The sequence below is a fragment of the Acinetobacter sp. TYF_19 genome (assembly GCF_043105125.1).
Classification (GTDB): Bacteria; Pseudomonadota; Gammaproteobacteria; order Pseudomonadales; family Moraxellaceae; genus Acinetobacter; species Acinetobacter johnsonii.
This window is the reverse complement of the sequence record NZ_JBICLH010000033.1, coordinates 1-50102: the sequence shown is the minus strand read 5'-3', so window position 1 is coordinate 50102 and position 50102 is coordinate 1. Positions and strand designations below refer to the sequence as shown.

Sequence of the window (50102 nt, the reverse complement as noted above, 5' to 3'; positions counted from 1 at the left end):
TATAGCAAGCTATACTTCCCCGCTCGACTTGCATGTGTTAAGCCTGCCGCCAGCGTTCAATCTGAGCCATGATCAAACTCTTCAGTTAAAATCATTAGTAGCTTATGGCTACAAATCTTGGCTCATCAATTTTCTGACAAATATTTCTCAAATAAACTTCGAGTAATTTTTACCTTCAATCAATGAAATATTTTCGATCGATCAATCAGTAAAAATCCACACAAGTTGTTCTTCATAATCTCTTAATGATTTTTCTAACACCTCGTCAGTGCTAGAAGATGGACTCAATATACTTAACAACTCAGCACTTCGTGCTTCGTTCGTTTCCGTCTATCTCGTCGGTATGGGGTGCATTCTAGAGGATTTCTAAAGCTTTGCAACCCCCAAATTCACTTATTTGAAACGGGTGTTGGTTTTTTCTACAAAACTTAAGAAAAACCGTATTTTTCATCTATTTTTTGATCATATTTATAATTTTTTCTCTTATTTCTTTCAACATGAGCATTTCATTTCCAATCTTTAAAAGCCTTTTTAAGCTTAAAATTTAATCCTTAGCATTTATTTTTTCTTTAGGATGATTCTTATCAATCTTCTGGCAAGGTTTTCAGACTTAAAATCACCCTGCATTCCTTTCATCTCTGTATTTTTGATAAATCATCTTTCTAAAGACGTAGTTCTTTTATATTTAATACACGCTTAAGCTGAAAAACTGCCACATCGCTATAAAAACACCTAAGATTTAGTAAGAATGGAATGCCTAGTCTGTTTTTATTTCATTCGCGTAATAGCAAAGCCCTCTTCTATCTATACCATGGCCAAGATAATTCAAGACAGAGCTGAAATAACAGCCACGATAAAGCTTGATGATACGAAGCATCTGGATATAAGTAGAAAACGCAGTGCTATATAGCTGATGACCAGCTTTATTTAAAAGTCTGTTGCACCTAACTTTTATGACAGCTCGTTATTTGTCTACGAGAAACTGATTTTAAAAACTAAATTTTTGCCAATAAAAAAGGAAGAGATCTCTCCCAAAACCTCTTCCTCGGAGTTAGATCGTTATCTGATCCATAGATGTCATTATTATAGTTATCTTAAAAAAGTCCCTTGGGGAAGAGACTTGAAAACTGTGGAGAGTTATTCTTATTGACCCTTCTAGCGATGTTAAAAACATCGACTAGACGTTGAAATCTTATACACACTCATTTTAAATTGCAATATTTTTGGAAAAAATTAAGCATTGTTTTTATAAGGTTTTTTTTGAATTTACTTATTTGATTTTTTTATAAAGATTAAAAAATAAAAAGCAGGCCAAAGCCTGCTTTTATATCAACAACTTAAAACATATATATGCACCGACTTAGTCTGTAAAAGTGACTTTCGCAATGGCTTTTTTACCCGACTGGATAATTAAAGTGACATTTTCTTTAACAGAGAAACTCATATCGACCACGTTCCAATCAACTTTGACCGCACCACGACCAACAGCATCTTTTGCTGCTGCAGCATTTGGGTTTAAGCCCGCTACGCGAAGAATCGTTGCAATAAACAACTCGCCACCAAATTCAGCGCGTGAAATCGTCACTTCTGGTGTCCCTTCGGGTAGTTCACCCTCAGTAATCAGGTTGCCTGCACCTTTATGTGCATTTTCTGCCGCTTCTGCACCATGGAAACGCTCTACCAACTCAAGCGCAAGAATCTTTTTCACCTCTTGTGGATTACGCCCTTCAGCAATTTCGTTTAGCAGGACTTTAATGTCTTCAACGGATTTAAAGCTGAGTAAATCGAAATAGCGTTCAATTAATGCATCTGGCATCGAAAGGACTTTCTGATACATCGCCCCTGGTGCATCAAATACCCCAATATAATTACCCAAAGACTTAGACATTTTGTTCACACCGTCTAAACCTTCAAGGATTGGCACTGTAATGCAGACTTGCGCTTCTTGATCATAACGACCTTGAAGTGTACGCCCCATCAATAAGTTAAAGGTTTGGTCCGTACCGCCTAACTCAACATCTGCCTCAAGGGCAATCGAGTCATAGCCTTGAACCAATGGATATAAAAACTCATGAATTGCGATTGGTTGATGGTTGTTATAACGCTTGGTGAAGTCATCACGCTCAAGCATACGAGCAACCGTTTGCTGTGAAGCCAATTGAATCAGGTCAGCAGCCGTTTTATCGGCAAACCATTCAGAGTTGAAGCGCACTTTGGTTTTATTCGGATCAAGAATTTTAAACACTTGTTCTTGATACGTTTTTGCATTTTCAAGCACTTGCTCACGCGACAATGGTGGGCGTGTTGCACTTTTTCCAGTCGGGTCACCGATCATCGCGGTGTAGTCCCCAATCAAGAAGGTCACGTCATGACCCAAGTCTTGGAAAGTTTTCAATTTATTAATTAAAACCGTATGCCCCAAGTGCAAGTCAGGCGCAGTCGGGTCAAAGCCCGCTTTAATTTTTAAAGGACGATTTTCTTTTAATTTCTTCAGAAGATCTTCTTCAGAAATAATTTCATGCGTGCCTCGTTGAATGAGAGCAAGTTGTTCTTCAGCCGGCAGGAAATTTGACATCACAAAACCCAAACACATCAGTTATTCAATTTGTGCGATATACTAACACTTTTTCAGCACATTGCAGGCTTTAGAATAATCATGACAGCGATCTATATTGGGGTAATGACCGGCACCAGCATGGATGGTGTTGATATTGTTGCTGCTTCTTTTGATCCATTGCAGCTTCACGCCACCCTCACTCTTTCTTTCGACCCAGATTTACGCGATGAACTGATGGCACTCACTTTGCCCGGTGACAACGAAATCGACCGTATGGGCAAGGCAGATGTAGCTTTAGCAAAGATGATTGGCGAGGGCATCAATCAACTGATTGAGCAAAGCCATTTAGATCGTAGTCAAATCAAAGCTATTGGCTCACATGGACAAACCATTCGCCACCGTCCAGAGCACGGTTTCACCCTACAAATTGGTGACCCAAACATCATCACTGAAATCACCCAAATTCCTGTGATTTCAGATTTTCGACGTCGTGATATGGCCGCAGGTGGACAAGGTGCCCCGCTGGTTCCTGCTTTTCACCAAGATATGTTCCAACATGAAAGCATTCATCGCGTCATCTTAAACCTAGGCGGCATCGCCAATGTCAGCATGTTGCCCGCAGGCCAACCTGATCAGGTCTACGGTTTTGATACAGGCCCAGCCAACATTTTAATGGACGCTTGGTGTGAACGTTTTACTGGACAGCCCTATGATGAAAATGGCAATTGGGCAGCTTACGGCCATCCGATTCGCAGCCTGCTCGATCGCCTACAATCACATGAATATTTTTCCAAAGAACCACCGAAAAGCACTGGTCGTGAAGACTTCAACCTCGAATGGTTAGATGAACAAATTGCTGACTGGCGCAATGACCTTGAATACGACGAACTTGAAGACAGTCCTGAAAATGTTCAAGCCACATTAATGAAGCTCACCACACGTGCCATAAAAAAAGCCATCTATCGCTCCGATATGGATACCGGTGAGGTCTACGTCTGTGGTGGTGGTGCGTATAACTCGCATCTTTTAGAACAATTACGTTGGCGCTTACGTAAGCACAATTGGTCCGTACAAACCACCTCCGCGATTGGCTTAGCCCCAACTTGGGTGGAAGCGACTGCCTTTGCTTGGTTGGCCATGCGTTTTATCCAGCAACTCAGTGGCAACTTGCCGACAGTGACAGGTGCACGGGGCGACCGTATTCTCGGGACAATTACCGCAGTTTAAACATCACAGTGCTTCTGACCTTTTAGTCGCAACCAGTGCAAATCAAAAAAGCCAGCCAGGTGAATAACCGACTGGCTTTTTATCTATATCAGCGATTTTTTTGCTGTTAATGTTAACGCATCATCAACTTGGTATTTTCCTGCCGAAAGGCTTTTAAAATTTGCTGTCCCGCTCGTCCCGTCGGGCTTAAACCTAAACGGATTTGCTCCTGTCGAATGGCTTGACGAGTTTTATCACCAATCAAACCATCTACTGCGCCAATATCATAGCCACGATTCAGTAAAAACTGCTGAATTTCACGACGTTCGGAACGCGAAGTGCCTGCATCATCGGTTGGCCAAGTTGTACTAAACCCACCTTGCCCTTGTAAGCGGTCTGACAAATGCGCAATCGCTAATGCATAACTTTCTGCAGCGTTATAACTATAGATTGCATCAAAGTTTTTAAACACTAAAAACAGTGGACCATTTTCACCAGCAGGTGCCATCAACCCCGCTTGCGAGCTAGAAGATAAATTGCCTTGAATTAACGCTGAGCCATCTGCACGTACCAAGCCATTTTGTATCCAGTAAGATAAGGACTTCTTATTGCGACGACTTTCACCACTCAGAGAGATCGCTTGCGGATTTTTCACTTCAAAGCCCCAAGGTTGCCCAGTTTGCCAACCGCGTTTTTTGAGGAAATTGGCTGTTGATGCCAAAGCATCTGTAGTACTCGACACCAAATCACGGCGTCCATCACCATCAAAATCAACGGCCAGCTCCTCATACGTCGATGGCATAAACTGGGTATGGCCAAACGCACCTGCCCACGAGCCTTTCAGTTGTGATTCAGTTAAATCGCCTCGCTGTAAAATACGCATAGCGGCAAAAAACTCTCCACGGAAATAGCTTTGGCGGCGCCCTTCACAGCTCAATGTACCTAAAGCTTGTAATAATGGATATTTACCTGAAATATCGCCAAAATTACTTTCCACGCCCCACACGGCAACCACGGTCTCCGCAGGCACACCATATGCTGCCGCACCACGATTCAACACTTCACGATGCTGCGCCAATTTTTGCTGACCTACTGCAACACGCTCATCATCCACCAATCCTGACAAATAATCCCAAATCGGCGTGGAAAATTCAGGTTGGTAATTTAATTTTTCAATCACAGAATAATCAGGCGCTAAATTTTGCGTGTAGCGATCATAAGTAGACGCAGACACACCATTCGCCATCGCTTGGCTTTTTAAATTGGCAATACAGCTTTGAAATGAATTCTGAGGACTATAATCGGAAGTTGCGACATTTGAACTGCCTGTAACTTTTTGACCATTAATAATGAGCTCAGCATTCGCCTGAGTCGTCGCTAAAAAAAATGAACCTAAAAGAAAAGCAAAACGGTGCATAAAATCCCTAATCATTCTTTATCTCTAAATTATGCTTTTTACCTTAACACTTTCGATTTCACTTTTCTGAATCAAAACGTAAATGAATATTCATTCTGGTTTAAATTCAAAACCACTTATCCACAACACCCCACATCTCAGCTTTTGAATTCAAAAACAACCTCTGACTCAGCATATACTTTAAATTCAATCATCTTGTTTTAAATTCATTTATCCACAAATTTTATTTAACATTAACAATCAACAATATAAATAAAATAAACCATCACAACTAAAGCTCAATATTTTTAAATTCAAAACTTTAAATTCATTCAGCAGTCTTTAAATTTATTGTTTTGAATTTAAATTCAAACAACATCAAAACTTTTAAATTCATTTTAAATTTAAACAATCGATTTAAATTTAAAACTCACTTTTGAATTCAAATTTTTTACTTCTATTTTTTAAATTCAAAATAGACTTAAAAAGATATCCACATACCCAAGTTGATAGAGATCTCTGCTGTTTCACTTTCTTTTAGGTGAAAACCAGTGTCACATTCAATTGTGGGCTCTGTTTTAAACGTGCATCTCTGTACAAAACTCGCTTTATTTTGCTTTCAGTTTATTTTTCTATGCGCTAATTTTATCTAAACGGATAAAAAACACGCAATTTATTTTAATTTTGATCCGATTAATGGTCACTTTTTTCAAAGAGGCGCAATCATGCCTGAATGAATCCAAATAAAAAAGCGACCACTATCGTGATCGCTTTTTTTAACAACAACTGAAGCTTTAGATGGTCATATCTTCGCTCAGTGCCAATGGATTTGGTAAAATTTTCGCCAACTGACGACACAGCGTCGTGAGTTGAGCGGTATCATTCGGCATTAAAGTCAGGTGACCAATCTTACGGCCTTCACGTTCTTCCTTATTATAAAGATGTAGATGTACACCTTCTAAGGCCAAGACTTGTTCAGACTGTGGATACTGACCAATAATATTGATCATGACCGTAGGGCGAACTACTTCTGTTGAACCCAAGGGTAAGCCTGCGACTGCACGAATATGGTTTTCAAACTGAGAGCATACTGCGCCTTCAATCGACCAGTGTCCTGAGTTATGCACACGTGGCGCCATTTCATTGGCATATAAACCTTTGTCTGTGACAAACAGTTCTAAAGTCAATACGCCAACATAATTCAAATGATTCAATAGGCGAGTGATGTAGTCTTGTGCAACGGGTTGTAAGTCCGCACTATTCGGTGCAGGGACAATCGAATGCGACAAAATACCATGATGATGATGGTTTTCAGCCAATGGCCAGGTTTTCACATCGCCATTTTGACCACGTACCGCAATGATCGAAACTTCACGCGAGAAGGTCACAAAGCTTTCTGCAATTAAACTTCCAGCAGGGCCTAATTCAGCCCATGCTTGTTCAATTTGTTGTTCAGAACGCAATACAAACTGACCTTTGCCATCATAGCCACCTGTGGCTGTCTTCAGTACAATCGGTAAGCCTAGCTCAGCAACCGCAGCGCTTAAACTTTCTAGTGAATCTACCGCTTTATAAGGCGCAACAGGAATCTCAAGCTCATCAAATAACGCTTTTTCAGACAAGCGATGCTGCGCAATGGCTAAAGCCTGACGCGGCGGATGCATATCTTTTTGCTTGGTCAAAACATCAACATCAGACAAAGGCGTATTTTCAAACTCAAGGCTGAAGACATCTGCACTGGCAATAAAATCTTGTAAACCGTTTTCAGTTTTACTTGAAATCACCGTTCCTAAAGCCGCTGAAGGGCAGTCTGTACTCACATCAAAGAACGTACATTGAATATTCAGTGGCAAAGCCGCTTGTGCCATCATGCGACCCAGCTGCCCACCACCAAAAATACCGATGGTTTTATTCATGAGGAATGCCCCGTATTAAGCTTGGCCTGGAATGTTGTTGCTTGCAACTTTGTCGGTTTGTGCAGCACGGAAATCGGCCACATGTTTTGCAATTTCAGGACGTGTCAGACCTAAAATTTGTGCTGCCATAATCGCGGCATTGGTTGCGCCTGCTGGACCAATCGCCAAAGTACCCACTGCAATACCTGCTGGCATTTGCACAATCGATAACAGTGAATCGACACCGTTTAAAATCGAAGACTTCACTGGCACACCCAGTACAGGCAAATCAGTTTTCGCCGCACACATTCCTGGTAAATGCGCCGCACCGCCTGCACCCGCAATAATCACTTGGATACCACGGTCACGTGCTTGTTCAGCATATTCAAAAAGACGATCTGGCGTACGGTGCGCAGACACAACTTCCGCTTCAAATGGGACACCAAGTTGCTTAAGCATATTGGCAGTGTGTTCGAGAGTAGCCCAATCTGATTGAGAACCCATGATAATTCCAACGAGAGGAGTGTCTTGTGAAGCGGCCGCATTCATTGCAATGTTTCCAGAGATAGTTAAGAGAGATAAATCTCGACTAGCGCCAAGCTTTAATAAGAGCCCTGTATTATAGACTGAAAATTCATCTCAATAAAATTTAACGGTTGTCTTTAAAGAGAAAACTCCATAATATTTTTATGAAAATATTTTTATTTTTTTCAATTTTATAAAAACTTTTATTAAATCAATATTCATCAGAGCCTTTAAACATGAAACAGATCTTCATCCTGCTCGCTTTAGCCATAAGTTCACAGAGTTTTGCCCAACTAATTCAACTCAATACTAACCAATTTGAAAAAGACTTTAGCCTATTACAGAAACAAAAAGGCTATAACGGCCAAATTAAGAGTAATGGCTACATCCAAGAAAAGTTTTTAGTGACCGGAAAGTCGGTCATTGATGAACGTGAACCGGTCATGATGACAGGCTATTACAAAGCAGATGATGGCAAAGATAAAATGTATTCTATTTCAGAATATCGTGTGTTTTGTGATGACCAAACCTATGGTTATGCACTCATCAACTTTGAAGCAGACGGTCAAATGAGTGTACTGACCAGTGATAGTGATTATGCCTTTGACTATGAGGATCCCACTGCACGAGACCGTGAGTTTAGTAAAGTCCTAAAAAACGCCTGCAAACACGCATCTCTTAAATGATGAGACCTGTGCTGTATTAAATCAATTAAGCACTGCGAAATACGAAATAAACACAACCAAAAAGGCATAAACCTGCCCACAAATAATCCAATTTAAAGGGTTGTTTAAAAAGAAAAATCATAAATGGGACAAAGACCAATAGAGTCACGACTTCTTGTGTGATTTTCATTTGACCCAAAGACCACCCGTGTTTGGCCAACAATCGCGTTGCTGGAATCATAAAACTGTATTCGAGTAACGCAATGGCCCACCCAAATAAAATGGCTTGCCAAAGCGGCGCACCATGCAAAAATTTAAGATGACCATACCAAGCCAAGGTCATAAAGCAATTGGAAATAATCAATAAAATAAAGGGCAGGGACATGAAGCAAGATCGCCAAATTTAGGAGCATTTTATTCTACGTTTTTTGCGAGGAAATTCAGCAAATATTGCACTTTTCAGCCAGCTTTTTTACAAAATAAAAGCGTTGTTCAAGCCGCAGAATAATTAAACGATTAGATACAAGAATCACTATCTTTTCGCTAAGCGCCTTGCTATGGTTGCTTTCACATCGAATTAATCACGACAACAGCACCAACAATACGTGATGTGTCTATAAAAGCAGTGGAGTGAGGCGGAATGCATCTGCATATTTTGGGTATTTGTGGCACCTTTATGGGGTCTTTAGCGCTTTTAGCACGTGATCTTGGCCACACAGTGACGGGTTCGGATCTAAACGTTTATCCTCCCATGTCGACCCAACTCGAAAATGCAGGCATTACCTTAATGCAAGGTTATGACCGCAGTCATTTACAACCTCATCCTGATTTGGTCATCGTCGGCAATGCGATGAAACGTGGGATTGATGCCGTTGAATACATGCTCAATGAAGGCTTACCGTATATTTCAGGCCCACAATTTTTGGCCGATCATGTGCTCCAAGGCAAACACGTACTTGGTGTAGCAGGGACCCACGGTAAAACCACCACCACCACCATGTTGGCTTGGGTCTTGGATCAGGCAGGTTTAGAGCCAGGTTTCCTGATTGGCGGTGTACCTTTAGGTTTCTCTGAAAGTGCGCGTTTAGGTGCTGGCAAGTACTTCTGTGTCGAAGCCGATGAATATGATTCTGCCTTTTTCGACAAACGTTCGAAGTTCGTGCATTACCACCCCAAAACAGCCATTTTAAATAACCTTGAATTTGACCATGCCGATATTTTTGATGATCTAGCAGCAATTCAAAAACAATTCCATCACTTGGTTCGTACCATTCCAAGTGAAGGTCGTATCATTGCGCCTATTACTGAAAGCAATATTGATGAAGTTTTAGAGCAGGGCTGTTGGACACCTGTGGTTCGTACCTCTTTAGAGGCTCACGACCAGTCCGAATTGTATGCCGAACAACTCAGTGCGGATGGTTCGCACTTTAAAGTCCTCCAACACGGCGTGGTGAAAGGCACGGTGCAATGGAACATGACAGGGCAGCACAGCGTAGCGAATGCTTTGGCGACTATCGCTGCGGCTGAACATGTGGGCGTAAGCATTGAAAAAGCGTGTGAAGCACTGTCTAACTTTGGCGGCGTGAAGCGTCGTATGGAGCTTTTAGGCACAGTACGTGGCGTTGAAGTGTATGATGACTTTGCCCATCACCCAACCGCAATTGATACGACGCTAGAAGGTGCACGTAAGCGTCTAGGCGAACGTAAGTTGTGGGCAATTATTGAACCTCGTTCAAATACCATGCGCATGGGAAGCCATAAAGATGGACTCGCACACTCTGCACGTTTGGCCGATGAAGTGATTTGGTATCAACCAGAAGGTTTAGACTGGGACTTACAACCTGTCATTGCGGCTGCGCCCAACAAGGCTGTAGTTGCACGTACGTTGAATGACATTATCCATACCATTGTCAGTGAAGCAGGCGATGGCGATGCGGTTGTGATCATGTCCAATGGTGGCTTTGGTGGTTTACACCAAAAATTGATTAGCGCCTTGAACGCAGAATAAATTGTCCCATTAGAAAAAAAAACCCGCATATGGCGGGTTTTTTACAAGCTTATCCAATTAAAAACCAGACATCGTACCCGCATATTCAAAGTCTTTTAGTTTTGACCAACCTTGAACCGTGTCTCCCAAGCGTTTACTAAAATACATGATCGAAACCCACTGCTCTTGGCCATCATCATAGGTGCTATAAGCAGTGATATGGTCATTTTTAATCATAAACAGATCTTTGATTTTACAAGCATTGCTCGGTGCTGAATAAAAATACACTCTGGTTGAAGCAATCACTTTCATGCCCCAACGTGGAATGATCTGAACTTCTTTTTGTTCTGCCTTTTCCTCAAGTTTTACACAATCTTCAGCATGCAATAAGGGGGCAACTGAACAGAATAGGCCCATAGATAAAAGCGTCTTCATATACTTTGATTCCATCATGTTCAGCGCTGCAAAACACAAAATAGAACTGTAATGGCAGCTATATCGATCTCATTTTAGCTTAACCTTTAGAATTGCGATGAATGTTGTGAACAATTAAGCCGCGACATCTTCAAAACTTTTCTCACGGCGAAACATCACATCGACATAAGAGCAGGTCGGGATAATCTTCAGGTTTTTCTCACGTGAAAAATCAACCAGAGTATCCAACAGCAAACGCGCCACACCTTGACCTCGCAGTGAATCATCGACCCAAGTATGGTTGGCATCAATGGTTGTCTCGTCCCGCCAAATATAACTAATTTCAGCAATGCGCTGACCGTCTGCATTATTTAAAAAAAACTCACCTTTTTGATCACGATCTACATGTTGAAATTGCATAGCACACTCATTGAATGGATTGATTTATCGTTCTCTATCTTAGTGGAATAAAACATCATGAATAGATGGATCTTTGTCGAATACCGATTTGGAAAAGGGACACAAGGGTAAAATTTTCACGCCCTTATCACGGGCAAAGTTAACCAAAACATCCAATAACTGACGCCCCACATGTTGCCCACGGAGCAACTCACTGACCCAAGTGTGATCAATAATAAATTTATCATCCCCAGCCCAACTATAAGTCATTTCCGCCACACGCTCGTTTTCTTGCTCAACAAAAACTTCGCCTTTACTACCTGTTTCTTGATGTTGAATTTTCATTATTATTCCTCTTTGGTTTACTGTTTTTTTTTAGCTTGCCACAAATTGAAGTAAAATTTTGTCTCATTTATATTTCATCTACAATTTTCTTTAATATTTGCTCAAACCATAAAAATATGCGATGCTTAACTCACTTTTGGATCAAATCCAAAACCAAATTTATGTTGAACAAGGGGAGTAGCCTCCTCCAAACGTGAAAAATCAATGCCATGCATCACTTTCACGTGTCAGATTATCGTCATTACACTTTGCAAAAAGTCGGTATCTGAGCATTTTAGCGCACAAAATACATACGCTAAAATGTAGGCAAGACCTTGATCATGTTGTCACAGATGTTTTATTTCATCTGGCAGCAGGTCAAGGTTTTTTTGTGGCCGATTGCTGGATGTGGAGGATTTCATGGAATCTATCGGCAATTTATGGCTATACATTGCTTTTTTCGGCATTGTTACCGTGATGCTACTAATCGACTTTTTAGGCTTTAAACAAAAAGAAGGTCAAGAAGTTAAAATCAAAACCGCCGCGTTATGGAGTATTGCGTGGGTTTCCGTCGCATCACTCTTTGGTGCAGGTCTCTGGCTGTATTTACAACAAACTGCAGGTGTTACTGTGGCCAATACAAAGGTCATGGAGTATTTTGCAGGTTATTTACTTGAAAAATCTTTAGCCGTTGACAACGTCTTTGTCTGGCTGATGATCTTTGCTGCTTTTGCCATCCCACCTGCATTACAACGCCAATTACTGCTTTACGGTGTCTTGGGTGCGATTATTCTACGTACCATCTTTATTTTTATTGGCGCGTGGTTCGTACAAGAGTTCTCATGGATTCTGTATATCTTCGGTGCGTTCTTGGTGTATACGGGCTTCAAATTCTTCAAAGGGCAAAACGAAGAAGAAACCAATATCGAAGATATGGCGATCTTAAAATGGTTGCGTAAACATATGCGGATTACCCCGCAAATGCATGGCAATAAGTTCTTTGTGCGTCAAAATGGGATGCTGTGGGCAACGCCGCTGTTCTTGGTGTTAATTTTAGTTGAAGCGTCGGATGTAATTTTCGCGGTGGACTCCATTCCTGCAATTTTCGCGGTGACCTCTGATCCGTTTATCGTGTTGACTGCAAACTTAATGGCAATTTTGGGTCTACGTGCGATGTTCTTCTTGTTGTCTGGTGCAGCAACCAAGATGCATTATCTCCCATATGGTTTAGGTATTATCTTGGTGTTTATCGGCTTTAAGATGCTCATGCTGGATGTGTTCCATATGCCAATTTGGATTTCACTGGGCTTTATTGTGTTGGTGCTGACCATCACTGCGATCTTGTCGATTCGATACAGTAAGAAACATCATCAAACCACCCTCTAATGTTTTAAAAAAGCCTTCCACTGTGAAGGCTTTTTTATGACTAAATTTTAGTATGCTCAAGACTTAATCCTATGATTTTCTGTGCAAATGTACTGTACTTTATGCAGACAGCTCCCTATGATAAGCGGGCTTAAAACCCTTGGTTTTACCTGTAAAAATAAAAGAACCCGAAGGTTGCTCATCCATGCGTACCAAAAAATTAACTCTTGTTGTGGTGCCCGTTTTACTCACGGCATGTAGCGGCTCTAAAACCCTACAACAGGATGTTTACAATAACCAATACAACTGCTACCAAGACTGGCATTTTGAACTGTGCGAACCTGCTAACGAAAATAGTGAATCGAGCTATAGTGGCTCTACTGGGGTTTATATCGGCCCACAATATTATAAAAACAACCGTAAAGTCCGTTACATGGGCCAAATCTTGAAAGCTCGCGGACGTCATTCGACGGGCACACCTAGAATCTCAACTCACGTTTTTAGCCATGCCAAATCCCAGCCCATTCGTGGAGGCTTCGGCCGTGGCGGAGGCTCGTTCGGAGGTTAATACATGAAACGAGTTCTACTGCCTGAGCGTGCAAACTGGCAACAGGCGCATCAAGAGATTGGTTTTGACTACTACAACTTGCCGTCGCGCGATGGTTCAATGTATTGGTCAGAAGGGGTGGCTTATGAGTTTAGTCTCAAGCAAATTGAACAGCTAGAAGATGCCTCGAACGAATTACACCAGATGTGCCTAGAAGTGGCAGGGGATATGATTCAACGCAGTCATTATCCCGAATATTTTCAAATTCCCCCAGCAGCGATTCCTCTGATTGAGCATTCATGGAAAAACCAAACGCCGATGCTGTATGGCCGTTTCGATTTTGCCTATGATGGTCAAGCCATCAAAATGCTGGAATATAATGCCGATACACCAACGGGTTTACTCGAAGCTTCTGTTGCACAGTGGCATTGGATTGAACAGGTCGAAAATATTGCAAACCGCGATCAGTTCAACAGCATTCATGAAAAGCTGATTGAGCGCTGGAAACAGCTCTATCCTGCGCGTAGCCGTGTCCATTTCGCAGCCTGCCAAGAAGCAGGGCGTGAAGATTGGGGCAATTTAGAATACCTCATGGATACTGCTTTTCAGGCGGGCTTAAATGTCAGCGAACTGTCCATGGAAAACATCGGTTGGAATGGCACAGCCTTTGTCGATTTGCATCAGCAAGAGATTCAGCATTTATTTAAGCTGTATCCGTGGGAATGGATTTGGGAAGAAAGTTTTTCGCAGTTTCTCAAACCCGAAACCGAATGGATTGAACCGTGTTGGAAAATGCTACTCTCCAATAAAGCCCTGTTGATCGAGCTATGGAAACGCTTTCCAAATCATCCATTGTTGTTAGAAACCCATGCTTATGATGCACACGCCCACTATGCAGGGAAATGGGTGCGTAAGCCCATCTTAGCGCGCGAAGGCGCAAATATTCATATCCTACAAAACAATGTCGATTGTGGCGCAGCTTCAGGTAGTTTTTACTTTGATGACTACGACAAATATGGCTATGTCATGCAACGCTGGGTAAAAACTCCGTTGCATGAAGGCATGCTGCCCACCTTGGGACTTTGGATGGTCGGAGATGAATGTGCGGGGATGTCACTGCGTGAAGATGTGTTTGATGTGATCGGCAATGATGCGCATTTTGCTGCGCATTATTTTGTGGAATAAAGTGGCGCTCTAAATCACCTATTTAAAATAAGTGTCCAAAGATTAATGCGGATCTGTTCAGGCGTTTTAGTAGGAGCACCATCACTTTTAGGTTATTCACGACAGAGTCTTATCTTTTTTAAGTTCGATACTGGGAGCTCAATTATTCTTTTGTTTCGCCAAATGAGAAGCGAAGCTTCGTAAGGAACGCATTTGTCCTCCGCAAAACCTATTCACTTTCTATAATTAAAAAATTTGTGTTGCAAAAACAATCTATTCCAAACACTACGCAGGTTGCGGATGACGCTTCCGTGTATCAAATAAAGTTTAAATTGAAAAAGAAAATGCCTGTCAACTCTAAAACTGGCAGGCATACATTCGAAGACAATATTTTTTTCAAGCTTAAATGGTATGCGCTTTAACCCGCTTCATATAAGACACTAAACGCGTGAAAAACAAGATTTGCAGGAAGATGGTAAACAGCGAAATAGTCCATTCATACCAATCGTCAAACGCCGTGCCTTCTAGATTAAATGCAAAATAAAGCCCCAATAACACTGCACCAAATACAACACCAGCCACAGTGGTTTGTACCAAAATGGGAAAAGACAACGCTGTGATTCGACCTAAGAAATGCTCACCCTCATCACCGCCATTGGCTTTGTAAGCGCTTTGAATCCCGATAAACATAATCAATAAAGTCAGAAGTCCCTCAATACCAATCACACGGACATCCCCATAGGGTGAATACATGCCGTAGTAATACACCACTGAAACCAGTAACGCTGTGACTAAGTAGTAATTTTTATAATGTTTTTTATCGAGGGTATTACTAGATAATTCATGTGCTAATGCTTTGGTATTCCAAAAATACATGCCGGTCATTGTCTCTTATTTTATCAATGCCGACACTGTACTGATTCAGCATTTAAAGATAAAGACTTTCTCAACAAAATTTTGCGAATAGATTGAATCATTTAAGCGCAAAGCTTGTGCTTATGTATGACATAAAAAATCATGATCTTATCGATGGCATGGATACATGTCTGGCCTCAAAACAGTTCAATTTTTTAGAAAATACTGCTCCAGTCTTTCATTTAAAATCTAGCGTTCACAACACACATAAAAACTTCATTAAATAGCCGTGAAAAAAATCCAGTTTACGGTACAATCAATCGAAAAAAAGTCAAAACACAGGTTTAAAATGTCTTCTGTAGTTGCAACGATGGCGGTTCGCGGTCGCTTCCTAGATATTCAGAATACGGTTGCCCAAGCGCGTGAAATTCACGACCAAGTGCGTTACGTAGAAGATGGTTTACTGATTAGCCAAAATGGCAAAATCCAATGGTTTGGATCTTGGCAGGAGGGGCAACAGCACCTTCCTGTTGGCGTCGAGGTTCAGCACTATCCTGAACAATTGATTGTGCCGGGTTTTATCGACACCCACATTCATTTTCCACAAACAGAAATGGTGGGGGCCTATGGTGAACAGCTACTCGAATGGCTCAATACCTATACCTTCCCAACTGAATTACAATTTTCCGATAAAGCCTATGCCGACCAGATTGCCCAATTCTTTGTGCAAGAACTGCTAAAAAATGGCACCACCACAGCCTTGGTCTTCTGTACTGTGCATACCGAATCAGTCGATGCTTTATTTGAAGCAGCAGGGCAGCACCAGATGCGCCTGATCGCAGGTAAAGTCATGATGGACCGTCATGCACCTGAAGACCTGTGCGACACGCCTGACAGTGCTTATGCAGACTCTAAAGCACTGATTGAGAAATGGCATGGCAAGGGCCGTAACCTGTATGCGATTACGCCACGTTTTGCTCCAACCTCGACACCAGAGCAATTGGCTAAAGCAGGGCAGCTCAAAGCTGAATACCCAGATGTGTATGTGCATACGCATTTAAGTGAAAATAAAAATGAAATCGCTTGGGTGAAAGACTTATTCCCTGAGCAGCAAGGTTATCTCGATGTTTATCATCACTTTGGTTTAACTGGTTCACATTCGGTCTTTGCCCACTGCGTGCACTTAGAAGAGGCTGAGTGGGACTGCATGCATCAAACTGACTCTGCCATTGCTTTCTGTCCGACCTCCAATCTATTTTTAGGCAGTGGCTTATTTCCATTGAATAAGACTTGGGAAAAGCAGGTAAAAGTTGGGCTCGGTACAGACATTGGTGCAGGGACCTCTTTTAACCAACTACAAACTCTGAATGAAGCCTATAAAGTACAGCAGCTTCAGGGTGATAAACTATCTGCATTTGAATCGCTTTATCACGCTACGCTGGGCGGTGCCAAAGCACTGAGTTTGGATGATAAACTCGGTAACTTTAATTTGGGCAAAGAAGCGGACTTTGTGGTACTCGACCTCAAAGCAACTGCGTTACAAGTATTACGTCAACAACGTGCAAAAGGGATTGAAGATGCGCTATTTGCCCTAATGACCATGGGCGATGACCGTAATATTCATGCGACTTATATTTTTGGTCAGAAAGCCTATGTGCAAAACTAAGTAGCAAATAGCGAAAATTTAAGCGGCTAATCGAGTTTTGAAACAACTTTGATTTTCGCCTCTAAACCAAGCAGCATCCCGCCTGCAATGAAATGATTACATTTCCAGCGGGCAAAAGGGGGTGCATCTCGTTTAGAGATATATTAAAATTAATGCATATATAGAGGTGTTGCAGGTCAACGCCTTTTTTATTTTTGATTTTTTTAAATTTTTAGGTATCTACCCATGACCGTTCAAATGAGCGTAATGATTTCTACTGAAGAGATTCAAGCGAAAGTAAAAGAGCTTGGTGCACAAATCGATGCGCATTATGCAAACAGTGATAAGGAACTCGTACTGATTGGTTTATTACGAGGTTCAGTCATTTTCATGGCAGACTTATGTCGTACGATTTCAAAACCCCATGAACTCGATTTCATGACGGTTTCGAGCTACGGCAGCGGTACGGTATCTTCACGTGATGTAAAAATTTTAAAAGATTTAGACGGTGAAATTCGCGGTAAAGATGTTTTGGTCATTGAAGACATCATCGACTCAGGCAACACCTTGAGCAAAGTACTCGAAATTTTAGAAACACGCTCTCCCAACTCAATTGAACTTTGTACCTTAGTCAGCAAACCTTCACGCCGTGAAATTGAACTCGATGTGAAGTTTTTAGGCTTTAGTGTCGAAGATCGATTCATTGTGGGTTATGGCCTAGACTACGACCAAAAGTACCGTCATTTGCCATTTATTGGTGAAATTGGTCTTTAAGAGCAATCGATAAAAGAGTGGCCGAAGGCCACTTTTTTTATTTTTACTATTAGCTAAGTACATAAAACATACAGTTTTTAGCAGATTCGCTCTACTGCACAGTCGCATTATGCCCGATGATATTTTTGCAAATGATGTAAAAACAAAGACATGATAAAAAAGGAGCTGGCTCATGTGGTCACTTATTGTTGCAATCGTGATTGGTTTTATTGCAGGTCTCATCGCACGCGCTATCCATCCTGGCGATGACAAAGCGGGATTTATTGTCACCACTTTACTGGGGATTGCAGGTTCTCTCGTAGCCACTTATGGTGGTCGTTTACTCGGTCTATATAGTGAAGGTTCTACCGCAGGCTTTATTGCGTCAGTTATTGGTGCCATTATTATTTTATTCATCTACAACATGGTCACCAAAAAAAGCTAAACTCATCCATTAAAAAAAGCACCATTGCAGGTGCTTTTTTATCTATATCTTTGAACTCTTATAAGCCCAGTTCACGCCACATATTTTCAATGGTGGTTGAAGGCACAGCACCATTCACTTTAAAGCCATTTGAGAAAATAACTACAGGCGTCCCTTGTAAATCCAGACTACGACCGAGTTCAATGTTGCGCTCAATTGGATTGGCACACGGTTTTTTCGACGTCGGTTGGGTCCCTTTCGCAATCAAATTTTTCCATGCGAGGGCAGGGTCTGCTTCACAAAACACTTGTTTCGACGGTGCAATCGATTGCGCCTTAATGGCATAAATAAAGGTATAGATGGTCACATCATTCAGTTTATTCAGCTCAGCCTCTAACTGCTTACAGTAAGGACAGTTTGGGTCTGAAAAAACCGCCAATTGGCGTTTGCCGTTGCCTTTAACGCTTTTAATGGCATCTTTTAGCGGCAGCTTGTTCCAATCAAGCGAGTTTTGTTGCACATATAAGGCAGCACTTAAATTTTTCTGATCTTTTAAGCGCACCATCGAACCTGCAATCACATGCTCAGCCGCTTCGCCTAAATACACAATTTCGCCATCTAAAGATCCGCTATAAATGCCCGACATTTCTGTTTTTTGAATATTTTGAACATTAATATTTGGGTAATTCTTTTTTAAGTTGGCTTGAACACTTTCTACGTTGGCCATACTCATGCTTGCAATTGCACTTGTGAGTAGTGCCAAACCCAGTTTTTTTATCATCACTTTTTGCTCTTTCAATCGGAGAACCACGGCGCTAGTGTAGAGCGTATTATTCAAGCATTGAATCATTTTTTCCACGGCTTTACCGAAACCCAACACGCCTTGCTTATGAACTGGCCAAAGTTTCACGTGGAACAGTTAGAGCCTTGCTATTAATTTCCACCGAGACATGAACAATTTCCTCATGAATCGAGAGCATTGCCCGCACGCGATCCGCAGTTAAGTCTACCGTCGTTTCTAAAGCCAAAATGCAGGAAAACTTGCCTTTGCCTACTTTCCAAACATGTAAATCAGTCAAGGTCGTCTGCGGTAGTTCTGCCAACACTTCGCGAATTTCATCCACCACATGATGATCCATTTCAGCATCTAACAAGGTTTTTCCCGTTTCTTGCATTAAGCTCAATGCCCATTTGGCTACCAGTATTGATCCCACGATTCCAAGGGCAGCATCGAGAAAATCCCAGCCCAAATATTTACCAAAAATCAGCGCAATAATGGCAAAAATGGAAGTCACTGCGTCTGCCACTACATGCATAAATGCAGCTTTCTGATTTAAATCATGATGATGGCTATGTGCTTCTGATGCATGATCATGATGGTGATGGTGATGGTGATGGTGATGGTGATGGTGATGGTGACCATCATGCAGCAACCATGCACAGATTAAATTCACCAATAAGCCTAAAATCGCAATTGGAATCGCTTCGTTATAATGAATTTGTACAGGCGAGAATAGACGCTGAATCGAGTGAAAAGCCATAGAACCTGCTACTACCATCAGCAAAATAGCACTGCTGTAACCTGCAAGAATTTCAATTTTCCATGTGCCGAAACTAAAGCGCTGATCATGGGCATAATGCCGTGCAGCACGATAGGCAAAATAAGCCAAACCCAGTGCCAACATATGCGAACTCATATGCCAACCATCCGCCAGCAAAGCCATTGATTGGAAAATCCATCCACCAATCACTTCTAATAACATCATGACTGCCGTTAAAATGGTCGCCATTAAAATCCGTTTTTGTGCCAGTGGATTACCGTCATCAAAATGATGCGTATGCTGACGTGATGGGGTATTTTGCATTTAAAATCATTCACCAATATACTCCCCCTTAGTATATTTATTTTTGGAGCAATGTGTTGAGTCATTTGCATGAAGATAAAAAAATTTTAAACCGTGTGAAACGCTTACAAGGGCAGGTCAACGCCGTTGAACTCTCGATTACACATCCCGATGCCAGTTGTATCGACGTTTTACAACAAGTCGCTGCTATTAAAGGCGCGGTCAATGGACTGATGAATGAACTGGTTGAAGCACACTTACGCCATCATGTATTAGCACAAGCTGAACAGGTCAATGAAGAAGAGTTGGCTGAGTTCTTAAAACTGCTGAAACGCTATGGCTAAGTTTCATTGCATTCTTTTTCAAGTTTTTAGTTGACCATTTTTTCCACAAACCGATACACTGTTGCTCTCTATCCTTTTTCTCTTGGGCATCAAAATATTCTTGTTTTGACTGAGAGAGCCGCATGGCATTTGCATGACAACAACCACTTCTTGGCGTCCATTTTGTATGGTCAGCCTCGCCTTAATGATGGGAACGATGGGGACTGCTTTAGCCAGTCCACTTTACCCACTGTATCAAGCCTTATGGCATCTGGTGCCGAGTCAAATCACCTATATTTTTGTGGCTTATATGTTTGGTTGTCTCGCTACTTTACTGTTTCTTGGTCGGACCAGTAATAGCATTGGCTATTTATGCACCTTACAAGTGGGTTTAGTGTTTATTAGCATCGGGTTAGTGATTTCCGCTTATGCTTCTGATGCTCTCATCTTATCTTTGGGGCGCTTTATTATTGGTATTGCATCTGGTTTGATGACCACTTCAGCCTTACTGGGACTGATGTATACCGTGCCCAAAAGCCATCAACAGATTGCGCCGCAGCTCAGTTCGATTATTACCGCAGTAGGCTTTGGCTTAGGCCCGCTGATTGGCGGCCTGATTGCTCAATTTTCAGAATACCCTTTGGTCAGTCCTTATCTACCCGTTATTCTTGGCGCTGTACTGTGTTTCTTTGGTTTATTTTGGGTTCAATCTCCCACGTTTACCGCACAGCCCTTTAGTATCGCCCCAAAGCTACTCCGACCAGAAGTGCAATATCATCAGTTGTTTTTGATTGTTGGATTTACCGCATTTAGTGCCTTTGCCGCGTTTAGCTTGTTTGCATCCTTATCTCCTTCATTTGTGCGGGATATTTTGCCGTGGCACGGCCCCCTCATTAGCGGTTCTGCCATTACCAGTATTCTCATTGTCTCTGCCGTGGTGCAGTATTTTGCCAGAAGTATTCCTGCTTATAAGTGCCTTAACTATGGCTTAATCACCTTGATTGCAAGCTTAGGCATTTTGGCGCTGTGTATACTATTTCAACTGAGTGCATTTTTCTTTATCAGTGATTTTCTCGTTGGTGTCGGACATGGCCTGACCTTGATTGGTTCCTTTGGTCTCATTCATGCCATGACCACCTTAGAGAATCGTGCTGCAGTGATGTCGACTTATCTTTTTATTGGTTATTTGGGTACGATTGTACCCATTGTAGCTGTGGGTTATTTGGCAGATCACTTTGGATTAAGCTTCGGGGTCATTAGCTTTTGCATTGTCATCGCTTTATTGTGTTTTTATCTGTGGTTTGCGCATAAGGGCAGTATACGTCTGGCTTAAAGATCAAAAGCCCTGATCAGAGGGCTTTTTCATCAATAGCAGTGTTATTTTCCAATACAGAATGATCCAAAAATTTTCCCAAGCAAATCATCCGCACTAAAGTCCCCTGTAATTTCACCGAGGGCATTTTGCGCCAAACGTAGCGACTCTGCGACCAACTCACCTGCGTTATACACCACCAATTGTTCACGAGCTTCAGCAAGGTAAAGCTGAGTACGTTTCATTGCGTCTAAATGGCGTGTACGCGCAATAAAGGTATCTTCTTCTGGCTGGAAGCCTGCATGCGCTGTAATCGCTTCTATGAGTGCTTGAACGCCAGTTTCTTGCTTTGCCGAAACCATAATATGACGGAAGCCATTAAAATCTTCGATATGCGATGTTGTTTCCACCAAATCACACTTATTACCAATCAGCATTAAACGTTTCGGTTCAATATGCTCAGCAAAATATTCTTGCGCCAGTTTGAGTGGGTCTTCGCCTTGGCTTAAGTCATAGACTAAAAGTAACAGGTCGGCTTGCTCAATTTCTTTAATGGCACGACGAATCCCTTCTTTTTCTACAATATCGCCGGTTTCACGTAAACCCGCAGTATCGGTTAAGGTAATGGGTAAACCATTCAGGGTAATTTTTTCATGTAATACATCCCGCGTCGTACCTGCAATATCCGTCACAATGGCGCGTTCAATGCCCGCTAATGCATTGAGCAGTGATGACTTACCCGCATTCGGTTTTCCTGCAATCACCACTTGTAAACCTTCACGCAGCAACTGTCCTTGACGAGCCGATTGTTGTACTTGGTTCACAGCAGCTGTAACACCATCTAAAAGATTTAAAATTTTCCCATCCGCAAGAAAATCAATTTCTTCTTCAGGAAAATCAATCGCAGCTTCCACATGCAAACGTAGATGAATCAATTGCTCCAACACGCGATTTACTTTAGTTGAAAATGCGCCTTGTAATGAGCGTACCGCAGAACGTGCAGCGGCTTGAGACGTCGCATCAATCAAATCGGCGATCGCTTCAGCCTGTACCAAATCCAGCTTGCCATTTTCAAAAGCACGCATGGAAAACTCACCGGCTTTTGCTGCAATCGCACCGAGCTCCAACAAACGCTCCAGTAAAGCATTTTGAATGACAGGGCCACCATGACCTTGCAACTCAACCACATCTTCACCAGTAAACGAGTTCGGGTTCGGAAAACAAATCGCTAAGCCCTCATCCATCACTTCGCCAGAGGCATCATAAAACTGGCGAAAACCAGCAAAACGCGCTTTCGGTAATTCTTTTTGAATCAAGGCCTGTGCAATCTCATAAGACTTGGGACCAGATAGGCGAATGACCCCCACACCACCACGCCCAGGTGGTGTTGCAATGGCAGCAATCGTGGTTCGGTTGTACATAACATTCACCTAAAATCTTAAAAGTCACACAATGAAAAATCCGCCTAAGATTACCATCTTAAGCGGATTTATTCAGCTTTTCGCGAAAAGTTGCCTCGATTAACTCGACGCACTTTCCTTATTCAAGCGGTCTTTTTCAACAGATTTGTTGATCAAGGTCTGCTGAATAATCGTGATACTGTTGTTGACAATCCAGTACAACACGAGACCCGCAGGGAAGAACAACATAAAGACTGTGAAAACAATCGGCATGATTTTGAAAACTTTCGCTTGCATTGGATCAGCAGGTTGGGGGTTTAAAGACTGCTGAATGAACATCGTTGCGCCCATTAACAGCGGTAAAATAAACCACGGATCCATCGCTGACAAATCTTGAATCCAAAGTAACCATGGCGCATGACGAAGCTCAACTGACTCCATCAACACCCAGTACAACGCAAGGAAGATTGGCATTTGTAATAACAATGGCAAACAACCCGCAAGCGGATTGACTTGTTCACGTTTATACAGTGCCATCATTTCTTGAGAGAAGCGCATGCGGTCTTCACCGAACTCTTCTTTCATACGCTGCATTTCAGGTGCAATGACACGCATTTTCGCCATTGAGCGATAGCTCTTAGACGACAATGGCCAAAGAATCAGTTTCACCAAGACCGTTAACAAAATAATTGCCCAGCCCCAGTTGCCCACTAAACCGTGGAAGAACTCAAGACCCAAGAACAATAATTTCGCAATTGGCCATAACCAACCATAATCAACAGTTTGGTTTAAACCTGTTGCGAGCTCTTTTAACTCAGATTGAACTTTAGGACCTGAATAGAAGGTCGCGTCAATCTCAGCCACTGTACCAGCAGGCACAGTAATCGTCGGCGAAGTAAAACCAATGATATTCATATCATCCGTTGACTTACGCGACTCTAATTTCGCAACATAAGGTTGACCATTGGCTTGCGTCAATTTTAAGTCACCTGGAATCCAAGCACTCACAAAGTAGTGCTGAACCATAGCAACCCAGCCCCCTTTCGCTTCAACATTCAATTTTTCTTCATTGAAGTTAGCAAATTTAAGCTTGTTATAATGTTCTTCAGGCGAACCCCAAGCACCACCTAAGAAAGTGCCCAGCGTGAAAATACCTTGATCCGATTTGCCTGGATCATCAGAGTTGTCACGTTTGAGTTGACCAAACATTTGACCCTGCCAGTTTTGACCACTGCGGTTCACCACTTTATGGTTCACAACAACAGGATATTCACCTTGCTTAAAGGTAAAGGTTTTAATGATTTCCACACCATCAGCTGTTTTCAGTACCATCGGTACGGTTAACACTTTGATGCTTTTTCCATCTTCAGTTTGAACCGCTTTGGCATCATTTAATGTATAAGCAGATTTTTCAATCTCATACATTGGACGACCGCTACGGTTACTGTCTGGACCATTAAGACCAATTAAACCAGACTGCGCCACATAAGTACGTTTTGCATCACTTTCAAGCATGACAAATGCTTCGTTACTGTCTTTGCTCTTGTCATGGTTTAACAATTCAATACGAACAATATCACCACCTTTAGGATTAATCCAAAGATGATAAAGGTCAGTTTGTACTGAAATAAGCTGTTGATTTACAGATGCTTTTGCTTCTGTAGCTGGTTGCTGAGTCGCGATATTTGCTTGTGGCATATCAGACGCTGCTGAAGCCGTTTGAGCATTTGGCAAATCTGCAGATACTTCATGTGAAACTGCTGCAGCCTGTTGTGGCTGTGGCTGAGTCTCAGCATGTCCATAATCTTTTTGCCAAGCCAAGATGAGCAAATAAGCGACAACAAACATGGCCCCGAGAATGGCAAACCTGGCCCATTGTTGCATATCGATTACCCCAAGTGGTTAGAGTGATTTTGGTTCAAGAAACAATCACGAAAGGGTACAGCAACCAGATGCTTTTGAGAATCTATTTGCTGAAAAGAGATAAAACGAATCCTTTTGTTTGGAACAGGGTCATACCCCGATCCACCCCAAGGATGACAACGGCAAATACGTTTAGTAGCCAACCACACACCACGCACAGCACCATGTGTATGGACTGCTTCCAATGAATATTGAGAACATGTAGGGATATAACGACAACGCGGCCCAAGTAAAGGACTAATCGCAATTTGATAAAATCGAATTAACCAATGCAGTAACCGGACCATTGGCCATCTCTACTTTTGCAGGGAGGGAGCTATTTTTTGATGCTTTTTGGCAAGACGTTGTAATTTTTGCCAAGCAAATTGTAATTGCTGGTGCAACTCTGCATTAGGCACTGTTTCTATCCCCATTTTAGGCATAACCACAATATCTAAAGTTAATTGCTGTTGATGCAAGCGAAAACTTTCGCGAGCCAAACGTTTTACTCTATTTCTTTCGTGTGCACGACGCACTTTCTTTTTAGCAACAACAATACCCAAACGACTTTGAGGTTGTTCGGTCAGTTTTGCTAGAAATAAGAAATGGGGCTGATGCACTTTAAAAAGCGCACCATCGAAGACACTTTTATAATCGGCAGCACAGCGAATACGAACCTCTGTGCTGAAGCCATAAAGTGTAGTCATAACACCCAAAATCGTTTAAGCCTTAACTATTAATTAAACAGTTAAGCTGTGACGACCTTTTGCACGACGACGAGCTAATACTTGGCGACCAGCTTTAGTAGCCATACGAGCACGGAAACCATGAACGCGCTTACGCTTTAATTCAGATGGTTGGAATGTACGTTTCATATCGAAACTCCAAAAATGATCATTCAATGAAGGTTCGCGAGTTTAGTGTTCATTGCTTGAGCTGTCAATGGAAAACCGATTTTCTTGTGAAATTAAGCCTTTTTATTTGTAACAGCAGCTTGAGCTTGCTCTTTTCTCGATAACATTTAAACAACTGCACTTTTTTCTTATACACAACCTAGATTATTGTTTATTAAAGTGATATAAGTTACCAACAAGATTACCCACACAATTATCCACAAGTCTTTAAATTCACTTGCTGTGCATGTTTTTAAATTTAAATTCATTTTGGATCTCTAGTTATCCCCAGAAAACAGATCTCTTATAAATAAATTCAAATTTATAAATTTAAATTTATTACTATTAGGGTGGTCTTTTTCTGTGGAAATGACACTTTTTTAATTATAAAACAATAAAATATGGTGTGGATAAGATTGTTTTTATAAAATTAATAGTTTGTGGATAACTTTGTGCTATATTCTATCCACAGTTTGCGGATAAACTTATCCACACCAGTATTTGAATTTAAATTTATTTTCATAAGCAGGCTTTTTGAGCAATATCTGCAGAATTTTCCATGACAGATGTGGATAACTTGGTTAGAATGGCGACCCGCTTCGGTGGGTACATAGTGTTTTTATTAATTATCGATGGAATGAATAGGGGTTTCACATGCTTTGGACGGACTGCTTAACTCGCTTGCGACAAGAGCTCTCTGGGAATGTCTTTACAATGTGGATACGCCCTTTAGTTGCAGAAGAGTTAAATGACACACTACGTCTTTATGCTCCCAATCCCTATTGGACACGTTACATTCAAGAACATCACCTAGAGCTGATTACAATTTTAGTGGAGCAGCTCTCTGAAGGGCGTGTACGTAAAGTTGAAATTTTAGTCGATTCACGCCCGGGTGCAATTTTATCTGCGAGTGAGCAACCTGCAACCACGACTGCAGCTTTAGAGTCTGCTCCAGCACCTGTTGTACGTCCGAAAAAAGAAAAAGAAGAAGGGAATTCTAAAAACAGCCGTAAACGCCAGTTAAATCCTTTATTTTCCTTCTCACTTTTTGTGGAAGGTCGTTCAAACCAAATGGCTGCTGAAACGTGCCGTAAGGTTTTAACCCAGTTAGGTGCTTCTCAGCACAATCCCTTATTTTTATATGGTCCGACTGGTTTAGGTAAAACACACTTAATGCAAGCAGTGGGCAATGCCTTGTTGCAAGCCAAACCCAATGCACGTGTCATGTATATGACGGCAGAAAGCTTTGTTCAAGACTTCGTTAGTTCTTTACAACAAGGCAAAGTGGAAGAATTTAAGAAAAATTGCCGATCTTTAGATCTATTGTTGGTCGATGATATTCATTTACTGGCGGGTAAAGAGGCGAGTTTAGTTGAGTTTTTCTATACTTTTAACGCACTTTTGGATGAATCTAAGCAAATTATTCTGACTTCTGATCGTTATCCAAAAGAATTAACGGAATTAGATCCACGTTTGGTTTCACGCTTTTCTTGGGGCTTGTCGGTTGGAGTTGAGCCACCAGATATTGAAACCCGTATTGAAATTTTGCTGAAAAAAGCAGAAAGCAATGATGTGGAATTACCGCGAAACTGTGCGTTATTTATTGCGCAACAAGTGGTTGCAAACGTACGTGAATTGGAAGGTGCGCTGAATAAAGTGGTGGCCATTTCACGCTTTAAGGGTACAGCTATTGATTTGGATGTTGTGCGTGAGTCATTAAAAGACGTCTTGGCCATTCGTGCACGAACCATCAGTACTGAAAATATTCAACGTGTGGTGAGTGAGTACTTTAGAATCCCACTCAAAGAGTTGGTTGGGCCTAAACGGACCCGTATTTATGCTCGTCCACGCCAATTGGCAATGGGCTTGGCACGTGAGTTAACTGGGGACAGTTTCCCTGAAATTGGTATGGCCTTTGGCGGTCGAGATCACAGTACCGTCATGCATGCTTGTGAAAAAGTTTTAAGTCTGCGCGATGAAGATCCGATCTTCAATGAGGACTATAAAAACTTGCAACGCTTGCTGCAAAGTTAAGCAAAATTGCTCAAATTCTATTCTTGCAATGCGGCATGTTCTGACGCATAGTACACTGCTAAAAACACATTTATTTATTATTTTATCTTCAGTTTTTCGAGGAATGTATCGTGCGTTTAAAAATCGCGAAAGAAAGCTTACTTAATGTTCTATCACATGTCGTAGGAGCGGTTGAACGTCGCCATACTTTAAATATTCTCTCAAATGTTAAAGTGCAAGTGAGCCAAGCATCGTTGACGATCACAGGTTCAGACTTAGAAGTCGAATTGGTTGCAAGTACCACGCTTGCGGAAGGGGCGTGTTTACAAGCGGGTGAAACCACAGTTCCTGCGCGCAAGCTGATGGATATTTGCAAATCTTTACCGACTGCAGCACTGATAGACTTACAAATTACTGAAGATCAACGTTGTATTTTAAAGTCTGGTAATAGCCGTTTTGTGTTGGGGACTTTACCGGCTGAAGATTACCCGTTATTGACCACAGAGAACACGCAAGGCACGCAAGTTGCAGTGACACAGCGCGAATTAAAGCGCCTATTTGAAAAAACTGCATTTGCTATGGCGGTGCAGGATGTGCGTTTTTATCTCACGGGAACCTTACTTGAAATTGATAATAATCAACTGCGTGCAGTGACCACAGACGGCCACCGTTTAGCTCTGTGTGAAACTGTTGCTAGCTCAAATGCGACTCAATTGATTCAAGCGATTGTTCCACGTAAAGCAGTGGGCGAATTACAACGTTTATTGAGCATTGAAGATGAACAATTGGCGTTGTTAATCGGTCGTGAACTATTGAATGTGACCATTTCTATTGCCAGTCGTGACAAAGAACAAGGGAATACCACGGTTCGTTTCACCACAAAACTGATTGACGGTAAGTTCCCTGATTATCGCCGTGTGATTCCACGTGGTGGGGATAAAAATGTGTTAATTGCACATGATGTCTTTAAGCAATCTTTACAACGTGTTTCGATTTTAAGTAATGAAAAACTACGTGGTGTGTTCTTAAACTTTGCCGCAGACACTTTGCAGCTGCGTGCCAATAATCCAGAGCAAGACGAAGCCGTAGAAGATTTGGCGATTCAATACAATAATGCGCCAATGGAAATGTCTTTTAATGCCCAATATATCTTGGAAGTCTTAGGTGCATTGGATGGTGATGATGTGTCAATGACGATGACTGAAGCAAATCAATCGGTTCTATTGCAAGACCCAGCCCACCAAGATCAGACCTATGTGGTCATGCCAATGCGTGTTTAAGCCCTAGGTTCAGGCATGCAAATCACGCGTTTAAACATCGAACGTGTTCGAAATCTCAGAACGGTTGCTCTCCATGGATTGCAACCGTTTAATGTTTTTTATGGACAAAATGGTTCAGGTAAAACCTCTATTTTAGAAGCCATTCATCTGCTGGCGACAGGACGTTCCTTTCGTACCCATATTCCGAAACACTATATTCAAACTGATACTCAAGACGCGATTGTCTTTGCCCAATCCAGTTCTGAAAAAATAGGGATGCAAAAGCTGTTGTCTGGTGAACAGCTCATCAAGGTCAATGGTGACAACATTGCCACTCAAGGTCAGTTGGCTAAAATTCTTCCTTTGCAACTGATTGATCCGCAAAGTACCGATATTATTGATCATGGTGCCAAGCCTAGACGGCAACTATTAGATTGGCTGATGTTCCACGTGGAACCTGAGTTTTATCATGCATGGCAATATTATTCACGAGCATTAAAACAGCGTAATAGTTTACTAAAAACACGACGGAATCTAAGTCTGGCAGATTTGGAGCCGTGGAACAAAATGCTCAGTGATTATGGTGAAATGCTGCATTCACAGCGCGTCAGCATTGTGGAGCAGTGGAAGGGTTTTTTTGAGCAAGATTTAAAACACTTGCTGCCTGATATCGAGGTTCAGTTAGAATATAGCCCTGGCTTTCATACCGAGTTAGGATTACTGAATGACCTGCAAAGTCATCATCAAAAAGACCTTGAACGGCGCTATACCGAGTATGGTCCACACAAGGCAGATTTGCGTTTAAAAACAAGCCTTGGCGATGCCGATGTAGTGTTGTCACGTGGACAAAAAAAGCTGTTAATCATAGCCTTAAAACTGTCACAGATTGCAATGCTGCATGCTTGTAATAAGGAAACTGTGGTATTATTAGATGATCTGACAGCAGAATTAGATTTAACAGCACAACAACGTTTAATTGAGCGATTGAGCCAACTGGGTAGTCAAGTTTTTATTACCACTTTAGAGTATGAATCAGTCAAAAATCACTTACATGATTTATCTATTTCTTATCAATTATTCTGTGTTGAAAACGGTCAAGTTCAAGTTGTCGCACAATGATTTTAGATTTTACCCATCACGGGATAGACCTATTTTTCGCTAGGGAGAAACCATGAGTTCAGAAGATCAACAAGCTGCTTCTCAAACGGAACAAACCACAGAAAAAGCTTATGATTCCTCTAGTATCAAAGTATTACGTGGATTGGACGCAGTACGTAAACGTCCGGGTATGTATATTGGTGATACGGATGATGGTTCAGGCTTACACCATATGGTGTTTGAGGTGGTGGATAATGCGATCGATGAGGCGCTTGCAGGTCACTGTGATGAAATTTTGGTGACGATTCACGAAGATGAATCTGTAAGTGTATCGGACAATGGGCGCGGTATTCCGACCGATATTCACCCTGAAGAAGGGGTTTCTGCCGCAGAAGTGATTTTAACCATTCTGCACGCAGGTGGTAAGTTTGATGACAATAGCTATAAGGTTTCAGGTGGTCTACATGGTGTAGGCGTATCTGTAGTGAATGCCTTGTCACGTAAGTTGGAATTGACCATTCATCGTGCAGGTCATATTCATCAACAAGAATATAAACACGGTGATCCGGTTTACCCACTGACTGTTGTGGGAGATACGGATATGACAGGGACAACTGTGCGTTTTTGGCCAAGTGCTGAAACTTTTAGCCAAACCATTTTCAATGTCGATATTTTGGCACGTCGTTTACGTGAATTGTCTTTCTTAAACGCGGGCGTGCGCATTGTTTTGCGTGACGAGCGTATTCATGCAGAACATGTGTTTGACTACGAAGGCGGTCTGTCTGAGTTTGTGAAATATATTAACCAAGGCAAAACCCATCTGAACGACATTTTCCATTTCACCGTACAGGCTGAAAATGGCATTGGTGTAGAAGTGGCGTTGCAGTGGAATGATACCTATCAAGAAAATGTACGTTGCTTTACCAACAACATTCCACAAAAAGATGGTGGAACGCATTTAGCGGGTTTCCGTGCGGCATTAACGCGTGGTCTAAACAGCTACATGGAAAACGAAAACTTACTCAAAAAAGAGAAAGTAGCCGTTTCTGGTGATGATGCCCGTGAAGGTTTAACCGCGATTGTTTCAGTGAAAGTGCCTGATCCAAAATTCTCTTCACAAACCAAAGAAAAGTTGGTTTCAAGTGAAGTGAAACCTGCGGTTGAACAGGCAATGAACAAATCATTCTCTGAATATTTGCTTGAAAACCCGCAAGCTGCAAAATCGATTGCAGGCAAAATCATTGATGCGGCTCGTGCCCGTGATGCGGCACGTAAAGCGCGTGAAATGACACGCCGTAAAAGTGCGTTGGATATTGCAGGCTTACCAGGTAAGCTCGCAGATTGCCAAGAAAAAGACCCTGCATTATCTGAATTGTATCTGGTCGAGGGTGACTCTGCTGGCGGTTCAGCTAAACAAGGCCGTAACCGTAAGATGCAAGCGATTTTACCGTTGAAAGGTAAAATCCTAAACGTGGAACGTGCGCGTTTTGACAAGATGATTTCATCTCAAGAAGTCGGCACCCTGATCACGGCATTGGGTTGTGGTATTGGTCGTGAAGAGTACAATCCAGACAAATTGCGTTATCACAAAATCATCATCATGACCGATGCTGACGTGGATGGTTCGCATATTCGTACCTTATTGTTGACCTTCTTCTTCCGTCAAATGCCAGAGTTAGTGGAACGTGGTTATATTTATATTGCTCAGCCACCACTGTATAAGCTGAAAAAAGGCAAACAAGAGCAGTATCTGAAAGATAATGATGCGCTTGAAACCTATTTAATTTCAAACGCGATTGATGAGCTTGAATTGCACATCAGCGATGCTGCACCTGCGATCCGTGGTGAAGCTTTGGCGAAGGTGATTGCGGACTATCAAACGTCTCAGAAGAGCTTACAGCGTTTAACTGTACGTTATCCTGCCAGTGTCTTAGATGCGTTGATTTCGGTTGAAGGCTTTAAGCTTGATCAAAACCATGACCGAGCTTATGTTGAGCAGTGGGCTGAACATGTGCGCAGTGCTGTGGCAGAGATTCAACCGAGCTTGCGTCCTGAGTTAAGCTTAGAAACGTTTGAAAAAGAACTGGCGGATGGCCAAAAGATCGAGACTTACTTGCCTCGTATCACCATCTATGTACACAATCTGCCGCACAGCTATTTATTAGATGCAGGCTTATTGGGTTCTGGTGAATATGCACGTTTGTTGAAAAACTCCAAGAGTTGGTTTACGCTGCTTGAAGATGGCGCATACCTACAAAAAGGTGATCGCAAGATTGCAGTCACCAACTTCCATCAGGTATGGCAGCATATTTTGTCTGATTCACGTCGTGGCATGATGATTCAGCGCTATAAAGGCTTGGGTGAGATGAATGCGGACCAGCTTTGGGAAACCACTATGGATCCTGAAAACCGCAACATGTTGCAAGTTACCATTCAGGATGCGATTGAAGCCGATCGTATGTTCTCTTGTTTGATGGGTGACGATGTGGAACCACGTCGTGCATTCATTGAAGAAAATGCATTGAATGCGGATATTGATGCCTAAGCGCTTTACAAAATAAGCCATAAAAGCACCCTACGGGGTGCTTTTTTTTTACAGCATTTTTTATGATTTTGAATAAAATATAAGCAGTGCACACTGTTATTAAACTGACTTATAGCGATGTCATGATGTGAGTATCAAGTCTTTTGCACAGTGCAAAATGTGAGGTCATTATGATGGATAATCAACTAGAACAAGTACGCGACATTTGGGTGAATGCATTTTTTACGGGCAATTATGAAGTTTTAGCTCAATATGAAGATGAGCATTTTAAAGTGGTCTATGAACAAGCTGATCGTGTAGAGAGTAACTATACGCGCTATGAAAAGATCGCGCATGCTGTGAAAAATGGCGTTTGGAAACCTCAAAAACCCGACGTCGAATTTGAAGAATTTGAGTTTGATCGTGACCAAACACGCTGTCAGGTCTTGATCGGTTTGGTTGAAAATCGCCAACAAATCGAAGAAACATGGATCTTTGATCAGGGATGGAAAATACAAGAATTACGGTTTTTAAAGGCGCAAAGAGCTGTATTAAATTAAGGAAAAAGAGCGCAAAAAAGAGGATGGATTTGCCTAAAACAACTGAATAAATAAACAACATTAGCCTGTGGATAAATAAAAATAGCACTTTATATCAGTTGCTAAAATACGTATAATTTTATCCACAGTTGCTTTAAGTATGGTTTTTAAATTTAAAACCATACGTTATTTTTTAAATTTAAATCGGATCTTTTAAATTTATTCCCTCTTTTTAAATTCAAAACTTATTGTGTTGAAAGGTGCATGTCTGAACATGATGGATATTCGCTGTCTGTTGTGAAGGTTATATTTGGCTTTAAGCTGTGAAATGCATGGAAATAGGGCTGTATATAGTTGAATATTCAATTAATTAAGCTAAATTAAACAATCTAATTTTTTGCTTTTTAAGAATATCTAAACAATAAAAATCAATCAATTTATCGCTTTATTTATTAAGAAATAATTTTAATTTCAATCACTTATGATTTCTTAAAATGCTCAGACTATTTGGGTGCATTTCCTATTGAGTTATATGCATAGACCGAAAAGGCACGTTTTTCGAGATCGATTGGTGTTGCAGCAAAGTAAATAAATCAAAATGCTTAAGACATAAAAATGCCCGCCATGCATAAACAGAGCGGGCAGGATGTATGGGGAAAGATTATTCGTTTTCGAATGAGCTTTCGAGCTCTTCAAGTTCCATCATCAGCTCTAGCATTTGTTCTTCAGCTTCACTGACTTGGTTTTTAAGTTCGGTTTGCTCATTCATCAGTTTCATGAGCTCATCTTTACGTGCAGCGTCATATAGGCCAGCATCACCGAGTAAACGTTCAATGTCGAGTAAACGTGGCTGGTGTTTTGCCAGCAGGCTTTCACATTTTTCGATATTTTTACGAATCGGACGCGTTTGTTCACGGCGCTGTGCAGCTAATTTACGTTGCGCTTCTTTATCAACCTTTGAAACGATAGTTTTTTGAGTGCTGACTTTAGATACGATCGGCGCTACGATTCCGCCTTGTTTAATCATTTCTAGGCGCGCTTGGCGTAACCAGTTGGCATAATCGTGAAGATCGCCTTCAAATTCGGTGGATTTTCCAGCATGGACTAAAATGAGGTCATCACACACGCTGGCAATCAGTTGGCGTTCGTGTGAAACCAAGACCACAGCACCTTCATAGTCTTGTAAAGCCATGGTCAGCGCATGGCGCATATCTAAGTCTAAATGGTTGGTCGGTTCATCTAGAATCAACACATTAGGACGTAACCACACGATTAAAGCCAATGCCAAACGCGCACGTTCACCACCTGAGAAGCTCTCGCAAGGGGTATCCATTCGCTCGCCACTAAAACCGAAACTGCCTAAAAAGGCACGTAAGGTCGCTTCACTGATTTTTTTATCCGCAATGCGTGCCAATTGCAGCATTGGGCTGGCCGACTCATCCAGTGAGTCCATTTGATGCTGTGCAAAATAGCCAATATTCAGCAGTTCTGAGGCTTTGCGTTGTCCTGCCAATAAAGGTAAATCACCGACCAACGATTTGATTAAAGTTGATTTACCTGCACCATTCATCCCCAATAAGCCAATTCGGCTCGTCGGGGTGATTTGTATGTTGATATTGGTGGCAATCAGTTTATCGCCATAACCAATATCAGCCTGTTCTAAAGTCAGCAGTGGTGAACTCATTTTAGTGGGTTCACGGAAGCTAAAGGTAAATGGGGTATCGACATGCGCAGGCGCAAGCAGCTGCATCCGTTCCAATTGTTTAATTCGGCTTTGTGCCTGACGTGCTTTAGTGGCTTGGGCTTTAAAACGGTCAATATATTTTTGAATATGTGCCCGTGTTTCGAGCTGTTTTTCATAGGCTTGTTGTTGTTGTGCTAAACGTTCTGCACGAGTGGTTTCAAAGGTGGAATAGTTACCGCTATAGAGGGTGAGTTCTTGATTTTCGATATGCAAAATACGGTTGGTAATCGCATCTAAGAAATCGCGGTCATGCGAAATTAAAATTAGGGTGCCCGTATAGACATTTAACCAATCTTCTAACCATAAAATAGCATCGAGATCTAAGTGGTTGGTCGGTTCATCCAGTAATAATAGATCCGAACGACTCATCAGGGTTCGTGCTAAGTTTAAACGCATCCGCCATCCACCAGAGAAACTCGAAACCAAGAGTTGGTTTTGATGTTCCATAAAACCCAGACCCGCCATAAGCTGAGCGGCTTTAGCGGGTGCGGAATAACCGTTAATTTCGTCGAATCGGCCATGTAAATCAGCCAGTTCAGTGTCAGTTAACTGTTCAGGATGGTTGAGCTGTTGTTGAATGTTCCAATATTCTTCATCACCAGTCAGGACGAAATCAATCGCGGCCATATCTAAGGCTTTTACTTCCTGCGCCATGTGCGCCACTGTCCATACAGCAGGGCGGCTTAGGGTGCCATCATCAGGACCTATCGAGCCTAAGAGCGCAGCAAACAGGGTTGATTTTCCCGCACCGTTGACACCGGTGAGACCAACTTTCCAACCTGGATGGATTTGCATGGAGGCTTTTTGAAATAACACTCGTCCACCACGGCGCAATGAAACTTGATCAAGCTGAATCATGAAACTATCAAATATCAGAAAAAGGTGCGCCTATTCTAATGGATGCGTCAGCAAAAGACTAAACATTCAAAATTTATCTGAACTGAAATCTCTAAGCGTTTCTTTTAAGGGGAGGATGAAACCATTTGACCTTTGGTCGGAAAGCTAAAAGTTGACCTTTTTTGACCTATATTGAGGAATAGCACACAGATATATTTCCCCAGTAAAACAAAAATATGAAGGGATAATAATGAAAAGAAAAGGATTTTTTATTTTATCGACGCTAGCACTGTGCGGCTTCTCAAGTATGGTGCAGGCGAAGCAGCAGGTGTGTGTCTTCGACCTACTGGGTAAAGCAGGGGAGTCTTATAAATTTTTAGAAGAATGGGCTTTGGTCAGTAAAAAATGGGGTGCACAGGTACAGTTGATTTCGTTTCAGGACGAAGATTTGGCCGATAAAGCCTTTCAAAATGATAAATGCGATGCGGTGTATATGACCTCGATGCGCGCGCGCACCTATAACAAGTTCGCAGGTTCGATTGATGCCTTAGGCGGAGTGCCAAGCAATAAAATTGCACAAAAGGCGGTGGAATATGTGTTGGATCCTAGAAATACCAAGCGTATGACCACCACATTACAATGTGAAAACTATGAAGTGGCTGGTATTGGCTTGATTGGTTCAGCCTATATTTTTGTAAAAGACCGAAGTCTAAATAGCATCGAAAAAGCACAAGGTAAAAAATTTGCCATTCTGCATTATGACCGGGCACAACGGGTGATGGTAGAGCGAGTGGTCGCTGTACCTGTGATGTCGGATATTTCCAACTTTATAAAAAAGTTTAATACAGGCGAAGTCGATGTGGTTGCTGCACCTGCATATGCCTATAAACCCTTAGAAATTGAAAAAGGTCTAGGCTCTAAAGGGGCTATGCTTAACTTTCCCGTGGTCAATGTCACTGCAGATTTAATTGTAAGACCCGAGCGTTTTCCTGCTCAATTTGGCGAGCAATCGCGGCAATGGTTTTTACAAAAAATTCCGCAATCCTTTGCTATGGTGCAACGACTAGAAGCTGCGATTCCAAGCAAAATCAAAATGCAGCTCAGCAAGGAAGACAAAGAAAAATATCAGCGCTTGCTACGGGATGGGCGTATTGATTTAACCAAACAAGGGGTTTATGACCCAGGCATGATGCGCGTGCTGAAAAAAAGCCCGTTGTACGGTCGAACGCACCAACTTTGAATGTTCATTGGGTGGTGAATAAGGCGAAAATCTATATTTCTTTGTAATATTAAGCATCATTCATGTAAAACGAATGATGCAGGCTTTTTATTTTAATATAATGAATTTAAAATACTTTTATAAATCATCTGACAATAAAAATTAGAGAAAAGAAAAAAATTTGCCCAATTGACAGTAATTTTTGAGTAAATGCTCTATTTTTTTAATTTTAACTTGCTTAATATTTTGCATGTGTATGGACACCTGTCAAATAACAAAACGAACAAGGACACAAGAATGAAAAAATTAACCCTCGCACTCGCTGCTTTTTCTGCTTTGGGTGTAGCGTCGACAGCACAAGCGGCTAAAGTGGACATCTGTGTATTTGACTTGCTTGGCAAATCCGGTGAGTCGTACCAAATGGCGCAAGAATGGGCTTTGGCGGCAAAAGGCTGGGGGGCTGAAATTAATTTAATCCCTCGTCAAGATGAAGCCGTTGCCGACAACGACTTTAAAGCAGGCAAGTGTGATGGCGTGTTTATGACCGCTATGCGTGCGCGCCAGTACAATAAATTTGTCGGTTCTATTGATGCTTTGGGCGGAGCGCCAAGCAATGCCATTGCACAACGTGCGATTACTTTTGCATTGGATCAGCGTAATGCGGCAAAAATGGTGACCAATCTTGGTGGTAAAAAATATGAAGTGGCAGGGATTGCACCTTTAGGTTCAGCTTTTATTTTTGTACGCGATAAAAGTATTAATTCCATTGAAAAAGCAGCAGGTAAAAAGTTTGCAGTCTTGGGCTATGACGATGCTCAAAAAATCATGGTACAACGTGTCGGTGCGCAAGCGGTGATTTCCGATGTGTCTAACTTTGTGGCGAAGTTTAATAATGGTCAAGTTGATATGGTCGGAGCACCGGCTTATGCTTATAAACCTTTAGAAATTTATAAAGGTTTAGGCACGAACGGCGCCATGTTTAACTTCCCTGTACTACAAGTGACAGCTGACTTTGTGATTCGCCCAGATCAATTCCCCGCAGGCTTTGGACAAAAATCGCGAGATTGGTTTGTGAAAAACCTACCGAAAAGCATCGCGATGATTGGTCGTTTAGAAGCAGGCATTCCTGCAAAATACAAAATGAACCTCACAGCAGAAGACAAAACCAAATATCAAAAAATGCTGCGCGATGGCCGGATGGATATGACCAAACGAGGCATCTATGATCCAGCAATGATGTCGGTGTTGAAAAAAGCCCGTTGCTCGGTGGATAAAGCCAACTTTGAATGCTCACTGGGCGGTGAGTAATTTGCCGAGTGTAATCAAAGAAAGCTCAGTTTAAATTGGGCTTTCTTTTTTGCTTTTAAACGACCGATTTAAATGGTTTTGACGCAGCTAATTTGTATAGCGCGTAGGAAATAAGTAGTTTTGGACCGAGTGAAGTTTCATTCGGGGCATTAAAAAATAACAAAGAGCACAAGTGAAAGGCTCATCACAATAAACAACAATAAGTCAAAAGGAAGATGTATGAAACAGTGGATGAAAAGCCTCAGTGTCGGGACATTAGTCATTTCTGCAACAGCGATGGCACAGGCCAAACAAGTGGTTTGTGTATTCGACTTGGTCGGTAAAAATGGTGATGTGTATAGCCTGATGAAAGATTATCAGTTGGCGGCTAAAAACTGGGGCGCGGATATTGAACTGCGGGTCGGACAAAATGAAGCCGTGATTGCTGAGGATTTTAAAGCAGGAAAATGCGATGCCATTAGTGTTACAGGCATGCGTGGGCGTCAATTTAATTCGTTTACAGGTTCACTTGACGCGATTGGTGCGATTCCCGATCTCAATTTAGCGGTTAAAGTGATGCAAGGCTTAGCCAGCCCCGCTTTTGCCAAATATATGTTGAATGGTAGGTACGAGGTCGCAGGTGTGATTCCTGTAGGGGATGCGTTTTTATTGGTGAATGACCGTAGCATCAATACCGTAGCGAAAGCCGCGGGCAAGAAAATCGCGGTTTTAGACTATGATCAAGCGCAAAAGGTCATGGTTCAACAAATTGGTGCGCAAGCTGTGACTGCCGATGTCACGAACTTTGGTGCAAAGTTTAATAACGGTCAAGTCGACATTATTGGTGCGCCTGCTGCGGTTTTTAAACCCTTAGAGCTACATAAAGGCTTAGGCTCAAAAGGGGCAATCGTGAATTATCCGATTTTACAGGTCACAGGTAATATCATCATTCGTCCAGATAAATTCCCTGCAGGTTATGGACAAAAATCACGGGAATGGGTCAAAGGTCAGCTGCCGCGTGCATTCGGTATCTTGGGTAAAATGAAAGCCGAAATTCCGCAAAAATATTGGATGCAGGTGCCCGCAGCAGATCAACCCGGTTATCAAAAGATGATGCGGGAGCACGAATTGATCTCACCAACCGCGGTATTTACGATAAGCGAATGATGAAACTGTTATGGCAATTCCGTTGTAAGCAAGCGGCGAAAAACTTTGAATGTGGACTACAGGATGAAAATTACAAATAATCTTGAGAAAATTAGTCTGATTTGACTTTAAATATTCAAATAGGGACCATATATTGAGTATGCTATACTCGAAATATGGTCTTTTTGATTTGAAAGACAGCTGAACCGAACTGAGGAATCTAAGATGAATGCCCAAGCACTTGAACTAAGCGACAATGCCGCAAATAAAGTACGTCAATTACGTGACAGTGAAGGTAATCAAGATTTAATGCTTCGTGTATATGTCACGGGCGGTGGTTGTTCAGGTTTTTCTTATGGTTTTAACTTTGCTGAAAACCAAAATGAAGACGACGCAGAATTTATCAATGGTGATGTGAAAATGTTGGTTGACTCATTGAGTTATCAATATTTGGTCGGTTCAGTGGTGGATTATATTGAAGGTTTAGAAGGTTCACGTTTCATCGTGCAAAACCCAAATGCAACAACGACCTGTGGTTGTGGTTCATCTTTCTCGATCTAAGCCTGATCTGATTAAAAAAGCCCTCATGATGAGGGCTTTTTTTATGTGCAATCATTCGTTTTCAATCGAGTTTAATCGCATCGAGTAAGTCAAAAATAATCGTGGTGACATCTTGGCTTAAGTCACGGTTATTAAAAACTTCATAGGCAGTAATGGTGACATCGGTGTCACTCGGTAACAGTTTCTGTTCTTCTTCGATCAAGTCATTGATTGGTAAAAGCGTCTGTTTCACTTCCAGATGTAAAACATCCTTAAACTCTAAATTTTCATCTTCAAGTTCTAACAGCTGCTCATTAAAATAGGGCAATAGAATAGAATGGAGATAAGGTTGAATCTCAACAATATCAAAGATTTCGATATCACGAGTTTCTTCAATCGTACTGATGTGGTCATTTACTTCGATTAAGATATGGTAGTAACTCACATTCGTCTCCAAAGCTTCTAGTGGATATTCAATTATTTACAATAACACGAACCCGAGTCAAGATGTGCTGTGATTGTATTTTATACACACATTAAAATTAGGGAATTATTTTTAGTAATCCATCACTTCAACGGGCATTAAACAACGCAATATCGGCACTTTGTAAACGGAAATGCTGCATATCTTGCTTTTCTAGCATTGGGTACATCAGGGCTTTCGGATCATTATGATGTTTCATGCCGAGGGCATGGCCAAATTCATGCGCTAAAGTCAGACGTAAGTCTTCTTTGGATTCAAACTCATAAATATGAATTTCACGCCCATTGAACAGTCCTTTATCAAATAGACGGGGTTGAAAGCGTTGGTTGAACTGGTCGATGGCCAGATTATGGCCTTGATCTAAGCGGTTCAGTTCATCTACCTTTTGATTGTAGGCATTCACTTGCAGATTAAAGCTGGCAATTTGTTGGTCTAAAACGTGTTGCTGTTGATGCAGCTGCGCCAAACTCTGTTGTACGGCCGCTTGCTGCGAAGCAGGAACTCCGCCGTGCTGGTTATACTGACGGATCATGGCATTATAGTTTTGGCTAAGTTCTTGTAGACTCTGTTTTTGCACATCTAAGGCCCCTGAGTGACGTGCCAGATTTTGTTGCATGGCTTTGAGTTCATTATTTTTTTGACTCAACCCGTGTTCATTTTGTGTCAGTTTAGACAGTTGATCGCGGCGTTGTAACGACTCATCTTGACGCTGGTCATAAATGAGTCGAATACTGAGCCGAGCATTAGGGTCATAGACAAAGTAGTCTTGGCCCAAACCCTGTTTCCAAATGTCTGTGGCTTGCTGGCTAATCTGCTTTAACTCATGTTCACTAAGAGCAAAACGTGGATCGACTTCCGCAATACGATAGCGAATACGTTGATCGAAAGGATGGGTGAGTCGATCCAGCAGGGGATTGAGGCGCAGCTGGGGCTGTTGCATATTTTGATACAGAATCAACCCTAAAAAGCCCAGTAAAGCAAACAAGAGACTTTGACGCATATTTCTTCATATATCTTTATTTTTAGCTACTTTAGCGTAAAAAATACCTTTGCAACATAAAAAATGCGTCTTCTCTGTGGGCTTAAATTATCCCCAGTGCTGTCAGACTTTGTTTGACCAGTTGCTCACGCACGCTGGCTGAAATTCCTGTTTTCATATGCATATTCAAAGCAAAATACACTTTTTCACCTGTTGCTGTTTCGACCCAGCCTGTCCACCAGCCGACTTGCGGTTCTAGGTCCATGCCCCAGCCTGATTTTGCATAAAGTTTATAATTCGGTTTTTGTTCAATCAGCAGCAGGTCTTGTACTGCATGTTGCACGTCGGGCTTAAAAGCGAGTTGGGTATTGGCCAGCTTCTCTACAAAAAGGACTTCTTGAACAGGCGTAATTTGCAGTGGGCCGACTAACCAAAAATTATCGACAACGGTGCCAATCTGTTGATTGCCATATCGAATGCGCTGTACTTCTTTTTGCATTAGGTCTAGACCAATGCGCCGTGCTAGCTCCTGATAAACGGGAACGGCAGATGCTTGCATGGCTTGCCCTAAAGTCATATCTTTTTCCCAAGCAGGGAAGCTGCGCTTTTGACCATCCCATTTAAACACCTCAGTGCTGGTTGCTTTACCATGTTCTAGTCCGATTAAGGCATTCAGCATTTTAAAGGTAGAGGCGGGTACATAGGGTGTCTGAGCACGGCTCAAGTCATTGCCGTAGCTGTGTAAGCCGTGCTTATCCTTAATGACAATCACCCCAGTGGTTTGGAGTTGATCGAAGGCCTGTTGGATCTGCTGCTGCGCACTTTGTTGCTGTTGGTTTTTAGCTGTTTCTACGGAGGGGCTTATTGTGGTACATGCGGAACTGAAGGTTGTAATGAGGGCGATGAATCCAAATTGTAAAGTTTTCATGGGTGGCTAAGATCTAAATTTTTTATCAGCCTAATGTAAAAGTGGACTGTGAAACAACAATATTTAGGTAATAAAAAACCGCGCTTTCGCGCGGTTTTTTATTAAAGAGACAAATTATTTTTTGTCATCTTTTACTTCAGTGAACTCAGCATCTACAACGCCATCGTCCGCTTTTTGTTGTTGACCAGCGTCACCGCCAAATGCATTCGGGTCGAAACCTTCAGCACCGCCTTGACCTTGCGCAGCTTCATACGCACGTTGCGTGATTGGCATGATGATGTTTTGAAGTGCTTCAGTTTTCGCTTTGATGTCTTCTACATCATTTTCTTTAGTTGAAGTTTCAAGCTCAGCGACTGCAGTTTCAACAGCAGTTTTTTCATCGCTTGTTACTTGCTCGCCTAGATCTTTTACTGCTTTTTGAGCAGAAGATACCAATGCATCCGCTTCGTTACGTGCTTTCGCAAGTTCTTCGAACTTACGGTCTTCTTCAGCATTCGCTTCAGCATCTTTGATCATTGCTTCGATTTCAGCATCAGACAAACCTGAGTTTGCTTTAATCTGGATTGATTGCTCTTTACCAGTGCTCTTATCTTTCGCCGATACTTTTAAGATACCGTCAGCGTTAATGTCGAACGATACTTCAATTTGTGGCACACCACGCGGAGCAGGTGGAATGTCGCCCAATTGGAAGTTACCCAACAATTTGTTTTGCTGTGCCATTTTACGTTCACCTTGGAACACAGAAATGTCTACAGCAGGTTGGTTGTCCGCAGCAGTTGAGAACACTTGAGATTTCTTAGCAGGAATCGTGGTGTTTTTCTCAATAATTGCTGTTAACACGCCACCCATGGTTTCGATACCAAGTGTCAACGGAGTAACGTCAAGAAGAAGTACGTCAGTTTTGTCACCAGACAATACCGCACCTTGAATTGCAGCACCCATTGCTACCGCTTCGTCAGGGTTCACGTCTTTACGTGGTTCACGGCCGAAGAACTCTTGTACTTTTTGTTGTACAAGTGGCATACGAGATTGACCACCCACCAAGATTACGTCAGAGATGTCGCTTGTTGAAAGACCAGCATCTTTAAGCGCAATGCGGCAAGGTTCGATTGTACGTTCAACTAAATCAGCCACTAAACCTTCAAGTTTTGCACGTGTTACGTTAATCACTAAATGTTTAGGACCAGTCGCATCAGCCGTGATGTACGGAAGGTTAATTTCAGTTGCATTTGACGAAGAAAGCTCGATTTTTGCTTTTTCAGCTGCTTCTTTCAAACGTTGTAATGCAAGTGGATCTTGTTTCAAGTTGAAGTTTTGTTCTTTCTTGAACTCTTCAACCAAGAACTCGATTAAAGCGTTATCGAAGTCTTCACCGCCAAGGAAGGTATCACCGTTAGTTGATAACACTTCAATTTGTTGGTCGCCATCAAGATCAGCGATTTCAATGATAGATACGTCAAAAGTACCACCACCTAAGTCATAAACTGCAACTTTACGGTCGCCTTCTTTTTTGTCCATACCGAACGCAAGTGCAGCAGCCGTTGGTTCGTTGATGATACGTTTAACTTCTAAACCTGCGATTTTACCCGCATCTTTAGTTGCTTGACGCTGTGCATCGTTAAAGTAAGCAGGAACGGTAATCACCGCTTCAGTTACTGTCTCACCTAAGTAATCTTCTGCAGTTTTCTTCATCTTTTTCAAGATTTCAGCAGAGATTTGTTGTGGTGCAAGTTTCTTGTCGTTTACTTCAACCCAAGCATCACCATTGTCAGCTTTGATGATTTTGTAAGGGACAAGACCGATGTCCTTTTGAACCGCTTGGTCTTGATACTTACGACCGATCAAGCGTTTGATTGCGAATAATGTGTTTTTAGGGTTAGTCACTGCTTGACGTTTTGCAGACTGACCCACCAAGATTTCGCCATCTTTATACGCAATAATCGATGGTGTTGTACGTGCACCTTCAGCGTTGTCGATCACTTTAACTTTGTCGCCTTCAAGTACAGCGACGCAAGAGTTTGTTGTACCTAAGTCAATACCAATGATTTTAGCCATTTGGATGATTCCTCAAAAATTTTTGCAATGTTTTTGCTTGTTATTCGATATGAGAGCCGTTCAATTTTTTTCAAGTGATAATCAAGAAAAAATTTTACAAACTCTCGAATTTATAGAGTTTATGCGCCAACCATGACCATTGCTGGACGAAGCAAACGACCATTTAAGGTATAACCTTTTTGTAATACCGTTCCGATCTCGTTGGCTTTCGCATTTGGATCAATCCCGACTGCTTGATGCAAGTCCGCATTGAAACCATTTGCTGTATCAACTGCGACCACACCAAATTTTTCCAGTGCAGTCAGTAACGATTTCAACGTCAGTTCCACACCTTCAAACATTGGTGTTTTTTCCTCACCCGATGCGCTAAGGGCACGTTCTAAATTATCCACTGAGTCCAGTAACTCTTTTGCGAATTTTTCGAGAACGGTGTATTTATGCTTCTCTGATTCACGTTGAATACGCTCTACACTTTTTTGTGCTTCGTATACAGCATTTGCAGTGCGGGCTTTTTCAAGCTTTAAGCTTTCTTCAAGATTGGTAATTTGAGCTTGTAAATCCTCAACTGAAACTTCAGCTTGCTCCGCTTCAGCTTGAGTTTGCGCTGTTTGTGAATCCGCTTGCTCTTGCCCTAGATCTTGAGCTTCTTGATTGTGCTCAGTCGCCATTGATTTACTCCGTTTAAATGGGTTTTTAAACATGTACAGTCCTTCAGGCATCAGTGTTAACTGGGTTAATCTGAACTGCCATGCGTTATTGAATTCAGGATTACTACAAAAGATCGGGGCAACAGCCAAAAATTCAAGCGGCTTCAGTGATTAATTCATGTATTTTTGGTAAAAAATTGCTGAAATCAGGCTTTCTAGGTGCTTATTCTATCCGAAGGTCCATTTCCAATTCTGCTTGAGTTTTTTTATGTTGAAAAAGGCTAATCGTTACATTGAATTATTTTAATTAAATTTATCTGTTTTACTAATTTTTCGCTTGACCACATAATGAGTTCATCAGCGGTGATCATACTTTGTGGAGAGAGCAAAGTATGGTGACTGCGACCTATTTGCATAGCTTGGGGAAACCCTCTTAATTTAGAGATTTAGGTTTTTGAATAGTACGTCTCCCAAAAGTACTCTATTCGGTGCAAAGGTATAATGCTGTCAGAGTGATTCGAGCTTTGCACTCAAAATTCGATTTTTAAGGCTGTGGTTTCTTTATTTTTGTATGCTTTCTCGAGCTTAATCCGCTTTGGGTTAAGCTTTTTTTTGCTTAAACTTTAAAAATAACATTATTTAATCGTGTATCAGCATACAAGAGTTCTGCAATACTGAAGAGTTGATGGTCTAAGCATAGAGTTCCTATTTATGCTGCTCACCGAAGAAAGAAATAATGCAGAATCAGCATATTAACTTGAGCTGCTGTGGAGATGTAGTGCTAAGGCGGTATTTAGGTCCAATTAATAAAAAATTGCACAAGTTGTACTCGAGTCTGCAAAAACTACAACTCAGTACGTGTGTAAAAGTTTTCAGATTTGACAAAGATAGGCAGGGCAAAGTTTGGCTTTGCTATTTTGTATGACGTAAAAGGAAATGAAAGAATGTTAAATAAGAAAACTGCATTATTGTCTCTAGCGCTTTTAGGTTCAGCATTTACCATTGTGGGCTGTAGCTCAAATGAAACCAGTACAGCACCTGAGTCGGCTCAAGTGACTACTGCACCAGATGCAGCAGCAACCGTTGAGGGAAGTGCTGGAGTCGAAGTTCAAGCAGATCCTGCGGCTCAGATTGAACCCATCCAATCTGCACCTGCGACCACACAACAATAAAGCTTAAAAGAGAACGTTCTCTTACACTCGCTTTGTTAAAGACCTTCACAGGATGCCGTGAAGGTCTTTTTTTTAAGGGTAAATCACTAAAGCTGCTCAGCCGTGTTATTTCATCAGTCTGAAGTGCGATGACGATTTTATCGTTCTTGACCGGAGTTATCCCAACCTTTGTTTTGATCGCGGCGTTGATCATCAGTACGTTGCTTACGATCGTTATGGGATTGTTTGCGTCGATCTTCAGTCCGTTTATGCTCTTGCTCACGACGTTGGCGTTCGGCATTTTGTCGTTGCTGACGCTCAGTAGCATAACGGTTACGTTCTTGGTTTAATCGCTCTTGATCATGCTTTTTCTGTTGCCAGTCTTGATGACGTTGATTAGCGATCCGTTTGCGCTCAGCTTCAATACGTTGCCGTTCTTGTTCACGGTTTTGGCGTTCCCATTCGGCATGTCTTTGGCGGTTTCGGTCTGCCTCGCGACGTTCGCGTTCAATGCGGTTTTGTCGTTGTTGGTATTCCCAACGTTGGCGGTCTCGTTCACGTTCATAACGATCATGCTGGTCGTAGCGTCGATCATCATAATCATAGCGGTGGTCGTAGCGTCCGTCATGATAGCCATCCTCAGGAAAAGCCACACAACCAACAAACAAGGTGCTGATGAGCGAGAGGAATATTATTTTTTTAGTCATCGCAGGTCTCCTTCATAAAAACGGAGTAGCAAAACACTCCTAAATCGGCATAAAAATTGTCAATGACAAGCTCTTAAAAGAAGATTAGCTTATAGGACGTATTGCTATGTATCTTGATGTGAAGACTTATATAAGAGAATGGTCACGTAAGTGCTGATCATGTAGAGAATATGAAGAACGATAAAAGGATATCATTGACATGGGCGTGTTGAATCGCACTTTACAACAATGGACGGAACAAGGCCAAGGCAGTGCGGCACGATTAATTGATCGCTTACCGACAGTAGCACAAGAAGGCTTGGTGAAAGCGCTGGGTTATCCTCACCAGTTTGAACAATTAGATCCCTTTATTAAATGCTTAATGGCAGCTCAATATAAGCAAGGCAAATCGGGCTTTATTTTTGAAGACTACCATCGTTCGCGTAAATTGTTTGATCATCAAATTCAAATGTTGACCGCGAAACCCAGCGCGGTAAAACAAGTGGAAGATTTACGTCTACCTTTACAAAGTGGAACTGTGTTTGCACGGCATTATCATCCTGCACCGAATAAGAAACTTCCGATGCTGGTGTTTTATCATGGCGGCGGCTTTGTGGTTGGCAGTCTCGACAGTCATGATGAAGTCTGTCGCTTACTGGCGATCCATGCCAAAGTACAGGTGCTCAGTATTGACTATCCTTTGGCACCAGAAGTTGGCCCGCATTTATTGATTCAATCTTGTGAAGATGCTTTGGCTTGGGTCTATCAAAACCGTCGTCAGTTCAAAATTTTGAAAAACCGAATTGCGGTGGCAGGCGATAGTGCAGGTGGCAATATCAGTGCCGTGGTGGCGCAGCGAACTGCTGCAAAAGCTTATGCGCCAAGTGCACAACTGTTAATTTATCCTGTAGTCGATTTCAAAAGTCGCCATCCATCGTTCTTTGCTTATAAAGATGGACTGACCTTAACGGGGCAAGATGTCGATAGAGTGACCTCGTTGTATGCTGAACAACATCAGGTAGCTCTGGATGATCCTATTGTTTCGCCGACTTATGGCGTATTAAAAAGTGTCGCACCCGCTTTTGTCATCACCGCAGGTCATGATTTATTGCATGATGAAGGTGAAATTTATGCCATCAAATTAAAGCAGCAGGGCAATAAGGTTTATTATCAGAATTATCTAGATCAACCCCATGGCTTTGTGAACTTCACCATCATTTCTCGTCGGGCAAAAAAAATCACCATAGAAATGGCAAAGAATTTTAGAAAATTTTGGGATAAGAATGCCAAATAAAGATGCATGAATTTTCAAAAGAATGTTTCACGTGGAACATTTTTTTTTATTTAGAGCGGATTTTGGCTTCTGGAAAAACAAGCTGAAAGCTTGGGACATAAAAACTTTGTAGAGCCTTGGCCTGTCCAAAGTCTGGAAAGAGGGTGGTATGGTTTTGCCATTCAAATTTTTTCAGTTTCATTAGCTTCGCGCGAAACTGTGGAGAAAACTCATAACGTTGACCTTGCCACGCTTGCTGTATTTTGAGCATGGAACGTGGAATGTGATGACTATTAATATAAAACGGACGTGCTTTTTTACATTGGGTGAGTGTTAAACACAAGGTTTGGTCTTGAGTGCTGACTTGACATTGTGTTGTTTCGTGCTGCGTATGCCAGTCAAACTGAGCGAACTCTTTCGGAATACCCCAAAGCTGTTGACCATGTTCAACTGAAATCTGTGTAGACACATAAATTTTAGGAATCGAGCTTAAACGCCGTTTGCTCAGTAAAGGATGGTCAAGCAAAAGCAGTTCATCATAAGGTCCAACAGGAGATTGATGATAACGCACCAACATGACTTGAACCACACGACCAATCGGGGAAGGAGCGATACGAAACGTTTTATATTGCCGGATAAATTGCGGACTGATCCAATAATTCAAAATAAAAGCTTCACCTTGTAAATGCCAAGGCGGAAATTGACTCAATTGAGACAGGGCTAAAGCTTCATTCATCGTTATTCTCGTTTTCTTAGAAGAAGTAGTGTTTTATTTATACTGAACGATTAATATACCGAAATCTAATAACATCTGAATGCTGTGAGTAACGAAATGTTAAAGAAGAGTTTAGTTGCAGTGGCGGCTACATGTATGAGTATGGCGGTCATGGCAAATAACACGATTGTTGAAATGAAAACATCAATGGGCAACATCGAAATTGAACTGTTTAATGATAAAGCACCAATCTCAGCAAAAAACTTTGAAGACTATACGAAAGCTAAGTTTTATAACGGCACGATCTTTCATCGCGTCATTCCGGGTTTCATGGTGCAAGGTGGGGGCATGACTGCTGACCTTGTGGAAAAGCCAACCCGACCAGCCATTCAAAATGAATCAAGCAATGGTTTATCGAATAAACGTGGCACTTTGGCGATGGCACGAACCAACCTACCGCATTCTGCAACCAGTCAGTTCTTTATTAATGTGGTGGATAATAACTTTCTAGATAGAAGTACCAATAACGCAGGTTATGCGGTTTTTGGTCAGGTCACTAAAGGTATGGATGTGGTAGATAAAATCACTAAAGTACCGACAGGACGTGCAGGGCCACATCAAGATGTACCGAAACAACCTGTTAAAATTCTCAGTGTGAATATTAAAGCAGCAGCAGTGCAAAAGTAATGAAAAAAGAGAGCAGAAATATTAAATCTATATTTCTGCTTTAAAATTATTGAGTTAGGCGTAAGGTTGTATGTTTTTGAACCTTTTTAGTGCATAAAAATACAACACCCGATAAAACAACTAGTTAAAAGCACTTGCAAAGCTTTAGAAATCCTCTAGAATGCACCCCATACCGACGAGATAGACGGAAACGAACGAAGCACGAAGTGCTGAGTTGTTGAGTATATTGAGTCCAGCTTCTAGCACTGACGAGGTGTTAGAAAGATCATTAAGAGATTATGAAGAACAACTTGTGTGGATTTTTACTAATTGATCGATCGAAAATATTTCATTGATTGATGGTAGAAATTACTCGAAGTTTATTTGAGAAATATTTGTCAGAAAATTGATGAGCCAAGATTTGTAGCCATAAGCTACTAATGATTTTAACTGAAGAGTTTGATCATGGCTCAGATTGAACGCTGGCGGCAGGCTTAACACATGCAAGTCGAGCGGG

At 41.8% G+C, this 50102-nt stretch carries 45 protein-coding genes, 2 rRNA genes and 2 pseudogenes; 24 read left to right on the top strand and 25 right to left on the bottom strand.

Features of this window, described 5'->3' with window-relative positions:
- Together ACF8FD_RS03550 and tyrS are read right to left on the bottom strand one after the other, a co-directional pair.
- Nucleotides 1-88 (bottom strand): 16S ribosomal RNA (locus tag ACF8FD_RS03550); the annotation flags it as partial.
- Nucleotides 89-1360: 1272 nt separating this feature from the next.
- Nucleotides 1361-2593, bottom strand: a complete 1233-nt coding sequence (gene tyrS, locus ACF8FD_RS03545; protein ID WP_392453185.1) for a tyrosine--tRNA ligase — start codon at nt 2591-2593, stop codon at nt 1361-1363.
- A gap of 63 nt (nt 2594-2656) precedes the next feature.
- Here tyrS and ACF8FD_RS03540 point away from each other — a divergent pair, with 63 nt between their 5' ends.
- Nucleotides 2657-3784, top strand: coding sequence for an anhydro-N-acetylmuramic acid kinase (locus ACF8FD_RS03540; RefSeq protein ID WP_058870637.1), 1128 nt, complete (start codon nt 2657-2659; stop codon nt 3782-3784).
- A gap of 112 nt (nt 3785-3896) precedes the next feature.
- Here ACF8FD_RS03540 and ACF8FD_RS03535 read toward each other — a convergent pair whose 3' ends face one another.
- The 3 genes from ACF8FD_RS03535 to purE all read right to left on the bottom strand — a co-directional run bounded on the left by ACF8FD_RS03535 (nt 3897) and on the right by purE (nt 7603).
- A complete protein-coding gene (locus ACF8FD_RS03535) occupies nt 3897-5180 on the bottom strand; it encodes a lytic murein transglycosylase (protein WP_392453183.1) in 1284 nt (427 codons plus the stop codon).
- A 773-nt stretch (nt 5181-5953) separates the two neighbouring features.
- Nucleotides 5954-7075: a 5-(carboxyamino)imidazole ribonucleotide synthase gene (locus ACF8FD_RS03530; RefSeq protein WP_126039060.1), complete on the bottom strand. Its 1122-nt coding sequence runs from the start codon at nt 7073-7075 to the stop codon at nt 5954-5956.
- A gap of 15 nt (nt 7076-7090) precedes the next feature.
- The gene (gene purE, locus ACF8FD_RS03525; RefSeq protein WP_348924721.1) at nt 7091-7603 is read right to left on the bottom strand and encodes a 5-(carboxyamino)imidazole ribonucleotide mutase; all 513 of its coding nucleotides are present in this window, start codon (nt 7601-7603) and stop codon (nt 7091-7093) included.
- A 212-nt stretch (nt 7604-7815) separates the two neighbouring features.
- Here purE and ACF8FD_RS03520 point away from each other — a divergent pair, with 212 nt between their 5' ends.
- Nucleotides 7816-8265, top strand: a complete 450-nt coding sequence (locus tag ACF8FD_RS03520; protein WP_392453181.1) for a hypothetical protein — start codon at nt 7816-7818, stop codon at nt 8263-8265.
- 25 nt (nt 8266-8290) lie between these two features.
- On the opposite strand, the gene ACF8FD_RS03515 is transcribed toward ACF8FD_RS03520, so the two are convergent.
- Nucleotides 8291-8629, bottom strand: a complete 339-nt coding sequence (locus ACF8FD_RS03515; protein ID WP_234963278.1) for a DMT family protein — start codon at nt 8627-8629, stop codon at nt 8291-8293.
- A 255-nt stretch (nt 8630-8884) separates the two neighbouring features.
- Between ACF8FD_RS03515 and mpl the strand changes: the two genes are divergently transcribed.
- A complete protein-coding gene (gene mpl, locus ACF8FD_RS03510) occupies nt 8885-10252 on the top strand; it encodes a UDP-N-acetylmuramate:L-alanyl-gamma-D-glutamyl-meso-diaminopimelate ligase (protein WP_392453179.1) in 1368 nt (455 codons plus the stop codon).
- 57 nt (nt 10253-10309) lie between these two features.
- Here mpl and ACF8FD_RS03505 read toward each other — a convergent pair whose 3' ends face one another.
- From ACF8FD_RS03505 to ACF8FD_RS03495, 3 genes are all read right to left on the bottom strand, one after another.
- On the bottom strand, nt 10310-10666 hold the full coding sequence (locus ACF8FD_RS03505) for a hypothetical protein (RefSeq protein ID WP_392453178.1): 357 nt from the start codon (nt 10664-10666) through the stop codon (nt 10310-10312).
- Nucleotides 10667-10780: 114 nt separating this feature from the next.
- Nucleotides 10781-11065, bottom strand: a complete 285-nt coding sequence (locus ACF8FD_RS03500; protein ID WP_004697494.1) for a GNAT family N-acetyltransferase — start codon at nt 11063-11065, stop codon at nt 10781-10783.
- A gap of 39 nt (nt 11066-11104) precedes the next feature.
- Nucleotides 11105-11389, bottom strand: coding sequence for a GNAT family N-acetyltransferase (locus ACF8FD_RS03495; protein WP_062031177.1), 285 nt, complete (start codon nt 11387-11389; stop codon nt 11105-11107).
- Between the two features lie 399 nt (nt 11390-11788).
- Between ACF8FD_RS03495 and ACF8FD_RS03490 the strand changes: the two genes are divergently transcribed.
- The 3 genes from ACF8FD_RS03490 (at nt 11789) to ACF8FD_RS03480 (ending at nt 14465) form a co-directional block, all read left to right on the top strand.
- Entirely contained in the window at nt 11789-12754 is a 966-nt protein-coding gene (locus tag ACF8FD_RS03490; protein ID WP_392453177.1) for a TerC family protein, read from the top strand.
- A gap of 184 nt (nt 12755-12938) precedes the next feature.
- Nucleotides 12939-13301 carry a hypothetical protein gene (locus ACF8FD_RS03485; protein WP_058952476.1) on the top strand — a complete coding sequence of 121 codons (363 nt, stop codon included), beginning with the start codon at nt 12939-12941 and terminating at the stop codon, nt 13299-13301.
- Between the two features lie 3 nt (nt 13302-13304).
- Entirely contained in the window at nt 13305-14465 is a 1161-nt protein-coding gene (locus ACF8FD_RS03480; protein WP_392453175.1) for a glutathionylspermidine synthase family protein, read from the top strand.
- A gap of 381 nt (nt 14466-14846) precedes the next feature.
- On the opposite strand, the gene ACF8FD_RS03475 is transcribed toward ACF8FD_RS03480, so the two are convergent.
- The gene (locus tag ACF8FD_RS03475; RefSeq protein ID WP_058870669.1) at nt 14847-15320 is read right to left on the bottom strand and encodes a hypothetical protein; all 474 of its coding nucleotides are present in this window, start codon (nt 15318-15320) and stop codon (nt 14847-14849) included.
- Nucleotides 15321-15648: 328 nt separating this feature from the next.
- Between ACF8FD_RS03475 and guaD the strand changes: the two genes are divergently transcribed.
- The 3 genes from guaD to ACF8FD_RS03460 all read left to right on the top strand — a co-directional run bounded on the left by guaD (nt 15649) and on the right by ACF8FD_RS03460 (nt 18142).
- A complete protein-coding gene (gene guaD, locus ACF8FD_RS03470) occupies nt 15649-16965 on the top strand; it encodes a guanine deaminase (protein WP_392453174.1) in 1317 nt (438 codons plus the stop codon).
- 225 nt (nt 16966-17190) lie between these two features.
- Nucleotides 17191-17718 (top strand): hypoxanthine phosphoribosyltransferase, encoded by a 528-nt coding sequence (hpt, locus tag ACF8FD_RS03465; protein WP_279699875.1) that lies wholly within the window; start codon nt 17191-17193, stop codon nt 17716-17718.
- Nucleotides 17719-17890: 172 nt separating this feature from the next.
- Nucleotides 17891-18142, top strand: a complete 252-nt coding sequence (locus ACF8FD_RS03460) for a GlsB/YeaQ/YmgE family stress response membrane protein (RefSeq protein ID WP_058870649.1) — start codon at nt 17891-17893, stop codon at nt 18140-18142.
- A gap of 58 nt (nt 18143-18200) precedes the next feature.
- Here the strand turns inward: ACF8FD_RS03460 and ACF8FD_RS03455 are convergent, their stop codons facing one another.
- Nucleotides 18201-18902 carry a DsbC family protein gene (locus ACF8FD_RS03455; protein WP_279732664.1) on the bottom strand — a complete coding sequence of 234 codons (702 nt, stop codon included), beginning with the start codon at nt 18900-18902 and terminating at the stop codon, nt 18201-18203.
- A gap of 106 nt (nt 18903-19008) precedes the next feature.
- Nucleotides 19009-19986, bottom strand: coding sequence for a CDF family Co(II)/Ni(II) efflux transporter DmeF (gene dmeF, locus ACF8FD_RS03450; protein WP_392453171.1), 978 nt, complete (start codon nt 19984-19986; stop codon nt 19009-19011).
- A 56-nt stretch (nt 19987-20042) separates the two neighbouring features.
- Here dmeF and ACF8FD_RS03445 point away from each other — a divergent pair, with 56 nt between their 5' ends.
- On the top strand, nt 20043-20309 hold the full coding sequence (locus ACF8FD_RS03445) for a metal/formaldehyde-sensitive transcriptional repressor (RefSeq protein WP_004697473.1): 267 nt from the start codon (nt 20043-20045) through the stop codon (nt 20307-20309).
- Between the two features lie 166 nt (nt 20310-20475).
- Nucleotides 20476-21621: an MFS transporter gene (locus ACF8FD_RS03440; protein ID WP_279732663.1), complete on the top strand. Its 1146-nt coding sequence runs from the start codon at nt 20476-20478 to the stop codon at nt 21619-21621.
- Nucleotides 21622-21665: 44 nt separating this feature from the next.
- On the opposite strand, the gene mnmE is transcribed toward ACF8FD_RS03440, so the two are convergent.
- From mnmE to rpmH, 5 genes are all read right to left on the bottom strand, one after another.
- Complete coding sequence (gene mnmE / locus ACF8FD_RS03435; RefSeq protein WP_392453170.1) at nt 21666-23021, bottom strand: tRNA uridine-5-carboxymethylaminomethyl(34) synthesis GTPase MnmE; 1356 nt, start codon at nt 23019-23021, stop codon at nt 21666-21668.
- Nucleotides 23022-23120: 99 nt separating this feature from the next.
- Nucleotides 23121-24884: a membrane protein insertase YidC gene (gene yidC / locus ACF8FD_RS03430; RefSeq protein WP_004697434.1), complete on the bottom strand. Its 1764-nt coding sequence runs from the start codon at nt 24882-24884 to the stop codon at nt 23121-23123.
- A 5-nt stretch (nt 24885-24889) separates the two neighbouring features.
- Complete coding sequence (yidD, locus tag ACF8FD_RS03425) at nt 24890-25210, bottom strand: membrane protein insertion efficiency factor YidD (protein ID WP_004977726.1); 321 nt, start codon at nt 25208-25210, stop codon at nt 24890-24892.
- Nucleotides 25211-25219: 9 nt separating this feature from the next.
- Nucleotides 25220-25609: a ribonuclease P protein component gene (rnpA, locus tag ACF8FD_RS03420; protein WP_039890852.1), complete on the bottom strand. Its 390-nt coding sequence runs from the start codon at nt 25607-25609 to the stop codon at nt 25220-25222.
- Between the two features lie 33 nt (nt 25610-25642).
- The gene (gene rpmH / locus ACF8FD_RS03415) at nt 25643-25777 is read right to left on the bottom strand and encodes a 50S ribosomal protein L34 (RefSeq protein WP_000831329.1); all 135 of its coding nucleotides are present in this window, start codon (nt 25775-25777) and stop codon (nt 25643-25645) included.
- Nucleotides 25778-26449: 672 nt separating this feature from the next.
- Here rpmH and dnaA point away from each other — a divergent pair.
- The 5 genes from dnaA to ACF8FD_RS03390 all read left to right on the top strand — a co-directional run bounded on the left by dnaA (nt 26450) and on the right by ACF8FD_RS03390 (nt 33249).
- Nucleotides 26450-27829 (top strand): chromosomal replication initiator protein DnaA, encoded by a 1380-nt coding sequence (gene dnaA, locus ACF8FD_RS03410; RefSeq protein WP_004697428.1) that lies wholly within the window; start codon nt 26450-26452, stop codon nt 27827-27829.
- 110 nt (nt 27830-27939) lie between these two features.
- Nucleotides 27940-29088: a DNA polymerase III subunit beta gene (gene dnaN / locus ACF8FD_RS03405; RefSeq protein ID WP_058870653.1), complete on the top strand. Its 1149-nt coding sequence runs from the start codon at nt 27940-27942 to the stop codon at nt 29086-29088.
- A gap of 15 nt (nt 29089-29103) precedes the next feature.
- Nucleotides 29104-30186, top strand: a complete 1083-nt coding sequence (gene recF / locus ACF8FD_RS03400) for a DNA replication/repair protein RecF (RefSeq protein ID WP_058870654.1) — start codon at nt 29104-29106, stop codon at nt 30184-30186.
- Between the two features lie 52 nt (nt 30187-30238).
- On the top strand, nt 30239-32710 hold the full coding sequence (gyrB, locus tag ACF8FD_RS03395; RefSeq protein WP_178928582.1) for a DNA topoisomerase (ATP-hydrolyzing) subunit B: 2472 nt from the start codon (nt 30239-30241) through the stop codon (nt 32708-32710).
- 170 nt (nt 32711-32880) lie between these two features.
- Nucleotides 32881-33249 carry a hypothetical protein gene (locus tag ACF8FD_RS03390; protein WP_392453166.1) on the top strand — a complete coding sequence of 123 codons (369 nt, stop codon included), beginning with the start codon at nt 32881-32883 and terminating at the stop codon, nt 33247-33249.
- Nucleotides 33250-33889: 640 nt separating this feature from the next.
- On the opposite strand, the gene ACF8FD_RS03385 is transcribed toward ACF8FD_RS03390, so the two are convergent.
- Entirely contained in the window at nt 33890-35830 is a 1941-nt protein-coding gene (locus tag ACF8FD_RS03385) for an ATP-binding cassette domain-containing protein (protein ID WP_392453164.1), read from the bottom strand.
- A 229-nt stretch (nt 35831-36059) separates the two neighbouring features.
- Between ACF8FD_RS03385 and ACF8FD_RS03380 the strand changes: the two are divergent.
- The 4 genes and pseudogenes from ACF8FD_RS03380 (at nt 36060) to erpA (ending at nt 40022) form a co-directional block, all read left to right on the top strand.
- A pseudogene (locus ACF8FD_RS03380) lies at nt 36060-37071 on the top strand (putative solute-binding protein).
- 254 nt (nt 37072-37325) lie between these two features.
- Nucleotides 37326-38336, top strand: a complete 1011-nt coding sequence (locus tag ACF8FD_RS03375; RefSeq protein ID WP_004697413.1) for a putative solute-binding protein — start codon at nt 37326-37328, stop codon at nt 38334-38336.
- A gap of 231 nt (nt 38337-38567) precedes the next feature.
- Nucleotides 38568-39562 (top strand): annotated as a pseudogene (locus ACF8FD_RS03370) (putative solute-binding protein).
- A 124-nt stretch (nt 39563-39686) separates the two neighbouring features.
- A complete protein-coding gene (gene erpA / locus ACF8FD_RS03365) occupies nt 39687-40022 on the top strand; it encodes an iron-sulfur cluster insertion protein ErpA (RefSeq protein ID WP_004697409.1) in 336 nt (111 codons plus the stop codon).
- A 61-nt stretch (nt 40023-40083) separates the two neighbouring features.
- Here erpA and ACF8FD_RS03360 read toward each other — a convergent pair whose 3' ends face one another.
- From ACF8FD_RS03360 to grpE, 5 genes are all read right to left on the bottom strand, one after another.
- Nucleotides 40084-40458 carry a hypothetical protein gene (locus tag ACF8FD_RS03360; RefSeq protein WP_005401765.1) on the bottom strand — a complete coding sequence of 125 codons (375 nt, stop codon included), beginning with the start codon at nt 40456-40458 and terminating at the stop codon, nt 40084-40086.
- 115 nt (nt 40459-40573) lie between these two features.
- The gene (locus ACF8FD_RS03355; protein WP_130234842.1) at nt 40574-41485 is read right to left on the bottom strand and encodes a matrixin family metalloprotease; all 912 of its coding nucleotides are present in this window, start codon (nt 41483-41485) and stop codon (nt 40574-40576) included.
- A gap of 82 nt (nt 41486-41567) precedes the next feature.
- Nucleotides 41568-42392, bottom strand: coding sequence for an OXA-211 family carbapenem-hydrolyzing class D beta-lactamase OXA-662 (locus tag ACF8FD_RS03350; RefSeq protein ID WP_114699274.1), 825 nt, complete (start codon nt 42390-42392; stop codon nt 41568-41570).
- Nucleotides 42393-42506: 114 nt separating this feature from the next.
- Complete coding sequence (gene dnaK, locus ACF8FD_RS03345; protein ID WP_114837303.1) at nt 42507-44447, bottom strand: molecular chaperone DnaK; 1941 nt, start codon at nt 44445-44447, stop codon at nt 42507-42509.
- A gap of 119 nt (nt 44448-44566) precedes the next feature.
- On the bottom strand, nt 44567-45115 hold the full coding sequence (gene grpE, locus ACF8FD_RS03340) for a nucleotide exchange factor GrpE (RefSeq protein WP_392453186.1): 549 nt from the start codon (nt 45113-45115) through the stop codon (nt 44567-44569).
- A gap of 923 nt (nt 45116-46038) precedes the next feature.
- On the opposite strand from grpE, the gene ACF8FD_RS03335 reads away from it, so the two are divergent.
- Nucleotides 46039-46266, top strand: coding sequence for a hypothetical protein (locus tag ACF8FD_RS03335; protein ID WP_130234841.1), 228 nt, complete (start codon nt 46039-46041; stop codon nt 46264-46266).
- A gap of 137 nt (nt 46267-46403) precedes the next feature.
- Here the strand turns inward: ACF8FD_RS03335 and ACF8FD_RS03330 are convergent, their stop codons facing one another.
- Nucleotides 46404-46952, bottom strand: coding sequence for a hypothetical protein (locus ACF8FD_RS03330; protein WP_234304297.1), 549 nt, complete (start codon nt 46950-46952; stop codon nt 46404-46406).
- A gap of 199 nt (nt 46953-47151) precedes the next feature.
- Between ACF8FD_RS03330 and ACF8FD_RS03325 the strand changes: the two genes are divergently transcribed.
- Entirely contained in the window at nt 47152-48225 is a 1074-nt protein-coding gene (locus tag ACF8FD_RS03325; RefSeq protein ID WP_130234839.1) for an alpha/beta hydrolase, read from the top strand.
- Between the two features lie 46 nt (nt 48226-48271).
- Here ACF8FD_RS03325 and ACF8FD_RS03320 read toward each other — a convergent pair whose 3' ends face one another.
- A complete protein-coding gene (locus tag ACF8FD_RS03320; protein ID WP_058870666.1) occupies nt 48272-48940 on the bottom strand; it encodes an acetoacetate decarboxylase family protein in 669 nt (222 codons plus the stop codon).
- A gap of 96 nt (nt 48941-49036) precedes the next feature.
- On the opposite strand from ACF8FD_RS03320, the gene ACF8FD_RS03315 reads away from it, so the two are divergent.
- Entirely contained in the window at nt 49037-49606 is a 570-nt protein-coding gene (locus tag ACF8FD_RS03315) for a peptidylprolyl isomerase (RefSeq protein WP_005402030.1), read from the top strand.
- 426 nt (nt 49607-50032) lie between these two features.
- A 16S ribosomal RNA gene (locus ACF8FD_RS03310) occupies nt 50033-50102 on the top strand; the annotation flags it as partial.

What these genes read in the sequence shown, in the direction of transcription:
- tyrS (WP_392453185.1), bottom strand. Translation starts at nt 2,593, where the DNA reads ATGTGTTTGGGTTTTGTGATGTCAAATTTCCTGCCGGCTGAAGAACAA.
- ACF8FD_RS03540 (WP_058870637.1), top strand. Translation starts at nt 2,657, where the DNA reads ATGACAGCGATCTATATTGGGGTAATGACCGGCACCAGCATGGATGGT.
- ACF8FD_RS03535 (WP_392453183.1), bottom strand. Translation starts at nt 5,180, where the DNA reads ATGCACCGTTTTGCTTTTCTTTTAGGTTCATTTTTTTTAGCGACGACT.
- ACF8FD_RS03530 (WP_126039060.1), bottom strand. Translation starts at nt 7,075, where the DNA reads ATGAATAAAACCATCGGTATTTTTGGTGGTGGGCAGCTGGGTCGCATG.
- purE (WP_348924721.1), bottom strand. Translation starts at nt 7,603, where the DNA reads ATGAATGCGGCCGCTTCACAAGACACTCCTCTCGTTGGAATTATCATG.
- ACF8FD_RS03520 (WP_392453181.1), top strand. Translation starts at nt 7,816, where the DNA reads ATGAAACAGATCTTCATCCTGCTCGCTTTAGCCATAAGTTCACAGAGT.
- ACF8FD_RS03515 (WP_234963278.1), bottom strand. Translation starts at nt 8,629, where the DNA reads ATGTCCCTGCCCTTTATTTTATTGATTATTTCCAATTGCTTTATGACC.
- mpl (WP_392453179.1), top strand. Translation starts at nt 8,885, where the DNA reads ATGCATCTGCATATTTTGGGTATTTGTGGCACCTTTATGGGGTCTTTA.
- ACF8FD_RS03505 (WP_392453178.1), bottom strand. Translation starts at nt 10,666, where the DNA reads ATGAAGACGCTTTTATCTATGGGCCTATTCTGTTCAGTTGCCCCCTTA.
- ACF8FD_RS03500 (WP_004697494.1), bottom strand. Translation starts at nt 11,065, where the DNA reads ATGCAATTTCAACATGTAGATCGTGATCAAAAAGGTGAGTTTTTTTTA.
- ACF8FD_RS03495 (WP_062031177.1), bottom strand. Translation starts at nt 11,389, where the DNA reads ATGAAAATTCAACATCAAGAAACAGGTAGTAAAGGCGAAGTTTTTGTT.
- ACF8FD_RS03490 (WP_392453177.1), top strand. Translation starts at nt 11,789, where the DNA reads ATGGAATCTATCGGCAATTTATGGCTATACATTGCTTTTTTCGGCATT.
- ACF8FD_RS03485 (WP_058952476.1), top strand. Translation starts at nt 12,939, where the DNA reads ATGCGTACCAAAAAATTAACTCTTGTTGTGGTGCCCGTTTTACTCACG.
- ACF8FD_RS03480 (WP_392453175.1), top strand. Translation starts at nt 13,305, where the DNA reads ATGAAACGAGTTCTACTGCCTGAGCGTGCAAACTGGCAACAGGCGCAT.
- ACF8FD_RS03475 (WP_058870669.1), bottom strand. Translation starts at nt 15,320, where the DNA reads ATGTATTTTTGGAATACCAAAGCATTAGCACATGAATTATCTAGTAAT.
- guaD (WP_392453174.1), top strand. Translation starts at nt 15,649, where the DNA reads ATGTCTTCTGTAGTTGCAACGATGGCGGTTCGCGGTCGCTTCCTAGAT.
- hpt (WP_279699875.1), top strand. Translation starts at nt 17,191, where the DNA reads ATGACCGTTCAAATGAGCGTAATGATTTCTACTGAAGAGATTCAAGCG.
- ACF8FD_RS03460 (WP_058870649.1), top strand. Translation starts at nt 17,891, where the DNA reads ATGTGGTCACTTATTGTTGCAATCGTGATTGGTTTTATTGCAGGTCTC.
- ACF8FD_RS03455 (WP_279732664.1), bottom strand. Translation starts at nt 18,902, where the DNA reads ATGATAAAAAAACTGGGTTTGGCACTACTCACAAGTGCAATTGCAAGC.
- dmeF (WP_392453171.1), bottom strand. Translation starts at nt 19,986, where the DNA reads ATGCAAAATACCCCATCACGTCAGCATACGCATCATTTTGATGACGGT.
- ACF8FD_RS03440 (WP_279732663.1), top strand. Translation starts at nt 20,476, where the DNA reads ATGGTCAGCCTCGCCTTAATGATGGGAACGATGGGGACTGCTTTAGCC.
- mnmE (WP_392453170.1), bottom strand. Translation starts at nt 23,021, where the DNA reads ATGTACAACCGAACCACGATTGCTGCCATTGCAACACCACCTGGGCGT.
- yidC (WP_004697434.1), bottom strand. Translation starts at nt 24,884, where the DNA reads ATGCAACAATGGGCCAGGTTTGCCATTCTCGGGGCCATGTTTGTTGTC.
- yidD (WP_004977726.1), bottom strand. Translation starts at nt 25,210, where the DNA reads ATGGTCCGGTTACTGCATTGGTTAATTCGATTTTATCAAATTGCGATT.
- rnpA (WP_039890852.1), bottom strand. Translation starts at nt 25,609, where the DNA reads ATGACTACACTTTATGGCTTCAGCACAGAGGTTCGTATTCGCTGTGCT.
- rpmH (WP_000831329.1), bottom strand. Translation starts at nt 25,777, where the DNA reads ATGAAACGTACATTCCAACCATCTGAATTAAAGCGTAAGCGCGTTCAT.
- dnaA (WP_004697428.1), top strand. Translation starts at nt 26,450, where the DNA reads ATGCTTTGGACGGACTGCTTAACTCGCTTGCGACAAGAGCTCTCTGGG.
- recF (WP_058870654.1), top strand. Translation starts at nt 29,104, where the DNA reads ATGCAAATCACGCGTTTAAACATCGAACGTGTTCGAAATCTCAGAACG.
- gyrB (WP_178928582.1), top strand. Translation starts at nt 30,239, where the DNA reads ATGAGTTCAGAAGATCAACAAGCTGCTTCTCAAACGGAACAAACCACA.
- ACF8FD_RS03390 (WP_392453166.1), top strand. Translation starts at nt 32,881, where the DNA reads ATGATGGATAATCAACTAGAACAAGTACGCGACATTTGGGTGAATGCA.
- ACF8FD_RS03385 (WP_392453164.1), bottom strand. Translation starts at nt 35,830, where the DNA reads ATGATTCAGCTTGATCAAGTTTCATTGCGCCGTGGTGGACGAGTGTTA.
- ACF8FD_RS03375 (WP_004697413.1), top strand. Translation starts at nt 37,326, where the DNA reads ATGAAAAAATTAACCCTCGCACTCGCTGCTTTTTCTGCTTTGGGTGTA.
- erpA (WP_004697409.1), top strand. Translation starts at nt 39,687, where the DNA reads ATGAATGCCCAAGCACTTGAACTAAGCGACAATGCCGCAAATAAAGTA.
- ACF8FD_RS03355 (WP_130234842.1), bottom strand. Translation starts at nt 41,485, where the DNA reads ATGCGTCAAAGTCTCTTGTTTGCTTTACTGGGCTTTTTAGGGTTGATT.
- ACF8FD_RS03350 (WP_114699274.1), bottom strand. Translation starts at nt 42,392, where the DNA reads ATGAAAACTTTACAATTTGGATTCATCGCCCTCATTACAACCTTCAGT.
- dnaK (WP_114837303.1), bottom strand. Translation starts at nt 44,447, where the DNA reads ATGGCTAAAATCATTGGTATTGACTTAGGTACAACAAACTCTTGCGTC.
- grpE (WP_392453186.1), bottom strand. Translation starts at nt 45,115, where the DNA reads ATGGCGACTGAGCACAATCAAGAAGCTCAAGATCTAGGGCAAGAGCAA.
- ACF8FD_RS03335 (WP_130234841.1), top strand. Translation starts at nt 46,039, where the DNA reads ATGTTAAATAAGAAAACTGCATTATTGTCTCTAGCGCTTTTAGGTTCA.
- ACF8FD_RS03330 (WP_234304297.1), bottom strand. Translation starts at nt 46,952, where the DNA reads ATGACTAAAAAAATAATATTCCTCTCGCTCATCAGCACCTTGTTTGTT.
- ACF8FD_RS03325 (WP_130234839.1), top strand. Translation starts at nt 47,152, where the DNA reads ATGGGCGTGTTGAATCGCACTTTACAACAATGGACGGAACAAGGCCAA.
- ACF8FD_RS03320 (WP_058870666.1), bottom strand. Translation starts at nt 48,940, where the DNA reads ATGAATGAAGCTTTAGCCCTGTCTCAATTGAGTCAATTTCCGCCTTGG.
- ACF8FD_RS03315 (WP_005402030.1), top strand. Translation starts at nt 49,037, where the DNA reads ATGTTAAAGAAGAGTTTAGTTGCAGTGGCGGCTACATGTATGAGTATG.